47 protein-coding genes and 1 pseudogene (1 of these 48 only partly in view) are annotated in these 57,671 nt (G+C 43.8%); 27 read left to right on the forward strand and 21 right to left on the reverse strand.

Translation table 11 applies throughout. From position 1 onward, the window contains the following. Positions 1–400: 400 nt before the first annotated feature. The 3 genes from AB4589_RS04060 to AB4589_RS04070 form a co-directional block, all read right to left on the reverse strand. Entirely contained in the window at positions 401–1,636 is a 1,236-nt protein-coding gene (locus tag AB4589_RS04060; protein WP_372099531.1) for a tetratricopeptide repeat protein, read from the reverse strand. 318 nt (positions 1,637–1,954) lie between these two features. Further along, complete coding sequence (locus tag AB4589_RS04065) at positions 1,955–2,884, reverse strand: LysR family transcriptional regulator (RefSeq protein WP_017096258.1); 930 nt, start codon at positions 2,882–2,884, stop codon at positions 1,955–1,957. 26 nt (positions 2,885–2,910) lie between these two features. Next, complete coding sequence (locus AB4589_RS04070) at positions 2,911–3,351, reverse strand: Lrp/AsnC family transcriptional regulator (RefSeq protein WP_009845852.1); 441 nt, start codon at positions 3,349–3,351, stop codon at positions 2,911–2,913. A gap of 141 nt (positions 3,352–3,492) precedes the next feature. On the opposite strand from AB4589_RS04070, the gene AB4589_RS04075 reads away from it, so the two are divergent. Continuing rightward, positions 3,493–4,077 carry a LysE family translocator gene (locus AB4589_RS04075; protein WP_372099441.1) on the forward strand — a complete coding sequence of 195 codons (585 nt, stop codon included), beginning with the start codon at positions 3,493–3,495 and terminating at the stop codon, positions 4,075–4,077. A 54-nt stretch (positions 4,078–4,131) separates the two neighbouring features. Here the strand turns inward: AB4589_RS04075 and AB4589_RS04080 are convergent, their stop codons facing one another. After that, positions 4,132–4,521 (reverse strand): DUF1294 domain-containing protein, encoded by a 390-nt coding sequence (locus AB4589_RS04080; RefSeq protein ID WP_372099443.1) that lies wholly within the window; start codon positions 4,519–4,521, stop codon positions 4,132–4,134. 422 nt (positions 4,522–4,943) lie between these two features. On the opposite strand from AB4589_RS04080, the gene pulA reads away from it, so the two are divergent. The 7 genes from pulA to AB4589_RS04115 all read left to right on the forward strand — a co-directional run bounded on the left by pulA (position 4,944) and on the right by AB4589_RS04115 (position 15,277). Further along, positions 4,944–8,612, forward strand: coding sequence for a pullulanase-type alpha-1,6-glucosidase (gene pulA, locus AB4589_RS04085; RefSeq protein ID WP_372099533.1), 3,669 nt, complete (start codon positions 4,944–4,946; stop codon positions 8,610–8,612). A 255-nt stretch (positions 8,613–8,867) separates the two neighbouring features. Beyond that, positions 8,868–10,634: an alpha-amylase family protein gene (locus AB4589_RS04090; protein ID WP_372099445.1), complete on the forward strand. Its 1,767-nt coding sequence runs from the start codon at positions 8,868–8,870 to the stop codon at positions 10,632–10,634. Between the two features lie 373 nt (positions 10,635–11,007). After that, the gene (locus AB4589_RS04095; protein ID WP_371710708.1) at positions 11,008–12,099 is read left to right on the forward strand and encodes a PIN domain-containing protein; all 1,092 of its coding nucleotides are present in this window, start codon (positions 11,008–11,010) and stop codon (positions 12,097–12,099) included. Positions 12,100–12,111: 12 nt separating this feature from the next. Beyond that, positions 12,112–13,071: a hypothetical protein gene (locus AB4589_RS04100; protein ID WP_372099447.1), complete on the forward strand. Its 960-nt coding sequence runs from the start codon at positions 12,112–12,114 to the stop codon at positions 13,069–13,071. Positions 13,072–13,390: 319 nt separating this feature from the next. Beyond that, positions 13,391–14,257, forward strand: coding sequence for a DMT family transporter (locus tag AB4589_RS04105; RefSeq protein WP_372099535.1), 867 nt, complete (start codon positions 13,391–13,393; stop codon positions 14,255–14,257). Then, entirely contained in the window at positions 14,251–14,775 is a 525-nt protein-coding gene (locus AB4589_RS04110) for a MerR family transcriptional regulator (protein ID WP_372099448.1), read from the forward strand. The genes AB4589_RS04105 and AB4589_RS04110 overlap by 7 nt, the downstream gene beginning before the upstream one ends. A gap of 256 nt (positions 14,776–15,031) precedes the next feature. Further along, positions 15,032–15,277: a hypothetical protein gene (locus tag AB4589_RS04115; protein WP_065679239.1), complete on the forward strand. Its 246-nt coding sequence runs from the start codon at positions 15,032–15,034 to the stop codon at positions 15,275–15,277. 127 nt (positions 15,278–15,404) lie between these two features. On the opposite strand, the gene AB4589_RS04120 is transcribed toward AB4589_RS04115, so the two are convergent. Then, positions 15,405–16,322 carry a LysR family transcriptional regulator gene (locus AB4589_RS04120; RefSeq protein WP_372099450.1) on the reverse strand — a complete coding sequence of 306 codons (918 nt, stop codon included), beginning with the start codon at positions 16,320–16,322 and terminating at the stop codon, positions 15,405–15,407. Between the two features lie 194 nt (positions 16,323–16,516). Here AB4589_RS04120 and AB4589_RS04125 point away from each other — a divergent pair, with 194 nt between their 5' ends. From AB4589_RS04125 to AB4589_RS04135, 3 genes are all read left to right on the forward strand, one after another. Beyond that, positions 16,517–18,148 (forward strand): alpha-glucosidase, encoded by a 1,632-nt coding sequence (locus AB4589_RS04125; RefSeq protein ID WP_372099452.1) that lies wholly within the window; start codon positions 16,517–16,519, stop codon positions 18,146–18,148. 367 nt (positions 18,149–18,515) lie between these two features. Next, positions 18,516–19,694 (forward strand): maltose/maltodextrin ABC transporter substrate-binding protein MalE, encoded by a 1,179-nt coding sequence (gene malE, locus AB4589_RS04130; RefSeq protein WP_009845865.1) that lies wholly within the window; start codon positions 18,516–18,518, stop codon positions 19,692–19,694. Between the two features lie 30 nt (positions 19,695–19,724). Then, positions 19,725–22,580 (forward strand): amylo-alpha-1,6-glucosidase, encoded by a 2,856-nt coding sequence (locus AB4589_RS04135; protein ID WP_372099453.1) that lies wholly within the window; start codon positions 19,725–19,727, stop codon positions 22,578–22,580. 116 nt (positions 22,581–22,696) lie between these two features. Here the strand turns inward: AB4589_RS04135 and AB4589_RS04140 are convergent, their stop codons facing one another. The 3 genes from AB4589_RS04140 to AB4589_RS04150 form a co-directional block, all read right to left on the reverse strand. Continuing rightward, on the reverse strand, positions 22,697–23,524 hold the full coding sequence (locus AB4589_RS04140) for an alpha/beta hydrolase (protein ID WP_372099454.1): 828 nt from the start codon (positions 23,522–23,524) through the stop codon (positions 22,697–22,699). Positions 23,525–23,733: 209 nt separating this feature from the next. After that, positions 23,734–24,621 (reverse strand): MalM family protein, encoded by an 888-nt coding sequence (locus tag AB4589_RS04145; RefSeq protein ID WP_372099456.1) that lies wholly within the window; start codon positions 24,619–24,621, stop codon positions 23,734–23,736. Between the two features lie 79 nt (positions 24,622–24,700). Next, positions 24,701–26,104 (reverse strand): carbohydrate porin, encoded by a 1,404-nt coding sequence (locus tag AB4589_RS04150; RefSeq protein WP_012600159.1) that lies wholly within the window; start codon positions 26,102–26,104, stop codon positions 24,701–24,703. 432 nt (positions 26,105–26,536) lie between these two features. Here AB4589_RS04150 and glgX point away from each other — a divergent pair, with 432 nt between their 5' ends. The 3 genes from glgX to AB4589_RS04165 all read left to right on the forward strand — a co-directional run bounded on the left by glgX (position 26,537) and on the right by AB4589_RS04165 (position 31,402). Then, on the forward strand, positions 26,537–28,504 hold the full coding sequence (glgX, locus tag AB4589_RS04155; RefSeq protein WP_372099458.1) for a glycogen debranching protein GlgX: 1,968 nt from the start codon (positions 26,537–26,539) through the stop codon (positions 28,502–28,504). 258 nt (positions 28,505–28,762) lie between these two features. After that, positions 28,763–30,505, forward strand: coding sequence for a diguanylate cyclase domain-containing protein (locus AB4589_RS04160; protein WP_372099460.1), 1,743 nt, complete (start codon positions 28,763–28,765; stop codon positions 30,503–30,505). A gap of 153 nt (positions 30,506–30,658) precedes the next feature. Continuing rightward, positions 30,659–31,402, forward strand: a complete 744-nt coding sequence (locus AB4589_RS04165) for a tRNA (adenine(22)-N(1))-methyltransferase TrmK (protein ID WP_372099462.1) — start codon at positions 30,659–30,661, stop codon at positions 31,400–31,402. A 149-nt stretch (positions 31,403–31,551) separates the two neighbouring features. On the opposite strand, the gene AB4589_RS04170 is transcribed toward AB4589_RS04165, so the two are convergent. Continuing rightward, positions 31,552–32,496, reverse strand: coding sequence for an acyltransferase (locus AB4589_RS04170; protein ID WP_372099464.1), 945 nt, complete (start codon positions 32,494–32,496; stop codon positions 31,552–31,554). Positions 32,497–32,837: 341 nt separating this feature from the next. Between AB4589_RS04170 and AB4589_RS04175 the strand changes: the two genes are divergently transcribed. From AB4589_RS04175 to AB4589_RS04185, 3 genes are all read left to right on the forward strand, one after another. Next, complete coding sequence (locus AB4589_RS04175; protein WP_372099466.1) at positions 32,838–33,641, forward strand: ferredoxin--NADP reductase; 804 nt, start codon at positions 32,838–32,840, stop codon at positions 33,639–33,641. A 62-nt stretch (positions 33,642–33,703) separates the two neighbouring features. Further along, positions 33,704–34,036 (forward strand): DUF1971 domain-containing protein, encoded by a 333-nt coding sequence (locus AB4589_RS04180; protein WP_102258295.1) that lies wholly within the window; start codon positions 33,704–33,706, stop codon positions 34,034–34,036. A 223-nt stretch (positions 34,037–34,259) separates the two neighbouring features. Further along, positions 34,260–35,252 (forward strand): 2-hydroxyacid dehydrogenase, encoded by a 993-nt coding sequence (locus AB4589_RS04185; protein WP_371709883.1) that lies wholly within the window; start codon positions 34,260–34,262, stop codon positions 35,250–35,252. Positions 35,253–35,371: 119 nt separating this feature from the next. Here AB4589_RS04185 and AB4589_RS04190 read toward each other — a convergent pair whose 3' ends face one another. From AB4589_RS04190 to AB4589_RS04205, 4 genes are all read right to left on the reverse strand, one after another. Further along, a complete protein-coding gene (locus AB4589_RS04190) occupies positions 35,372–36,244 on the reverse strand; it encodes a patatin family protein (protein WP_372099468.1) in 873 nt (290 codons plus the stop codon). Between the two features lie 230 nt (positions 36,245–36,474). After that, positions 36,475–37,926 carry a catalase gene (locus AB4589_RS04195; protein ID WP_017100300.1) on the reverse strand — a complete coding sequence of 484 codons (1,452 nt, stop codon included), beginning with the start codon at positions 37,924–37,926 and terminating at the stop codon, positions 36,475–36,477. Between the two features lie 201 nt (positions 37,927–38,127). Then, positions 38,128–39,297 carry a glycerate kinase gene (locus AB4589_RS04200; protein ID WP_372099470.1) on the reverse strand — a complete coding sequence of 390 codons (1,170 nt, stop codon included), beginning with the start codon at positions 39,295–39,297 and terminating at the stop codon, positions 38,128–38,130. Positions 39,298–39,353: 56 nt separating this feature from the next. Beyond that, positions 39,354–41,585, reverse strand: a complete 2,232-nt coding sequence (locus tag AB4589_RS04205) for a hypothetical protein (protein ID WP_372099472.1) — start codon at positions 41,583–41,585, stop codon at positions 39,354–39,356. A gap of 409 nt (positions 41,586–41,994) precedes the next feature. Between AB4589_RS04205 and AB4589_RS04210 the strand changes: the two genes are divergently transcribed. After that, positions 41,995–42,894 (forward strand): GyrI-like domain-containing protein, encoded by a 900-nt coding sequence (locus AB4589_RS04210; RefSeq protein ID WP_372099474.1) that lies wholly within the window; start codon positions 41,995–41,997, stop codon positions 42,892–42,894. Between the two features lie 85 nt (positions 42,895–42,979). Here AB4589_RS04210 and AB4589_RS04215 read toward each other — a convergent pair whose 3' ends face one another. The 3 genes from AB4589_RS04215 to AB4589_RS04225 all read right to left on the reverse strand — a co-directional run bounded on the left by AB4589_RS04215 (position 42,980) and on the right by AB4589_RS04225 (position 44,818). Next, positions 42,980–43,318: a hypothetical protein gene (locus AB4589_RS04215; protein WP_017102298.1), complete on the reverse strand. Its 339-nt coding sequence runs from the start codon at positions 43,316–43,318 to the stop codon at positions 42,980–42,982. Between the two features lie 198 nt (positions 43,319–43,516). Then, entirely contained in the window at positions 43,517–44,491 is a 975-nt protein-coding gene (locus tag AB4589_RS04220) for a Gfo/Idh/MocA family protein (RefSeq protein WP_372099476.1), read from the reverse strand. A gap of 3 nt (positions 44,492–44,494) precedes the next feature. Then, positions 44,495–44,818 (reverse strand): putative quinol monooxygenase, encoded by a 324-nt coding sequence (locus tag AB4589_RS04225; RefSeq protein WP_372099478.1) that lies wholly within the window; start codon positions 44,816–44,818, stop codon positions 44,495–44,497. A 106-nt stretch (positions 44,819–44,924) separates the two neighbouring features. Between AB4589_RS04225 and AB4589_RS04230 the strand changes: the two genes are divergently transcribed. Next, on the forward strand, positions 44,925–45,782 hold the full coding sequence (locus tag AB4589_RS04230) for a LysR substrate-binding domain-containing protein (protein ID WP_372099479.1): 858 nt from the start codon (positions 44,925–44,927) through the stop codon (positions 45,780–45,782). Positions 45,783–45,847: 65 nt separating this feature from the next. Here AB4589_RS04230 and AB4589_RS04235 read toward each other — a convergent pair whose 3' ends face one another. The 3 genes from AB4589_RS04235 to AB4589_RS04245 all read right to left on the reverse strand — a co-directional run bounded on the left by AB4589_RS04235 (position 45,848) and on the right by AB4589_RS04245 (position 48,701). After that, positions 45,848–47,041, reverse strand: a complete 1,194-nt coding sequence (locus tag AB4589_RS04235; protein WP_372048841.1) for a winged helix-turn-helix domain-containing protein — start codon at positions 47,039–47,041, stop codon at positions 45,848–45,850. 34 nt (positions 47,042–47,075) lie between these two features. Further along, the gene (locus tag AB4589_RS04240; protein ID WP_372099482.1) at positions 47,076–47,723 is read right to left on the reverse strand and encodes a DsbA family oxidoreductase; all 648 of its coding nucleotides are present in this window, start codon (positions 47,721–47,723) and stop codon (positions 47,076–47,078) included. A gap of 180 nt (positions 47,724–47,903) precedes the next feature. Further along, positions 47,904–48,701: a Cof-type HAD-IIB family hydrolase gene (locus AB4589_RS04245; RefSeq protein WP_017092739.1), complete on the reverse strand. Its 798-nt coding sequence runs from the start codon at positions 48,699–48,701 to the stop codon at positions 47,904–47,906. A 279-nt stretch (positions 48,702–48,980) separates the two neighbouring features. Here AB4589_RS04245 and AB4589_RS04250 point away from each other — a divergent pair, with 279 nt between their 5' ends. Continuing rightward, the gene (locus tag AB4589_RS04250; RefSeq protein WP_372099483.1) at positions 48,981–50,144 is read left to right on the forward strand and encodes a glycosyltransferase family 2 protein; all 1,164 of its coding nucleotides are present in this window, start codon (positions 48,981–48,983) and stop codon (positions 50,142–50,144) included. After that, the gene (locus AB4589_RS04255) at positions 50,141–50,803 is read left to right on the forward strand and encodes an START domain-containing protein (RefSeq protein ID WP_102487707.1); all 663 of its coding nucleotides are present in this window, start codon (positions 50,141–50,143) and stop codon (positions 50,801–50,803) included. Before AB4589_RS04250 ends, AB4589_RS04255 begins: the two co-directional genes overlap by 4 nt. A gap of 76 nt (positions 50,804–50,879) precedes the next feature. Here AB4589_RS04255 and AB4589_RS04260 read toward each other — a convergent pair whose 3' ends face one another. Next, positions 50,880–51,455, reverse strand: a complete 576-nt coding sequence (locus AB4589_RS04260; RefSeq protein WP_017094826.1) for a TetR/AcrR family transcriptional regulator — start codon at positions 51,453–51,455, stop codon at positions 50,880–50,882. A gap of 139 nt (positions 51,456–51,594) precedes the next feature. Here AB4589_RS04260 and AB4589_RS04265 point away from each other — a divergent pair, with 139 nt between their 5' ends. The 3 genes from AB4589_RS04265 to arsB all read left to right on the forward strand — a co-directional run bounded on the left by AB4589_RS04265 (position 51,595) and on the right by arsB (position 53,754). Further along, positions 51,595–52,119 (forward strand): HPP family protein, encoded by a 525-nt coding sequence (locus AB4589_RS04265; protein ID WP_372099485.1) that lies wholly within the window; start codon positions 51,595–51,597, stop codon positions 52,117–52,119. Between the two features lie 134 nt (positions 52,120–52,253). Next, positions 52,254–52,595: a helix-turn-helix transcriptional regulator gene (locus AB4589_RS04270; RefSeq protein WP_017060936.1), complete on the forward strand. Its 342-nt coding sequence runs from the start codon at positions 52,254–52,256 to the stop codon at positions 52,593–52,595. Between the two features lie 103 nt (positions 52,596–52,698). Continuing rightward, on the forward strand, positions 52,699–53,754 hold the full coding sequence (gene arsB, locus AB4589_RS04275) for an ACR3 family arsenite efflux transporter (protein ID WP_017081764.1): 1,056 nt from the start codon (positions 52,699–52,701) through the stop codon (positions 53,752–53,754). Between the two features lie 89 nt (positions 53,755–53,843). On the opposite strand, the gene AB4589_RS04280 is transcribed toward arsB, so the two are convergent. Further along, positions 53,844–54,734, reverse strand: a complete 891-nt coding sequence (locus tag AB4589_RS04280; protein WP_372099488.1) for a LysR family transcriptional regulator — start codon at positions 54,732–54,734, stop codon at positions 53,844–53,846. 88 nt (positions 54,735–54,822) lie between these two features. On the opposite strand from AB4589_RS04280, the pseudogene AB4589_RS04285 reads away from it, so the two are divergent. From AB4589_RS04285 to glpK, 3 genes and pseudogenes are all read left to right on the forward strand, one after another. Further along, positions 54,823–55,236: pseudogene (locus tag AB4589_RS04285) on the forward strand (PACE efflux transporter); the annotation flags it as partial. A 448-nt stretch (positions 55,237–55,684) separates the two neighbouring features. Continuing rightward, a complete protein-coding gene (locus AB4589_RS04290; RefSeq protein WP_102431546.1) occupies positions 55,685–56,539 on the forward strand; it encodes an MIP/aquaporin family protein in 855 nt (284 codons plus the stop codon). A gap of 59 nt (positions 56,540–56,598) precedes the next feature. Beyond that, positions 56,599–57,671 carry the 5' portion of a glycerol kinase GlpK gene (gene glpK / locus AB4589_RS04295; RefSeq protein WP_371709872.1) on the forward strand. It continues 448 nt past the right edge of the window, so the window shows 1,073 of its 1,521 coding nt (coding positions 1–1,073); the start codon lies at positions 56,599–56,601; its stop codon lies off the right edge, out of view.

Genomic DNA, 57,671 nt, shown 5'->3' on the forward strand with positions numbered 1-57,671 from the left:
TCTAAGCTCTAAGCTCTAAAAAGCAAATCGTACATAAACAAAAAGGGAAGCAGATGCTTCCCTTTTTTTGTTTGAGTGCTTTACCCGCCGCAGTCAATAATACCAATCACAGTAAGTAAGTGATCAAAAATAGCGCAGGGAAAAGGCTTGAGAACAAGGCAGCTCTTTTCGACAAGAAGTTTCGATAAGTAGTTATTCTACAATCAAAAATACTAACGCAGTTATCGAGCGTTTTAGCAAGCTAGGGTGACCAGTGATTTACTACGATTGGTATAACACCTACCGTATGAATAACGGATCACCTTAGCGTCAGTTATAACATCGTTGGATTTTTTAAATTGTAGAACTACTCGTTTCAGTCATGTTCAGAATACAGGTAATAACTCATAAACACGGTTTATTAATTGCTCTTCCAGTTAGACTCGACTACCGGTTGGCTAAAGTCCAAAGAACCGCTATTAGAGTTAGCTTGCTTATCTTGTGATGCTCGATTCGCGCTTGCCTTGGCACCATCATGGTTTTCAGCCGCCTGTTGGTGATTGTTGCCATTTAAACCTTGAGCACTTGAAGCTTCGGTATCCAAATCCGCCTTATCGACACCTAACTCATCACTTTCTTCTTCAGAGGCTTCTTTCACTTTCTTATGTACTGGGATATCGCGTTTGTAGAGCTTGTTGAGCGCTTTAACGATAGAGTGCTTGGTGATTGCTTCTTGCGTCAACTTGGTCATTATTGGCTTAGTCAGGGCCTGTAATCCCACAACGGCGTCAACACCAAGATCCCCACCAACTTTATCTCTCAAATACCTCGCATCCGCATAGCCAAAATGAGCCGATAAGAATAACCAGATATACGCGATAGCATTGCCGTGCTCACCATGGTCAATCCACGCCTCACCGGCTTTAAACATCGCTTCTGCACAGTTTTTTTCAGCTGCCGTTTCAAACCAGTAAACCGCTTCACGATGATTAGCGACAACGCCAACACCGTTCAAATAGCTCATACCCAATTTGATTTTTCCGTCTAGGTTATTCTTTTCAGCCGCTTTTCTGAACCACATGAAAGAGCTTTCTGGAGAATAATCTGGGTTCTCTCTATCTAAACACCAATCCCCCATGAAAAGCATCGCTTCGGTGTTACCACTAACTGCAGACTCTTCAATATAGGCGCTGCCTTTCGGAAGGTTTTTCTCAACTCCGCGACCAAACACGAGTGCTTTACCCACCTCGAATTTTGCAAGCGGATCATTATCCAGTGCTGATATCGCTAACTGCCAAAAATTGGCCTTTTCTCTTAAAATTAGGTCTTCTTTGCACTTCATACTCAGACGCACAATGCCGTACATGCCGTTGACATTGTCTAAATGGGCAGCTTTATCGTACCAATACAGAGCTTCCTTAAGATTGACTCGTTCGGCCTCTTTCGCCAAATATAAAATCGACGGCACATGCCCTGTTTCAGCCTTAAATTGACGATCTTTTTGCTCTTGGATACGTGCTTTTTCAATCGCTTTTCGGTAAGCGACAGCGCGAGCTTTACGTTCTTGTTCCAAGCGCTTTTTTCTTAGCGACAAAGAGACCAACCAAACAGCAATCAGTATTAACGAAAGAGCGGTCGCACCAATTGCGATTCCCATTGTACTCATAAAATATTTTATCCTAACTCGGCTAATAGCACCCTACACAGGAAAGCAATCAACCTATAGCGAGCAGTATGTTTGAATGACAGGGAAAAGCGCAGTTATTAAAACGATCCGCCCTAAAATGAATTTTGTTCAGTATCTCAGGAATACATAATGATAAAAAGCCTACGAGTATCTATCCGTCAGCACTCCATTAATGCTGTGATCCCGCTCGCTTTTTATCTATAAGTCTTGGGGCGTTACTTATTCTATCTTATCTATCTTATCTATCTTATCTATCTTATCTAGCAGCTTATGGCCTAGACTTTCCAACTAACCTTGCTGCATCTTCTCCCAAATGGTCGGAGAGCCAATATAGTCTTGAACCGTAGTAATGAACTCTTTCACCAATTTGGTCTGCTTACGATGCGGATACACAGCATAAATTGCCGTATCAACCGTCGAGATTGCATAATCAGGAAGTAACGTAACCAAGCCCAACTCTTTCATTGAGGCATACAAGTTTGATTGGTCAAGGAAGCCATAACCTAAGCCATCTTTTACGCAAGACACCATGGTGCGAACATCACTCACCTTATAGTTGCCACGAATCGTCAGGCTTTGGAAAGTGTTGCCATGCGGCTCTTCACTGATACGTAGATGATCGACCGTCATATCACCATTGGTATAGATAACTGCAGGTAAGGAGAGCAAATCTTGTGGCGTCTTTGGCTCACCGTGCTCTTTCACAAAGTCGTTCGATGCAACGAGCATGAAGTTACTGTCGGCAATCTTCTTGGCAATCAAATTGGATTCAACAAGCTTACTGAAGCGAAACGCGATATCAAATTGCCCTGCAATAATGTTCGCGATCTTGTCGTCTAGTGACAGCACAATCTGAACATCCGGATACTTTCTCATGAACTGAGTAATAATAGGTTGCAAGTATTGCTGACCAAAATAGATCGGCGACGTAATTCGTAACACACCTTTGGGCTCAGATTGGTACGAGTCGGCAATGCCTTGAATCTGATTAATAGTATCTTTCAGTACATAGGTTTGCGCGAGAATATCTTCCCCTGCCGACGTCAACGAGAACGAACGCGTAGAACGGTTGAGCAACTGAACACCTAAATCTTGTTCAAGCTTTTTTATCTGTTTAGAGAGCGATGAGTTGTCCATATCGTGTAAAGTTGCCGCTTTGGTAAACGACCCTTGTTGAACCACATCTAAGAACAACAACAACTGGTTAGTATTTGGCACTGCGCCTCTCCTGAAATAAAACTCGACTAACGTTCATCTTTGGGGGTGTCCATCACAACCATAGTCGTAATAGATTGCACCTGAGCACATTCCCCAAGCACATCGGCATGAAACTTCTTATAGCCCGGTAGATCTTTTGTTTCTACCCTTAGCAAGTACTCATTGGCACCAGTAATGTTGTGGCACTCCACCACCTCTTTTTCCATACTGACGTGCTGTTCAAACTCTAGCTGAGCCGCTTTGCTATGGCTCGATAAGCCAATCGAAACATAAGCAATAAAGCCAACGCCCATCAGTCCATTATCCAGAACCGCACGGTAACCTTGAATGATCCCTTTACGCTCGAGATCCTGTACTCGCCTTAAGGTCGCTGAAGCCGACAATCCTATACGTTCTGAAAGCTCAATGTTGGAGATTCTGCCGTCCAATTTAAGCTCTTGCAATATCCTTTCGTCAAATCTATCCATAAGTACTTATTATTGTGCATTAAGTGATAATTGAGGAAATAAAAGCACATAATTGCCTCACTTTCCACCTACTATGTTTCTCAACACGTGAAAGTCATGACCGGTCAGTCACTTCGTTCATTTTACTGCTGGAGAATCACAATGCCTTTAGAACAACTTAGCGCACTTGCCTTGTTTGCGTTTGTCTCGACCTTCACACCAGGTCCAAATAACATCATGCTCATGACATCAGGAGCCAATGTTGGCTTTGCTCGTACCATTCCGCACATGCTTGGCATTGCTCTGGGGTTTGCAGCCATGTTGCTATTGGTTGGCTTCGGCTTAATGGGGATTTTTAACGCCTATCCGGTCTCTCACCAAATCTTGAAATACCTGAGTCTTGCTTACCTCGTGTACCTTGCGATTAAGATAGCATTGAGCGGCAAAGCGAAAAGTACTGAGGCTTTTAAACCAATGACCTTCATCGGCGCAGCCAGTTTTCAGTGGGTGAACCCGAAAGGTTGGTCAATGGCGCTGACGGCTATTTCAGTGTATAGCAGTGGCAGTTCATGGTGGGAGCTCGCGATCATCGCCAGTATCTTCACACTAGCCAACTTACCTTCTGTGACATTCTGGACAGCGGCAGGTAAACAGCTCCAGCATTGGCTAACAACACCAATCCGCATCAAAAGCTTCAACTACGCTATGGCGGGCTTGCTGTTAGCATCAACGATTCCGATGCTCTAATCGACTCACTTTACCTATCGATGGTTAGTACTCAGGTGCTAACCATCCGTTTCTTTAAAAGAGCTTAATAATCTCGCTTAGCCATTGACCAAATGTCACCTGCCCGCTCGGCGTTAACGTCCAGACAAAAGCCACAAAATTAAGTGACACCGTCACGAAAAATACAAATATAAATGGTTGCTTCTGCGTTTTATGACGCAGTTTATCTTGAGCAATTAACGCCCCTAACCAACCACCAGCAACAGAAAAAATATGCAGAGTTTTCTCTGGTACACGCCAATTACCATTGATTGCCGCTCTCTTGTCCTTCGCGTACACAAAAAACGTCACTATTCCGATAACTAAATACCACACCAAGAGCGCTTTTGAACTTTCTGAAAACAACGCAGATACCGCTACCAATACCAGATAAGTAATAGCGATTTGAATAGATGAAGACAACATCAACTCCTTTGGATAATGAACAACATAGCGTCACCATTCCACATTAAAGACTCACTAAGGCTATTTGAGGCGAATGAGTACAAACTTTTTTTGATAGAAAAAACAACCTGCGAGTGAAGTGCCACTAAGCTCACATAAATAAGGCGTAGTTATCACCCCTAGCGACTACTCCTATCTTCTACGCCTATGGCTAACCAACTGTATTTTATGAGCTATTGAACCAATAAAAAAGCGCGTTAACCACCACAATCCGTGATATCGACACTAGGTTTCCTATTTTTACGGATTAAAAATAACTTAATACATAAGCGTCACAAATAGTGGAGCATCGTTAAGCCTAGGATATTCATCTTCGTAAAAAATATGGATATCAAAACGTGAACGAAATAAATACCAATAAACACGAGATTCTACAAAGTGCCTTGAAGATTGCAAAAACAAAGAGCTTCAATATTGCGCAAACAAACAACTTCAAACGTTCAGCTTTAGCCAAGGCGATATTGCCTCTCGTCACCGCGACCTTGATAGCAGGCTGTGGAAGCGACACTAGCAAAACAAACTCTGACAGCAATAGTCTATATAAAGCCGCTGAAAACGAAGTTGTTATTTATTACAAACGTGATGTTGCAGCGGCTCGCGCTTCTGGCTCGACCTACGACGGCTGGGGGCTTCACCTTTGGAATGGTGAAGGTTGTACGAGCACTGACTTAGTCGGCATGGGATTAGGTAACAATGGGACTGACTGGGACGTACCTTATGAATTCAAGGGCATCAATGATACCTATGGCGCCTACTACGTGTTGAAAGTCGATCCAGATGCATCCGACCCTCATAAGTGCATCAACTTCATCTTGCATAATGGCGGCGATAAGGCGTTTGGCAGCGCCAACTCGAAAATTGATCTCACCAAACTGAGTCAATCTCAATCTGTATTCGGTTTCCATGGCAGCAGCGCGCTGTACTACGAACCGATTTCAGAACGCCCAGTTAAGATTGATGGCCAGAAGGCACATTGGTTGGACTCAAAGACGATCGCTTGGGAAGCAGCAGACGGTGCCGATTCTCTCAAGTTGTTCTACGCACTCGATAACAGCATCACGATAAACGATGATAAGGCGATCGTCGGTGGGCAGGCCGTTGAACTCAAGAAAGATGGCAAGCTATCCTCTGCATTAAAAGAACGCTTCCGTCATCTAGCAAGCCTACCCGCTTTATCAATTGATGTTGACACCAGCACGCTGCGGACCATCTTGAAATCTCAGATCATTGTTGTTGCGTACAATGCGAGTGGCGACGTTATCTCTTCAACTGAAGTTCAAAAGCCCGGCGTACTTGATGCTGTATTTGCCAACAAAGAGACGGGTAACGCAATGGGAGAAACACTGGGGGCGATTGTGGAAGGCAACACGACGACCTTCAAACTTTGGGCTCCTACTGCGCAAGATGTTGAACTCGTCCTCTACAGCGAAGACCGACAAAGTTCAAAAGTGATCCCAATGACGGAAAGCTTGGAATCAGGAATTTGGGCAACGGATTCAATTTCTAACGCCGTGAATAGTTATTACCGTTACCAAGTGAAGGTCTACCACCCAACCACTGGTAATATCGAAACTCGCCTTGTGACCGACCCATACTCACTCGGCTTGTCGAAGAATTCAGCATACTCACAAGTGATTGACCTTGATGATTCAACACTGATGCCACAAGGTTGGGCTGGGTATAAGCGCCCAACGGTGAAGAAAGACGAAGACCACGTACTGTACGAATCACACCTTCGTGATTTTAGCTTCAGTGATAAGTTAGGTACAGCAAGCTTAAACGGCAAGTACCTAGCGCTAACAGAAGCCGATCGTGAGTCAGTAAAACATTTGAAAGCTCTGAAAGATGCCGGTTTAACTACGCTTCATATCTTACCTGCATTCGATATCGCTACCATCAATGAAGATGATGCGAGCCGCGTGGATATCACCGACACCGTTAGCAAACTCTGTAACGTAAAACCAACAGCGACTTTATGCGGCACCGAAGATGAAAACAAAACCATCGAAGCCGTACTCAACAGCTATAACTCTTCAACAGGCGATGCCCAAGCTCTAATGAACGATCTGCGTATGTTAGATAGTTTCAACTGGGGCTACGACCCATTTCATTACACCGTTCCAGAGGGAAGTTACGCGACAGATCCTAACGGTTCAAAACGTATTCTAGAATTCCGTCAAATGGTTAAAGCTGCGCACGACATGGATCTGAAACTGATCATGGACGTGGTTTATAACCATACCAATGCGTCTGGCGTGAACGATAAGTCCGTACTGGATAAGATCGTCCCTGGGTATTATCACCGCCTGAATGTGAACACTGGTGGCGTGGAAAGCTCAACGTGTTGTGATAACACCGCAACTGAAAACCTAATGATGGGTAAGTTGATGGTCGACTCACTCAAGGTATGGGCTGACGACTATCAGGTTGATGGTTTCCGCTTTGATTTAATGGGCCACCAGCCAAAAAGCGTGATGGTCGAGGCATTGAAAGAAGTGCGCAAGATCGACCCAAATACCCTGTTCTATGGCGAAGGTTGGGACTTTGGCGAAGTAGCAAACAACGCTCGCTTCGAACAAGCCAACCAGATCAATATGGCAGGTACCGAAATTGGCACCTTCTCTGACCGTTTGCGTGATGCAGTGCGAGGCGGTAGCCCATTTGATGGTGGTGTCGATTCTGAAGGTAAGCACCCACTTCGATTTAACCAAGGCTTCGGTAACGCCGCGTTTGCCAACGAAGAAACCAAAGTTGATCAAGATTCAGTCAACGGTCGTTTACACAACCAAGATCTTGTGCGCTTAGGCATGGCGGGTAACTTAGCTGAATACGTATTACTGGATTACAAAGGCGATACCAAACTGGGCAAAAACGTCGACTACAACGGCGCACCCGCGGGTTACACTAAGATGCCGTCAGAGAACATCTCTTACGTTTCCAAGCACGACAACCAAACTCTTTGGGATAACAACGCTTACAAAATCGCCGAAGGCACAAGCTCTGCTGAACGAGCTCGTATGCAGTCGGTATCGCTCTCGACCGTCATGTTGGGCCAAGGCATCCCGTTCATCCACATGGGGTCTGAACTGTTACGTTCTAAATCGATGCAGCGTGATTCTTACGACTCTGGCGATTGGTACAACCGTGTGATGTTTGATGGTACTGGCAATAACTGGAATGTTGGCTTACCTCGTGAAGACAAAGATGGTGCCAACTGGGAACTCATCAAAACCATCATTGCCGACAGCACAGCCAAACCTGCAAAAGAGGATATTGACCTAACCAAGCAGCAATTCCTAGAGTTGTTAAAAATCCGCAGCTCAAGTGAACTGTTCCGCTTAGACACAGCAGAAGAAGTCATGAAGCGTGTCGACTTCCGCAATGTGGGCAAAGATCAAATCGAAGGCCTGATCGTGATGTCTATTGATGACGGAATCTCCACAGGCAAAGACCTAGATACTACCGTTGATGCGATTGTGGTTGTTGTAAACTCAACGAGTAAATCTCAATCATTCAAAATCACGGGAGCGACGGGCTTTACACTCCATACTATTCAGAAGAACTCTGCCGATGACATCGTGAAAGGCGCCACCTTTTCCGCTGAGACTTTCACCGTACCGCCATTAACCACCGCAGTATTTGTGCAAACTCAAGGCGCGTCACAAGGTGCTGGGTTATCGGTTGATAACTCACAAAAGGACGTATCTAAGATTCCGCCATATGGCAAAACGACCGTCTATGTACGTGGTGCAATGAACGGATGGAACCCGACGGACGCTTGGGCGATGAACTTCGTTGGTAACGGCGTTTACTCTGTCACTGACGCTTTGGCTGTGGGTGAATATGGCTTCAAGTTTGGTGGCTCTACTTGGGGTATCTTGGATATTGGCTGTCACTCCGTCGACTTAGCTCAGGGCTCGATCAACATTGGCAGCGAAGGCGACTGTAAGTTGAATATAACCGAAGCGGGCAACTACACATTCACACTGAATGCGATTCATCAACTCAATGACAGCGCAGAAAAAGCCGTGGTATCTGTGACGAAACAATAAGCTTCACATTCACATAATCATCACAGACGAGCCTGTTTTTTTGGGGAAGAGCGAGGGGAGGTATTAACCTCCCCTTTTTTTGAGCAGCCGCTCACATACCACAGCAACTACGCCCCGATTTTCTTACCCAAGGAGGATAAAGCCGCATTCTGATTAAGCTAGCCTCCTAACGATAACTTCTATATCAAATATAACGTCTACCACAGCTTCAACGACAAAGCCCTACAGCTCCACTTCTCGAGATGGAATATAAGTATGTACAACAAGAAACATTCAATCTATCAAGTTTTTACCCGTTTGTTCGGCAATCAGAATACACAGAACACACCTTGGGGAACCATTGAACAAAATGGCGTGGGCAAGTTCAGTGACTTCACCAATAAAGCGCTGACAGAAATTAGAGAACTCGGCATCACTCATATTTGGTACACCGGAGTACCACATCATGCTGTGATCAACGACTACAAGCACATCGGCATCTCAGACGATCATCCAAGCGTTGTAAAAGGACGGGCTGGCTCACCTTATGCCGTCAAAGATTACTACTCCGTAAACCCAGATCTTGCTGACAATCCAGCGCAGCGTTTACAGGAATTCGAAGCCTTGATCAAAAGAAGCCATGACAATGGTTTGAAAGTCATCATTGATATCGTCCCTAACCACATTGCCCGTAATTACCAAGGCTTGAATAATCCAGAAGGCGTACGTGACTTTGCCGATCAAGATGACACGACTGTTGAGTATCATCGCAACAATAACTTCTATTACATTCCTGACAGCACATTTGAACTGCCCGAGATCGACCCTGCGTTCATTCCTCTTGGTGGCGAACAACACCCGAATTTAGCCTCACCATTTGTTGAGTCCCCAGCCAAATGGACAGGAAACGGATCGCGCTTGAGCAAACCCAACTTCGACGATTGGTATGAAACCGTAAAAATTAACTATGGCGTGCGACCAGACGGTTCAAAAGACTTCCCTGAACTACCGGACGATTACGCGATGCGTGATCACCTCGCCCACTACCATTTCTGGCAGCACGTTGATGTGCCGGATTCATGGATTAAGTTTCGAGACATCGCCTTATATTGGTTAGAAAAAGGCGTCGATGGATTTCGCTACGATATGGCAGAAATGGTACCGGTCGAATTCTGGAGCTATCTCAATTCATCAATAAAAGTAAAGAATCAAGACGCCTTTTTGATGGCGGAAGTGTATCAACCGGACCTTTATCGTGATTACATTCGCATGGGTAAAATGGACTATCTGTATGACAAAGTCGATCTTTACGACGGCCTAAAAGCAGTCATGCAAGGTAAGGCTTCAACGGCAGTCATCCCTGAGATCCAGCATCAAATGATGGACATCGAACATCACATGATGCACTTCTTAGACAACCACGATGAGCAGCGTGTCGCGTCTCCTGATTTTGTTGGTAACCCACACATTGCCAAACCAGCCATGTTAGTCAGTGCGCTATTAAGTAGCTCTCCCACCATGATTTACTTCGGGCAAGAAGTCGGCGAACCGGGTGCGGAGAACGCAGGTTTTGGGCAACCTTCTCGCACGTCTATATTTGACTACATCGGTGTTCCTCAACATCAAAAATGGATGAACGGAGGAAAGTTCGATGGTGGGCAGCTCAACGATGACGAAAAGCAACTCAGACTCTTCTATCAACAAGTGATGACCTTTTCATTGAACCATTCATCGATGACCGGAGCGTACCAAGATTTACACCAATCCAATCAGCTAAGTGATTCTGTTTATGCTTTCTTGCGTTTTGATAATCAAGAACTGGTTATCGCCACTGCTAACTTCAGCCAAAGCAAAACAGACCATATTCAGTTGAAGGTAACGGAAGAGGTTATTCAAAAACTAGGCATTGCTGACGGAAGCTATACGCTCAAAGAACATATTGAAGGCGTCCAACAACAGACGCTGTATGTGGAAAATGGTGTCGGTTACTTCAGTGCAGAATTAAACCCCCTAGCCGCTTTCGCTTGGGTGTTACCCCTTTAATCAACCGTACTAAAAGTGACTAGCAATGACGGCGTTAAAATACAAAAAAAGTACTTAACGTCGTCTTCGGATAAGTAAAATTCAGACGGTCGTTGGTTTTCAAAGCACGCTCTAAGCAGGTCTGGCGAGTGGCTATTGCTTGGTTTTGCCCCAAAACTTCTCAGAGCCCCGAACTGCTTTGCTCGAACGCTCTAGAATGGATCAAATTAATCTAATCCATGTGTTTGGGTTGTTATATGGAAAATTGCTGAAGTTTCTCCTAAAAGTCGCTTTCGATTCACACTATAAATGAATACTGGTTGAGTTTCATAATGAATGACCTCAACATTAGCCCTCTCTACTTGACTCGTAGTTTCACTCAAAGAAGATGTTCATGAAAGTTTTTTTAGACACAAATGCATTTTACAATAATTGGTTCGTAGATAATGCAAATTTTAAACTATTGTTTCATTACTTAAATAATGAAGAATTAGGCCTTTTGTTGTCTAACTTAGTCGCTCAGGAAGTTAATAATATTCGTGAGAGAGAGTTGTTGGAAACAACAACAGAGATTGATAGGTTGATCAACAGAGTCAATAAACTTAATAAACAAGATGTTGATTTTTCATTTGAAAAATTGGGGATTACAAAGTATGACGTTCAATCAATATTAAATAGTAAAGTTAATTTCATCGAAAATATCTCATACGATGAAGTTCCGCATGAACAGGTTGTTGATAGAGCATTAAAATTAGTTAAACCATTTACTGGTGAAGAGAAAGGTTACCGTGATACTTTGATCTGGCTTTCATTTTTGAGTTATTTAAAAGCTCAGAATATTGAAGGTGAAATTGCCTTCATTACAAACAACAAGCATGATTTCTTCGAAAAGAAAAATAAGATTTTATCATTTAATGACGATTTGCAAAAAGATATTGATGAAATTGGAGTTACAGCAACTATCAAGCCGTACTTAAATATTTTCGACTTTATCAAAGAGAATGTTGATAAAATTGAGCACGCCTTTAACCGTGAAGAAATACTTGATGACTTAGAAGGCTTTCTGATTGAAGAAACAGAAAGTTACCTTAAGAATATGAAAAACAAAGACATTGGAGATTTATTAGGTGCGCAAGTATTTACTGATAAATTAACCGATGTAATCGAAATTGTTCCTGATATTTTCGAGGGAGTCGAAGACCCAACTGTTCATTACGTTAGTCGCCTTCCAGAAAAAAGTGTCTATATTAGTTGTTTCTACGAGATGCGTAGAGTTGATTTAGTCGTAACAATTGATTTAATAGAATTTAAGCAACATGTAGATGAAATAGAATCTATAAGATCAATATATAATATTGAGATAGATAGCGATGTTGTTAAATTGTCATTTATCTTCCGTTTATATATAGATGCAAGTTTAGAATATGATACAGAATCTGAGCTAGGTTCAAGTTTGACCATTGAACAAGTGTTGGCAAAGAGTTAAAAAGGAGAAGTTTTGAGTATAATCCAAAATGCGATAGATTCAATTCAAATAGGGATTGAAGACTATGAAAGTGCAGATGATAGAAGAAGTGTTTCTGCTGTTCGAAACATTTCAGCAGGAATTTTACTTCTATACAAAGAGAAACTATGCCTGTTATCTCCTGAAGATAATAAAGAACTTTTAATAAAACAAAATATTAGGCCTATCCAAAATGATGATGGAAAAATCGTCTTCGAAGGTAAAGGGCATAAAACAGTTGATGTCTTTTCAATTCAAGAGCGGTTTAAAAGCTTGAAAGTATCAGTAGATTGGAACCGATTTAATGAAATTAATAAACTGAGGAATGCTCTTGAACATTACTATACTTCAGAGTCGCCAGATACCGTTCGTGAAATAGTTGCAAAATCATTTTTACTGATTAGAGATTTCCTAACCGAATACTTAGAAAAAGATCCACAAGAAACATTAGGTGATGAAGCGTGGGCAACTTTACTTGAAGTAAGTGAAGTTTATTCTGCTGAAGAAGCATTATGTACTGCATCAATCGAAAAAATAGATTGGAAGTACGACGCAGTTAAAGAGTCATTAAAATATTTACGTTGTAATTCATGTCACTCGTCATTAATCGAAGCTCCATATCCCGATGATTGTCACCCCTGTGTTAACTTGCATTGTAGGTCATGTAATACTGATTTTTCATTTGATGATGTAATTGAGCAATGTATTGATGACTCATTGTCTGGTGAAGCAATTAGTAATGCTATGGATGGTGGGGATTCTCCTTATGATTCATGCCATGAGTGCGGAAAACACACATATATATATAGTGAAGATAAGTGTGTGGCGTGTGAGTATGAAATGGAATATAAATTTTGTGAAATATGTGACACGTCATTAGGCATAGAAGATCAATACAACGAAGGTAAATGTGGTTCGTGCCAATATAGTTACGATAAGATTATGGCAGAGTAAGCTAACGTTTAAGGTTTCAAGGTATTTTTTCTAATCTAAAAAGAACGGTTTAGTGCGATGCGCTAAATCGTCTTTGTCCAAAACCTTACTAGTCTAAATTTCAATCAGCGTTGCTTTCTAGCTCAAATACCCCTTTCATCTTTCAAAGGGATAACTTTTTGTCGCTGACGACTCCTATCACTTGACCTGTCTACAGGTGACGACTTTAGAATGATTCGCCTTATACTTATCATGACTAAAGAGGCACATTCCGGTGTACCAATTACGAGACTTACAGCAGTCAAAGATATATCAGCTCTTCGACCATCTACCATCGACAATGAAAGGGATCACTCTTGCCCTAATATCTACAGCACTATTTACTATCGTTGGGGTATTTGTTCGACAACTCAGTACAGACTATGACACCTTTCAGATCCTTTTCTTCCGCCAGTTCATCTTTATGTTGTTGCTCATGCCTGCGATTAGCAAAAATATCGATGTGCTATTTAGACCCAACAAAATATCGCTTCACCTACTAAGAATAATGGGCGCATTTACCGCTCTATACTTTGGTTTTATTTCAGTGAGCAATATTCCATTTGCTGATGCAACAGCACTCGGTTTCTTGCAGGTACTGTTTGTGGCTCTAATCGCTCATTTCGTATTGGCAGAGCAGATAACCCGCAGTCGAATTTTCACGATTGTGGTTGGATTTATCGGGGTAATGACGGTTGTTCGACCGACCTTTGCTGCAAGCCATAGCCTTTATGTTTTATCTGGCGTGATTGCCGCACTAGGCGCGTCGGTAGCGGTAGTGTGTGTTAGGAAAGTGGCACAGAGCGAACCAAAGATAACATTGATGGCATACCAAGCTCTGGCAATTGGTTTGATTACATTAATACCAACCCTTTACTTATGGCGCACGCCAACTGTTGAAGACTTTATGTTACTGCTGTTAGTTGGCATCATCTCTTCGTTTGCTCAGTATGTTGGTATCTCTGCATACAAATGGACACAAGCCAACATCATTGCCAATGTTGAGTATGTAAAGATTATCTATTCGCTTATCATTGGCTTAGTTGTCTTTTCTGAAATTCCTGATTTATGGTCAATGATTGGCGCACTGATTATTCTTATTAGTGCATTGATTCCATTGATTTTGTCTCACTATCAAACAACCAAAGAGGGTAGCCCTAAGTGTTGAGCATCAAACAATTTTGTGAGCAACTTGAGGTATCTCGAACAACGGTTCTCTACTACGAGCGAAAGGGGCTAATCACTCCAGCAGTTAGAGCGTCTAACGGTTATCGCCAATATGGAGAGCGAGAACTTGAAAGGTTTAGATCAATACTTGCCTATCGCTCTTATGGTATTCCCGTCAGTGAGATTGGGAGCCTGCTACACCAATCTCAGGATGAAAACAGAGATGTAGTACTAAGACAGCAGTTCGCTGCCCTCGATCAAGAAATTCAACAGTTGCGCCAGCAGCAACAGTCAATTATGGCGTTACTCAAAGAGCCTGAACTTCTTAATCAAGGCCTACTCACCAAAGAGCGTTGGACAGAAATACTTAAGGAGTCAGGAATGGATGAACAGGATATGATCAATTGGCACAAACGCTTTGAGCAGATGGAACCACTAGGACATCTCAAATTCCTCCAGTCTTTAAATATCGATGAAGGTGAAATTGAGCAGATAAGGGCGTGGTCACGAAAGCCATGAGGTATTGATATGAATCGCCACACTTCACTTACTCAATGCGATTAGTAAATACGTTATTGTCCACCTTTGAACTAGTTGTACTGGTTAACTCATTTTCATCCATTTCTGATGCAAACAGCTCCCGATTACATTCCACTGGTTTACTATTTTTCCATTCGCTTTTTATTGTTAAAATACCTTATGGTACAAACAATCGAATTATAGATACTTGCGGGCTTTACCGCAGGTATCCCCCATTTAAACGAAAAGACTGACTATGAATTTTGATATCAATGCACTGAAACACCACCAACTGGTCGAAGATGGTCAACTCGAAGGGTGTTACCTTCATCAGCCAGCACAGGGCAGTCAGCAAGACGATGACGCTGTTTTAGCAGAGCGCCAAGCGCTAGAAAAATTGGGGTATAAGGTAGTACAGGTACAAGCCAAAGGTGGGGCAACAACCTTTGCTGAGGCTATGCAAAAGTTTGCGAAGAAAACAGGTCACCAGACCAAAGGGTAGGCAAATGGCTAGTACGGCTTACAACGTTCAGAATCAATAGATTAGCCGCCCTGAGCACCAGTCGATGATGCTAATCGCCTTAACGCCACAGCGCATCCCTACTTTCTCCGCATTTCTGGCTTCTAGCTTAATCAAAGTTGGCTTTTTGTAAGATCTCAATGAACGCCTTAATCTTGAGGTCTTCCGCTCCCTGTTTCGCGTAGAGGCCAACGTTTCCTAGCTTAGAGTCATCAATCAATAAGGTTTCGAAGCCTTTGTCTTTCATCCAATCGCACATTTTATGACTGTATGGCATGACAGCATCAGACATTCTTAACATATCTAAGCTCGCAAAAAGAGAGTCAACGTCATAGACATCTCGCCCAACCACCTCAGTATCACGCCCGCCAGGCTGTGAATTTACGTGATCAGACAGTACAGAGTTATGTCGAGAATGATCGGGGGTCACTTGGAGTATTGGAAATGCTAATGTCTCACGCCTTAACAAACTCGGATCTAAGTGTTTCTTCGTTAGCAACGGATGGTTGGCTCGAACAAACACCGCTTCTTTGTCTTGAAAGAGTGGGTAAAACGTCACTTTGCATCGCTCATGCAGCCCATAGATTTCATGGCCAACAAACAAGTCGATATCGCCTTGAACCAAGTGGTGCATCAAAGACAAGTTGTTACCGAACTCCAAATGTAGCGAGCCCATTTTTTCTTGTTGCTTGTATTCCTCAACCGCCTTGCAAACAAATTGTTCCCACCAAGCTTCCCCGGTGCCGAGCTTCAATTTACCGGATTGGCGCTGCTGCATGTCGGTAAAGCGGTGCATTAAAGACAGGTGTTTTTCTTGCTGTTCTTGTGCAAACTCCCGAAACAACAACCCGTACTCGGTAAGCTCAACGCCTTTTGACTTACGAGTAAAAATAGCCACACCAACATCACTCTCTAATTTCTTGATCGCAGCGGTCAAGGAGGGCTGGCTAATATTCAGCTTTTCCGCGGCACCTTTAATGCTGCCAGTATGCGCAACCATCAGAAAGTATCGGTATAGCTTGTTCATAGGATTCTCTTAGTTTGCATTCGATCACAAAATGCGAGGTTAGAAATTCAACAAATTAAACCACTGAACACAGCGTACAATGGATAGAACTCATGATATAGGATTTTTCTATAGAGAGCATTAGTAATGCTATTTCCCAGTGTAAGATGAAATCACTATAGTAAGGTCAATTAACTTATTAAGTGGACATTGAGATGGAACAGAAATGGTGGCATGACGCAGTGGTCTACCAAATTTACCCGCGTAGCTTTTTAGACTCGAATAATGACGGTATCGGTGACCTAAATGGAATCATCAGCAAACTCGATTACCTCAAAGAACTAGGCATTAATGTCATTTGGCTCTCTCCTGTTTATCAATCTCCAATGGACGATAACGGCTACGACATCTCCGACTACCAAGCGATAGCTGAAGAGTTTGGCACGATGGAAGAGATGAAACGCCTGATGGATGAAGCGAAAGAACGTGACATTAAGATTGTTATGGATTTAGTGGTCAATCATACGTCAGATGAGCATCGTTGGTTCGAGCAAGCACGCTCTTCAAAAGACAATCCGTATCGAGACTATTACATTTGGCGCGATGCAAAACCAGATGGCAGTGCACCAGATGACCAAGGTTCTATCTTTGGCGGAAGTGCTTGGCAGTGGGATGAACTCACACAACAATATTACTTCCATCTATTCTCGAAACGTCAGCCAGATTTGAACTGGGAAAACCTGAAGGTTCAAGAAGAAGTTCATACTATGATGAACTGGTGGATTGACCTTGGCATCGGCGGCTTCCGCTTAGATGTGATTGATCTTATTGGTAAAGAGATCGATAAAGGAATCACTGGTAACGGACCAAGGCTGCACAAGCTATTACAACAAATGAATCAGGCGACCTTTGGTAACAAGGATTTGTTAACCGTAGGAGAAACTTGGGGCGCGACTCCAGAAATAGCCAAGCTATACAGTGGACAAGATAGAAATGAACTTTCTATGGTATTCCAATTTGAGCACATTACCCTGACATGGGAAAACGGTGACAAATGGAACCCTATTCCGCTTGATCTTCGAGAGTTCAAAAATGTGCTGACCAAGTGGCAGCTAGAGCTGGCCGATGGTGGTTGGAATTCCCTTTTTTGGAACAACCACGATTTGCCACGTTTGGTTTCAAAATACGGTGATGACAAACATTTCCGAGTTGAGTCAGCAAAAATGCTGGCGACGTGTTTGCACTTCTTAAAAGGCACACCTTACATTTATCAAGGTGAAGAGATTGGCATGACCAATGTCGCTTTTGACAATCTAGACCAATATAAAGATATTGAAACGCACAATTTCTATAAAGTAAAAACGGAATCAGGTGTTACTCATGAACACATGATGGACGCCATTCACGAGAACAGCCGTGACAACGCTAGAACACCCATGCATTGGAACAACCAACCAAATGCAGGCTTCTCTGACGGAACACCTTGGATTGAGCTGAATCCAAACTACCCAGAGATCAACGTCGAAAGTGCGTTGGCTGATCCAAGTTCCATATTTTATCACTACAAGACATTGATAGAGTTACGAAAAGCTCACCCAGCGATTGTCTACGGTTCATTCATTCCTGTTTTTGAAGAACACGACAAGGTTTTCGCCTACGTCCGTGAGTTGGATGGTGAAAAGCTGTTTGTAGTTTGTAACTTCTCAAACGACAACCTGACACTGGATATACCTGAACAATACCAAACTCAGACGCTTGATTGTCTGATCAATAACTATCAAACGGTCACTGAGTTGTCGGCCAAGCTTGAACTGGCACCGTATGAATCATTTGCTGTAAAACTGTAATCATACGTTAAATTCAACACACCAAAGGCAAGGTTCTCCTTGCCTTTTTTATTACCCAAAGCCATCGATTCTCTCCAACATTTCACATCTTAACCTAAGCAACCTAACGCTTAGTTTTGGATGGCTTTCATCACCCAAAAATAGTTTGAGCCCGCCTTCACATTTCTCTATACGCGCCACTTCACAAAACTATGGCGATCGCCTGTAAAACAGCACTGTATCGGCATTGCTATAGCTTTTTACTATATCAAAGGTGCGTTTACCTATTTCTCAAAGGCTAAATTAGTCGATATTATTTTCAGCAGATAATAAGAACTGATAGAAGTGATTATCGTTATGGATAACCTTCTTAATATGGAATAAAACTATGAAACCTCTATTGAAAACACTGTCTATTTGTACCCTTGCTGCTCTTTTCAATGCACCGGCTTTTGCTATGGAAGAAGGTGAAATCACAATCTGGATCAATGGCGATAAAAGTTATGCCGGTCTTGCTGAAATTGGTAAACAATTCGAAGAAGATACCGGTGTAAAAATTAACGTTCAGTACCCAGATTCACTGGAAGCCAAATTCCAACAACACGCAGCAACTGGCGGCGGCCCTGACATCATTTTCTGGGCACACGACCGTTTTGGTGGCTACGCAGAATCAGGGCTACTTCACGAACTTAATCCAAGTAAAGAATTCAAAGAAAAGCTTGTCGACTTCAGTTGGGATGCGGTGACAGTCAACGGTAAAGTTGTGGGCTACCCTCTAGCAATCGAAGCACCTTCTCTAATCTACAACAAAGACCTACTTCCAAACCCACCAAAAACATGGGAAGAGCTTGCTGACATTCAGAAAGAGATGGCTAAGCAAAACAAAAAAGCCATCATGTGGGATGTGAAAAATGCGTACTTCACATGGCCGATGATCTCTGCTGGTGGTGCCTTCGCGTTTGAAAAAACAGCAACAGGCTATGACGCTAAAAGCACAGGTGTTAACAATGCAGCGGGTGTTCGCGGCCTTCAATTCTTAGTTGATATGGTAAACCAAGGGGTAGTTAACCCGAATATGGATTACTCAGTCGCAGAAGCAGAGTTCACCAATGGCAATGTGGCGATGACCATTAATGGCCCTTGGTCTTGGGGTAACTTAGACAAGCTTGGTGTTAATTATGGCGTTGCTGAACTGCCGACATTAAATGGCGGTAAAGGTAACCCATTTGTTGGAATCCTAAGTGCGGGTATCAATGCTGCGAGTCCAAATACTGATCTTGCTGTCGAGTTCTTAGAAAACTACCTATTCCAAGACGACGCTCTGAAAACTATGAATGATGACAAGCCTCTTGGCGCGGTGACACTAAAATCATTCCAAAAGATTCTTGAGAGCGATGATCGCATCAAGTCAACCATGACAAATGCTGAAAACGGTGAAATCATGCCAAACATCCCGCAAATGACCGCTTACTGGTTCGCGGAAGGTGCGGCTATCGATAACGCAATGCAGGGTAAGCAAACCGTTAGAGAAGCACTAGACACAGCAGCGAAACAAATTACCAAATAACCGTTCCTAATATTAATATCCTATTGTCCTTTGGCACAGCGCATGCTGTGCCTTTTTTGTTTTGGAAATCAACTCGCTATGCAAATCCCTACTCTTTACCTAAAAGGTACGTTCAATGGTTGGGGGTTAGACACCCCATTGTTCAAAGAGCAAGACGGCTCCTATCGAGCAAACCTATGCTTATCTACCGACCTTTACCGCTTCAAAATTTCGGATTCAGATGGCACCAAGCAATGGACACTTTCAGGGCATGAAAGTGAAGCCACACTCTGCGAATTGGAACAAGCAATGCCGCTTATCAATACACAAGGCATTGGCAATGATCTACTGCTCTCTCCTGCTGTCGCTGGTCAATACTCCTTGAAAGTGCAATTCAGCTCTTCGACGCCAACGGTCACCGTAACCAAAGGGGAATACAATGATCTATCAACACCTAAACGAGAGCCTGTAAACACACATCTGATAGAGGTAGCAGAGTCGCAGCCTCACTGGCAACACCCTGAATTTGCAATGCCACATGACCAACTATTCCAAAAGCTCATCATCTCAGAGACACAGTCATTCCCGTTTGTGTTTGGGGATAATGTCGATGGTTACTATCATGGAGCAACCTATAGCTATGTAAACGGTGGTAAATATCGTCACCACCAAGGTTGGATACTGGGAACCTTCGCCAGCTATATCGACGGCAAGTTCAATAACAAGTTAGAGGCAGAGCGTGCCAGCCTGACGCCTTATGGTATTGAACATCACTATGATCATAGCCGCGAGTCACTGAACCTGATTCAAGGTTCTAGACTGGTATCGCTTACGGTTTCATCAAACAAACCGAGCGCTTTAAGCCTAATTCCAGAACTCAACATACCGACAACGCACTCTAAAGTTCATATTTCAGACTCAAACATCGTCTTAGAACTCAACCCTCAAGTTTGCCCAGATGGCTGCCCAAGGTTTGTCGCCATCGCAAGCAATCATGCAGTACATGCACGAGAGATCTCGCTAGACGCTCACCCTGAACTTCGCGACTTAGTTCAGCTCTCAGAGAGCAATACAAAACTCATGCTCACGACGTCAGATAAACAAACTGAACTCGTCGTCTATCTCGGCTTTGCTGAAACTCTTGAAACCGCTAGCTCATTGGTTAATCAAGCAGTCAAAAATAACGAACACGTTCTTCACCAACAGCGGATTTATGAGTTCTTAACCAATAATTATTTGTGGACCAACGACCTTGAATACAACCAAGCTGTCATGTGGTCACGCCTTGCAAGCAGAACCTTTGTTAGCCATGAATTTGGCACGGGCATTTGGGCTGGCTTACCTTGGTTTAAGGACTGTTGGGGGCGCGACACCTTTATCGCCTTGTCGGGCACAAGCTTGGTCAATGGGCTGTTTAGTGAAGCAAAAGAGATCATTGAAAACTTTGCGTCCATGCAGATGCTCGACGAAAATTCCGCGAATTACGGGCGAATTCCGAATCGAGTGACGAGTAAAACGAACATCATTTATAACACCACCGATGGCACTCCTTGGATGATTCGTGAAGCCCTTGAGTACATCAACTACTCTGGCGATGTGGCGTTCGCTAAGGCCATTTACCCTACTCTCAAGCGTTTCATCACGGGTGTCGAAAAACACTACTTGAATGAAGATAGCTTGAATGAAGATTATTTGAATAAAGATAGTCTGATGGCACATCGCCACCCTGATACGTGGATGGATGCAAAAATTGATGGGATGACACCTTGGTCTCCTCGCGGCCCTAAAGCCAATGACATCCAAGCTTTGTGGTTTGAAAGCTTAAACTGCGCGATTCAACTCGCTATTCTGGTGGGCGACTCTGAATCAGAAAAGAGCTGGACAATCCAAGCCGGAAAAGTGAAAGAGAATTTCGCCACTAAATTTTGGGATGATAAAAACCATCGCCTAGCCGACCATTTATCGCAAGGTGATGTGCCTGATTATAGCGTGCGTCCGAATCAGTTGATGACGATTTCAATTCCTCAGAAAAGTCCGCTGAATCAGAATGAAAGAGAGCAATACATCGTCAAGAACGCGGTCGAAACGCTATTGTTTCCATGGGGGATCTGCTCGTTGCAACAAGAGCATGTCGATTTTCATCCTTATCACGACAATCAAGCCATGTACCACAAAGACGCGGCTTATCACAACGGGACGATCTGGGGGTGGAATGCGGGCTTTACCATTACGGCGCTCAATAAGTTTAAGCAGCAAGATCTCAGTTACCAACTATCCAAAAACTTGGCAAAACAGATCCTTACACAAGGCTGTAGAGGGACAATGAGTGAGAATTTAGACGCTTTCCAAGATAGTGACCGCGACCTTGTAGAATCAGGGACGTTTGCTCAAGCCTGGTCCGTTTCAGAATACGCTCGTAACGCGCAACAGGACTATTTGGGATATTGCCCACGCTTATTGGACAATCAGATACACCTAACACCAAACTTCCCAAGTTGTTGGAGCGAATTAGTGGCTTCGTTGCCTTTTGGTCAAGGAAACCAGCTACGACTGTCATTTGAATCTGAGCGTGGTATTTCTCGCTACAAGATTCAGTCAAATCGAGAAGATACGGTAAGTCCCGAAATCACATTGGTGCTTACGCTAGACATAAACCATGAGTCTGTTGCCGTCATCTCGACACCATTAACACAATCATTGGAGATCATGATCGACAGTCACCAACAACAGGTCACGGTTAACGACAAACAAGCGCAGTTTGAGATTCAGCCAAAGCCAAATAACGCCATCTTACGCGATTTACAGTTTGCCAAGCCCGACTTCGCAAGGCAACACAACAGTTTGATGAGCAAGGACTACTTGTTGAACAAGCGCAATAAGCAAAAATTGTCAGCAGCCAAGGACTAGCTTTGCTGATACTAAGCCTATCGCTTTATAGACGTATAAAGTGATACGGCTATAAAGCGATAAAAAAGCAGGCCTAATACACCGGTTACGAAGACAAAACGGAGTTAGGCCTTCTTTTATTGTCTAAAAATAAAGTCGATAAAATCCGGGAATCGCAACGACCAAGCCAGTTCATTGTGTTGATGACCTTGTCCTTCTTGATAAAACAGCGTCACGTTCGGCTTTTGAGTGAGTAACGTGTTCATTGCCCTTGAACCACTCAGATAAACGTCAGCAAAATCTACGCTTGCCTCTTCACGAGCTTCATTCGTTCCCATATCCATATATATTTTCATTGGAGACAGAAAGTTAAACTCTTTCATATACTCGAAGTATGAGGGTTTATTGAACCAAAACGCCGGAGAGAAACCCCCAAGCACGCCAAAGGTATTCTGGTACAGTGAGCCACCATATAAGCTAATTAGCCCGCCCATTGAACTGCCAGCAAGGTATGTAAACTCTCGGTTCGGCTTTGTTCTGTATGTTTGGTCTATATAAGGCTTCAATGTTTGACAGATAAACGCTATATACTCGTCCCCTTCACCACCAAATTTAAGTAGCTCATCACCAACACCCAACTCTTTTATCTCTTGGTTAGCGCGCCAAGGCGAATACTCATTGTAACGCTCCATGCCATCAAGCTCATGACTGCTGTCGATGGCGACAACAATTAACCCGGATAACTTACCGAGCCTTTGCATCTCATCGAGTGTCGTTTGTGCGTCCCAACACATCCCATACGTCGCTGTAGACTTCTCAAAGACATTCTGTCCATCATGCATGTATAAGACAGGATAAGCGTGCTCTGTTTGGTGATACCCCGCAGGAAGGTAAATGCGGAGCGTTCGAGTTCGATTCAACTGTGGAATAAAGAACTCATCGATAATAATCAATTCAGATTGCATAACGACCTCTAAACTTGAAGTGTCTATAAATTCAGATATAAAAAACGCCCCTTTAAAGGAGCGTTCTATCTTTATTTCTATCTTTATTTCTATCTCTATCTCTATCTCTATCTAAGCGACTAAGATACTGGGCTGCTAAGCCATTAAGCCTACTAATCTATTAAGTTATTAAGCTAACTAATAAGCTAATAAGCTAATAAGCTAATAAGCTATTTTGCGTTGACGGCTCGCACAAAAGCTTCTTGTGCACCTTCAACATTAAGCGCCTTCGCTTCATCTAACAAACCTAAAGCTTTCGGTATATCACCTGACTTCACCGCATTTTGTATAGCAGACAAATAGAAGTCTTTTGTCTCTTGCTGCACACGTATCTGCGTGTCTGCTTTCTTAGGTACAACAGCTGTTGCAGTCGCTGCCAGAGTGGCAGGGGCCGCAACAGCAACGACCGGCGCTACGGCAGGTTTAGCACGGTAAGGGCGAAGTTTTAAAGTTTTAATTTCTAACTCTAAACGACCACCTAATTGATTGGTGTATACCGGATCGGTGACCATAGGCATCACCTCACCAAATTCTTTTGCTCGCACCTTTGCTGGGTGATCAACTTTCACCTTATTGCCAAGCTCATCAGCAGGCGTGTAGATAATAATATAAGGTGTCTTGCTCGCATCAATACGCAAGCGTTCAATGTAACTCGTGCGAGTAAAAGCGTCGGATGCCTGAACCTTAAAGTCTTCAAACTTCAATGTTTGCACTGGCTTAAAGTTTTCATCTAGAAGCATGGCTTCTGGAGCAAAAACTGAATCATCGATCATCAAGCTCGATAGCTTAACGACCATCTCCCCTGAGCGCTCGCTGAACTTGAACGCTGCAAAGTGGCTATTACCTGTTGTAAATGTACCGACAGGTGATCCCAAGTCGATATCAAACTTTAAATCTTCATTATCATTCAATTGTGCGTATGGGTACTGCGAAAAATCGCTGCAGCATACTTCTGCATTAGTGGGTGCATCGAGTTTAGTTTGAACCTGAGCATCGGAAGCACAACCGCTTAGCAAGGCACCTAGTACCACGGCTAACATAGAGCTTTTATTTGTCATTGTAATCTCTCTCACTATTGGTTGTTGTTGGGGGGAAACGGAAAAAGGCAGCCAATGGCTGCCTTATACTTTAAACGGTTTAGAACCAAATTTCAGTGTGTACACCGAATACAAATTCGTCTTTACCGTTATCGATACCAATTTGTTTAGCACTTGCTTCATCATCAGCTTTAATGTAGCTAATGTAAGGCTTAACTTGTGGACGACCGAAGTAGTCAGAGTTCGCTGTAAATGCAGTTGCAATTTCTAGGTTAAGAATATCGCTCTCTACAGCATCACCAGTGCGATTCCAGTAACCTTCATCACCTTCTTCATGTGCATAAGAAGCCGTAGCTTCTAAGCGAATGTTGTCGTTCAGTTTGTAAGAAGGACGAGCAGCAACCATGTAACGAGTCAAACCGTCAGCACCAAACAATTGGTCAAGAGCTGTAAAGTACACTGCTTCCGTACCTAACTGCCATTTTTCAGAGATGTTAAGCACACCGTAAGAAGTCAAGAATAGTGATTCTTCTTTATCACCGCCACCAGACCAACCACCGAAGTTAACACCACGGTTTTTCATTACGCCAGAGCCGTAAGCAATTACGTTTTGAGTCCAACCGTCTAGGCCATAGTAACTTGTATTAAGCGTTACAGCTGCACCGATACCGTCTTCGTTCTCACCGCCATTGATGTTTTGCTGACCATATTTAAAGTCAAAGTCTAGGCTGCCGATACCCGCATCCACGCCGTAGTAGTACAAGTCAATAGAAGAGAGTGTCTGTCTTTCTTTTGCACCATCTTTCTTGACTTTACATTTACTAGGATCTGTCGATGTAGTGCCATCATCTTGTTTACAGTCAATCGCGTAAGAATCTGCAGAACCTGCATCAGGATCAGCCATTACATAAGCGATACCAGCTGTATGTCCTGCAAGCTTAGTTTGAATACCTGCACCAATACCAGATGATTGTTTCCAAAACTCACCAGATAAAAGACCTGCTGCACGGTTTAGGTAACGTTGACCACCCCAAATAGAAGTGTCTTCACCTAAAATGCCACCTAGCTCAACGAAAGCTTCTTTTACTTCGAACTGAGAATCATCATTCTTCTTTTGTCCGCCTTCAGAAGAATAAGCGTATGAGTTACCGTTACCATATTCAGTACGAAGAACGTAGTCGGCCCACACACCATTTTGGTACTCAGAGTGCTTCTTAATTACAAATTCAACTTGGTTAGTACTCTTACCGTGAGTACCCGCTGTTTTGTAATCTGGCTTACCGAATTCAGTGTCTACTGTTTTACCGTCGACAACACGAACGTTAGAAGACATGTAACCGTGAACTTCCCAGCCGTCAGTGATAACGTCAGTAGGGTTTTTCACCTCTACTTCCATTGAAGAGTCACCACTTGTTACATCAAGTGCAACATCATTTTCTGCGAACGCTGAACCAGCGACAAGTGCAGAAGCCACTGCAGCAGCAATCAAACTTACTTTTTTCATTCTTAACTCCATTAAGGACGATTTATTTTAGGTTTTATATTTTTGCTCTCTTGCGACAACCAAAGGCAGTAATGGTGGGCGTAAGATAGAGAGGTTTAGGGTTTCCCCTGATTCGTTTCAACGGAGCCAATATTAAGAGGGGATGACAAGTTTGACTTCCTCCACCCCGAACTAAATTAAGGGGGATGAGAAGGGAGTAGAGTTTATACAGAATGGTATTTTAAAGGGTTGGATCACTTAATCTAGGAGGAGTAGACAGCACACAGATCTAATTATTCAGCATAAGTGAGATCTACTTCAAATATATAATTTGAACTTCATCGATGAATTATTTTTCAACAAAATTTATTCTATGAAGTTGCTTGACCTTAATGGGACAAAGCCTTTTACTAATAGTTCACTGATGTTGATAAACGAACAAGAAATCAAGCAATGACTAGAACGCTCGCTCGCCCTTATCCACTAGGCGCAACGCTAGGTAACACTGGCTGTAACTTCTCAATTTATTCCCCTGACTGTAAATCCCTTTCTCTCGCTCTTTTTGACGAGAACGATGAGTTCACCACTTATAAATTGGAAAATGAATACGCTGATATCAGATATGTATTTGTTGATGGTATTAAAGCGGGACAAAAATACGGTTTCATTGCTGAAACTGATAATGACCCGATCTTACTTTCCGACCCTTACGCTAAAGCAATAAGCGAACCGCTCGATTACGCAACGCCATATACCAATGAAAAAAGCTTTTCGATGGCGAAGTGTCTCGTAGTTGATGATACGTTCGATTGGCAAGATGTCGAAAAGCCGCGTATTAGCCGCGAAGAGACCGTTCTTTTCGAAACCCATGTTAAAGGCCTATCTCAACTTCACCCAGAAGTCGCGACCAATACAAAAGGCCGTTATTTGGGGTTAGTTAGTCCCGAAATGCTTGCATTCTATAAACAGCAAAACATCAATTCTCTACAACTTTTACCCATTGCTGCATGTATGCATGAACCCCACCTATTGGATATGGGGAAAGTGAATTACTGGGGTTACAATCCATATTTGTTTATGGTGCCAGACCCACGCTACGCAGAGAAAGACGCCGTTAGTGAACTCAAAACCGCGATTCGAGAACTGCACCGCAACGGTATCGAAGTCATTCTCGATGTCGTCTACAACCACACTGCAGAAGGCGGTGAAGGTGGTACAACCTTCAACCTAAAAGCACTGGATAGCCGCTACTACATTAAGCATGGCTGTCATTACGCGAACTTCACCGGTTGTGGCAATACGGTCGACCTCACCCACCAACCAGCACTGAACTTAGTCATGGATACACTGCGCTACTGGGTTAGTGAGTTCCAAGTCGACGGCTTCCGTTTTGATTTGGCAGCAACACTGGGGCGGGAAGGTGATAACTACAATCCTGAGGCAGCTTTCTTCAAAGCCGTCGCCCAAGATCCGGTATTGAAAGAAACCAAGTTAATAGCAGAACCATGGGACATCGGGCCAAATGGCTACCAAGTTGGCAATTTTCCGTTGGGGTGGAATGAGTGTAACGATAAGCTGCGAGATATCACTCGTAGCTTCTGGCGTGGCGACCAAGGCTACTTGAAAGAGTTTGCGACTCGCTTAATGGGCTCTCGTGACATCTACAGTGCCGCACACTGGCCGTACAAATTAACCGTCAACTACATCACTTATCATGATGGTTTCACCATGCAAGATCTTGTTTCTTATAAACATAAGCACAATGAAGAAAATGGTGAGAGCAACCGCGATGGACACGGTGATAATCGCTCTGAAAACTATGGTGTTGAAGGCAACACAGAAAACCTTTTGGTTATCGCAACACGCGAAAAGCAAAAGCGTAACTTCATGGCTAGCCTGTTATTTGCATTCGGTATTCCACATATTTTGACGGCCGATGTGTTATCTCATTCTCAAAATGGCAACAACAACGCGTACTGCCAAGACAGCGTCACTAGCTGGCTCAACTGGGAAGATTCCGAGCGTAAGGCTTATTTCAAGACTTGGTTATCTGAGATGATCTCCGCACGTCAGCAATACATGGTGCCGTTTATCAAAGCGTTCAGTGGCGATAAACGTAACTCTAACCGTATATTCTGGAGCCGTGTTGATGGCACAATCATGGAACATGATGATTGGAACCGTTTAAGCTCTGTAGCCTTACATTTAGGCATCGGCAAAGATGGCGACGAGTTGATTTATCTGATCAACCAAACCAACGCTCCTGCTCGATTTTCTTTACCGAGTGACCGTCAACAAGACTGGGGAACCATCTGTGATACCAACTTGAGAAACGTGAAACCGGGTCATGCCGAAGGTGAAATGCTGTTATCTCCCGTTTCAATGGCAATTTTGCACTATTCGCCAAACAAGACTGATTAGGTTTAGGTTAAAAGCCAAATCAGCTTAATAGAACACGCGAAGCCATAGAAGCCAGTTATGTTTATGACTGGCTTTTTTATTAGCTGAACGTCACAAACTCAATTTTTTATATGGAACATTTTGCATTGATGTGATTACGAAAACTGTTTAGTATGGCCGTACTATAAAAATGAATCTATAACGTCTTTGGATATCATGGCTTTACCTAAAACATTAATTCGGCTTTTTAAACCATACATTATTTTATTAACTGGAGGGATGCTCTACCTTGCTGCAGCTCAACTTGAAAAAGTAGAAACGACAGCAAAAGAACAATCACTATCAAATATTCGTATCGCAAGTTCCATCATCAATTCCAACATCGAAGCCACATTCGGCAAACTCTATTTTTTGGAAACCAGTTTAAGCTTATCTACATCAGGCCCCGTCGGTGAACAAAAATTCAGGGACATCAGTGACAATATTCTTAAGAGAACACCTAACTTCTCCGATATTGTTCAATACCAGCCTCAATCCCAACAATATATTTCAACTCGTGGCCTGCCTCTTTCTAATGAGCAGATCAATGCCATCCAGTGGAATCCAATAGATAGTGTTGTAGAAGGTTTTTACATCTCTTCTATCTATCAAAAACCCGATGGTCGTTGGGTTTTCGCGATCAAACACACGACGGAAAAGTTGAACAAAGAAATATGGATTGAGTTTGACCTTTTGCATACCACACAAGGCCTGAGAGACTTAAAGACATTAGACCGTGGCTATGTATTTGTGGTTGATAGAGCAACCGAACGACTGGTTTTCCATCCTGATCCGAAACGCATTGGCTCCAAATCCATCAGCTATCATGCAGGCATCAGCCACCAACTCTCTCAAGGTGAGACCGTCGGCCAACACGAATACTACTATCAAGATAATTTCAAAATAACGGTATTTGATGCTGACAACAGCTTAAACTGGGTATTCGTCTCGGGCACTGATCGTCACGACATACTCACCAGCTCACACCAATTTACGCTAACTGGCGTGGTACTCGGGTCACTGCTTCTATTATGGATTGGCGCACACTACCTAGCTCACCGCTTGAACATGTCGTTATCTCAACTGAATAAAGTTGATAATCTCGCCAGCTTTAAACGAGAGTTAAAAGCCATATTCAATAGCTTTACCTATCAAAAAGGCATTCAATTCTGCCTTTATCAAGCAGAGAGCCACTCATTCAGTACCATCGATTATCATGGAAACAAATCAAGGGTACATTCTGACAAAGCCCTTGCTGAGCGATTTGCTCCCGAGACCATGGCTTATCGAAGCAGCAAATACGCAGATCCATTGGCACGTAAACTCAAAATACTCCAACGCCACTACTGTATCCCTTTGCACTCTCGTAACCAGCTAATCGCGGTGATTTACGTCAATGCGCCCTTGCCGATCAGTCAAAGTATTTTACGTATGATCAAAGATTACACGGAAGTCTCGTTGTCTAACTTACTGCTCCACCATCAATTGAGCAGTAAAGATCTCATGACTCAGTTAGACAACAAAAGTAGTTTTAACATCGCGATCGACAACCACGCATGCGAACCCGATACCTATGTAGCTCTGCTCGATATCGATAACTTTGACCACGTAAATCGAGCTTACGGTGAAGCGATTGGCGACAAGATGATAAAGCTCGCCGCAGAAGCGATGCGTTCTTACTTCCCTAAGCCAAAAGGGCTTTGCCTTGCTCGAGTTGGGGATAAGGAGTTCGCCGTTTTATTCAAAGCGAATGATGCGAAGGATGCCAAGCACCAATTGGAACAATGTCGAGTCAGCATCGCAGAGAAAACCATAGTCACTCCGGATATCACATTGTCACTCAGTATCAGCGTCGGGTTTTCGCAAATAGACGGCGAAACAGACTCTGCTTTAGCCCTTGCGGAACAAGCAAAGCTTATCGCACTACAACTTGGAAAGAATCGAGTAGAAGGTCACATTAGAGGCGTAGCCAAAGCGTCGTAGACATTAGCTAACACGCTCGTATCACACCGATTGGTACGATACCGATAACGAAAAAGCACCTAGGATTAATCCCCTAGGTGCTTTTGTTTTTATGGAAAGTCATTACAATGCGCGTTCGATACAACAATACCCTTTTTTAACGATACGAGCCTTATGAAGCTAAGTAACCGACTGCAAACTCTCCACTCCCTTGTCAGTAATGACTACCAACATATTTGGGACTGTTGTTGTGATCACGGCTTCTTGGGTGTTCAGCTATTATCTGACCACAAAGCACCGCAGATTCATTTTGTCGATATTGTCCCTTCTCTGATGAATGAACTGGAAGGCAAACTAACGCGTTACTTTCCCCAAGGTGAAACCGCAAAGCAAAAGGTTACTAGCCAATGGCAAGTCTACTGCTTGGATGTCGCAGCGATTCCATTGGAAAAGCACACTGGCAGACATCTAGTCATTATTGCGGGTGTGGGAGGCGATCTAACACAAAAGCTCGTCGACGATATTCATTGTAAGCATCCAGACAAAGCGATCGATTTTTTGCTTTGCCCGGTTCATCAGCAGTTCGAGCTAAGAAATCATTTAAAGGCGATCAATTTTGGTCTTATTGATGAAGTGTTAATTGAAGAGAACCGTCGTTACTACGAGATTTTATTGGTCAGCAATAACCAAGGTGAAAGCGACAAAAATCTAGATGAAAATGGCAATAACCGAACGGTAACTGAGATATCAAGCGTCGGCGACAAGATCTGGACTCCGAACTGTGAACAACAGAAGCAAGTATCACTGCAATACAAAGCCAAAACATTGCAGCACTACTTGCGCATCCATCAAGGACAAGAGAAGCAAGGCAAAACCAGTCAGGTTAAGCACATCATTGAGGCTTACCAAGCGATTTAACTTCCTCACTCTTTGACCATCCTTGTTTTAGCGCTTTAGAACATAGTGAGCACTGACTGCACTGTTTGAGTAGACAAAGCCCAATCAATAGAAAAGCCGACAGTTCAATGAACTATCGGCTTTTTTGATGCTATCGATTTGGTATGAGCTTACCGTTCTTGTTTCTTATAAGCCACATCAGGTTCATCAGTCGTTTCAACCTCACAGGGCGTATCAACCCCATAAACCGTATCAAGATAGTCGTCTTTCTCTTTCCACGTACTATTCAACCAACTGTGGAAACGACGTTTAAACGCTTTATCTTCAAAATAATTACCGTTCACGTTCTCATCCATTGGGTGCAGTTTAATACGCACCACCACCTTGGTCATTTTACCCTTCAGCATGTCTTCAAATGGAGAAGTTTGATTTTCTGGATAAGCCAGAGTGACATCCACAATACCATCCAAGATTGGGCCCATAGCAGACAGAGCAAACGCCACACCACCTGTTTTCGGTTTAAGTAGATGTCGATAAGGTGTTTTCGCTGTCGCCAGTTTCTCGTGGTTTGCACGAGTCCCTTCGACAAAGTTGACCAATGTTGTTGGTGCCCATTTGAACTTAGTGCATGCCTTGTTGATTGCGTCGAAGTCATCATTACGACGCTCAGGGTTACGAATCAAAAACTCACGTGAGTGACGTCTCATGAAAGGCATATCCAAGCCCCAACAAGCCAAACCAACAAAAGGAACGTACAGCAATTCATGCTTAAGGAAGAACTTAGTCATTGGCATCTTGTCTTTCAAGATCGAAGACAAGATCACGATATCCGCCCAACTGAGGTGATTCGACATCATCAAGTACCATTGCTTAGTCGAGATGTCTTCCCCGCCCTCAACTTGCCACTCGATATCGTTATTCACATTCAACATCCAAAGATTGAGCGAAGCCCAACACCAAAATGTGAAATTCGCTAAGCGAGTACATGACTTTTGAACAATAGAGATTGGAAGAATCAGTTTGATGAGGCCAAAAAAGCTCACGGTAAACGCAGTCATTGCGGTATTGATGGTCACGAACAACACGTTCAAGGCCATACGAAGATTATCAAGCATAAAACACGGCTCTATTGAGATCGAAAGCCGCCATTATACTCATCTATAAAATATTCTCTTTAGTTATTGGTGAATACATTAAGGGTCAAACCACGGAACTAATTTTGGTCTGTGCCCATAAATCAATCTCTCCCCTTAATCTGAAAGTGCCACATCAAAAAACAATAAAGAGGTCATTTAGACTAACCAAGGCAGAGTCCATTTGACATCATTTAGAATCGCCCTCACCAAAACGATCAGTATTGATAAGCATTCTCATTAATGGCATGGTACATGCAACTCCAAAGTGTAAATAGTTGAGTATCCTTAATGAGATAACTTCTCTAAGTAAAGGTGATGATATGACAGATATTCCTCATGGTTTGGTAACTGGCAAAGTCTTACATAAAACACAATGGACAGATCAACTGTTCTCGCTGCAAGTCAGTGCTCCCGTCTCTCCCTATCAGGCAGGTCAGTTCACGAAACTTGGCTTGCTTAACAACGAAGAGGAGCTTGTCAGACGTGCTTATTCCATGGTGAATGCGCCAGAGCACGAACAAGGTCATCAACATCTGGAATTTTTGATTATTAAGGATCAGAACGGGCAGCTTTCACCTCAACTTCATGAGTTGAAGGTAGGCGATGACATATTTGTCGGCAAAGACCCAAGCGGCTTTATGACGCTAAATGAGATTCCAGAGATCGCCGAGGATCTATGGATGCTTTCAACCGGAACCGCCGTTGGGCCTTTTATCTCAATGCTCGAAAGCATGCAGATACAACAGCAAAACGGCTCTGAATCTGAAAAAATCACCTCGTTCAAAAACCTTGTACTGGTTCATGCCGTAAGAACAGAGCAAGACCTCACGTATCAAGATCGAATCAATCAACTCGTTGAACACTTTCAGGGGAAACTACAATATGTGCCAATTATTTCTAGAGAATCAGTCACCGGAACTTTGCGCGGACGAATCCCAAGCTTGTTACTTGGAGGCGACCTTGAGCAAACCACGTCTGTCACTTTCAATCAAACCCGCAGTTTTTTCTACCTTTGTGGCAATCCGCAAATGGTTCGCGACACAAGTGAAGCACTAACCAACTTAGGTTTCAAGAAGCACTTACGCCGAAAGCCCGGCCAATTCAGCAGTGAAAACTACTGGTAATCACGGTCACCAATTCAATCAAAGCTAAAGCTTGTATTCAAAATACAGACAAGAGGTTTTATATGAGTCATTTACGTATTCCGTCACACTGGAAAATTCAACGTTCAACGCCATTTTTCACCAAAGACAACATACCGGCTGCATTGCTTAATCACCACAACACCGCAGAAGGTGTATTCGGGCAGATCTGCGTAATGGAAGGCACCGTCACCTTCTATGGTTTTGCCGATGCCGACGCGACAGAACCGGAAAGTGTTATTACGATCCTGGCTGGGCAATTTGCCACAAGTCCACCTCAATATTGGCATCGAGTAGAGCTTAGCGACGACGCACAATTCAACATTAACTTCTGGTCTGAGAAAGAGACTAAGAAGATGTTCAACACCCGAAAGTAAGATCCATTCAATATTGATGAACTTATAAGCAAGCTGCCTCGTACTGTGATTTTTAATGTTCAATAAGTGAAGACAACAGACCAAATAACCATAGTAATTACAATGACTAATGGTGATAGACAAGAGAAAAAAACTCTAGCACACTGGACAAAGTTATTAGTTTTAATCCCGTTTCAGATAATGAATAAGTGGATTATTTATATTTTAGGTAAGAGAGGAAGCCATGCTCAACATTGCTTTTTTTAGCTCAAAATCATACGACGAAAAATCATTTGAACTGGCAAAAGGCGAACTCGACGCCGAGTTCCATTTTCACGATTTTCGCCTCACTACAACAACAGCAAAAATGGCGCACGACAACGAAGTCGTTTGTGCGTTTGTAAACGACGACCTATCGCGAGATGTGCTAGAGATTCTAGCGAAAGGCGGCACTAAGCTGATTGCAATGCGCTGTGCCGGTTTTGATAAAGTCGATTTAGATGCAGCCAAAGAGTTTGGTCTGCAAGTGGTTCGCGTTCCGGCTTACTCACCAGAATCGGTAGCAGAACACACGGTTGGCATGATGATGTGTTTGAACCGTAAACTACACAAAGCATACCAACGCACTCGTGATGCGAACTTCTCTCTTGAGGGTTTGGTTGGCTTTAACTTCCACGGTAAAACTGTTGGTGTGATCGGCTCTGGCAAAATTGGGCTAGCAACCATGCGTATTCTGAAAGGTTTAGGCATGAACATCCTATGCTACGACCCATACCCGAACCCATTGGCAAAAGAACTGGGCGCTAAATACGTTGAGCTCGACGAGCTTTACCAAGAATCTGACGTGATTTCTCTGCATTGCCCAATGAGTAAAGAGAACTACCACCTGTTGGATGCAACGGCATTTGAGAAAATGAAAGATGGCGTGATGATCGTCAACACCAGCCGTGGTGAACTACTGGATTCAACCGCAGCAATCGAAGCGTTGAAACAAAGCAAGATTGGCGCGCTTGGCCTTGATGTCTACGACAACGAGAAAGAGTTGTTCTTCCAAGACAAATCTAACGATGTGATTGTGGATGACGTATTCCGTCGCTTATCTGCTTGTCACAACGTATTGTTCACAGGTCACCAAGCCTTCCTGACTAAAGATGCTCTGTTCAACATTGCCAATACAACGCTCACCAGTGTTGATGCCTTTTTTACAGGTAACACCAGCGGCAACGAACTCGTTTAATAACAGATTGAGTTAATAGCTGGCTGAGTTAATAACAGACCAGATCTACAAACACAAAGCCACGCTAGTCCTAAGTGAACAGCGTGGCTTCTCGTTTATCCCGCATTCAAAAACAGTTCCTAGACGCAGAAATGACAATCTTCGGTGTCTAAACCATACACGCCTTTTCGAATAGCAAGGTGCTCTTCCCCTGCTTTCACACCCATCTCATAACCTGCATTCAAGACCGTTTGATCCATTGTCAAACGCTTCACTGCAAACGCTTCTGGTGGCGCAATCACCTTGATGGTCGCATCTTTTGGAGGGTTACGAATGAACTCCAAAGACTGGTTATAGTTTTCGGCACGCACCGCCATCGACTCTGCAATATTCGGGAATTTCTTTAGCAGCTTTTTCAGCATCCACTGATACTTCTGCGGCTTCATTCGGTAGCTTAATGGGTGAGAAAGAATCACCGTAATGTCTCGTGCACCACGACGATAGGCTTCGCGAACCGGAATAGAGTCGGCTACACCACCATCGGTATAGCAACCACCAGAGAAGCACGGTGTTTCACGGTAAGCGATAGGTAGAGCTGTTGTTGCTTCAACCACGTTAGAAAGGTTTTCTGGCTTGATGTGATAGTAGTCTGCACTGCCAGTATCGACGTTAGTTACAGCAGCAATTAAAGGAACACTTGAGAACAGCTCACCACAATCCAGTGGATAACGATGGTTGGATTCATCCCACAACCACTTAACGTCGACCAAATTGCCACCTTTAGCAAAGCGAGCAGGATTGAAGAACGTTTTATCCGTCGCCATGGTAGTAATCACGTTGTAGCTGCGCTTCGGAGCTTGAGATAAGTAACCAACCAAATTCGACACACCCGCAGATACGCCAATAGCAAAATCATAAGGACGGAAATCGTCTTGCATAAAAGCGTCCAATACTCCTGCTGCGAAGATGCCTCTCATTGCTCCACCTTCAACGATTAATGCGCTGTTACTCATCTCAAACTCTTTTACTTTATAAACTGATAGCCTTAGGATAATCCGTTACCCTAACTAAATATAATGGGATGAGTTTATTAATTTGATAGGCAAAAACTATCAATAGAAATGGTGCTAATTTTCAAGTAATTGGTACGACTTACATGACTCACCTAATACACAGCACGATCAAAAAAGGCCGTTGAATGATTCACTCAACGGCCTTTCATTTAACTAATCAAACTTATTGATTACGACTTAAATTCGCTTACATCGATTTCAAGCAGTTTACCAATGCCTTCACCGTAAGCTGGATCGGCTTTGTAACAGTGTCTTAGGTGACGCAGCTGAATCTCTTTAGGCACGCCGCCTAGGTTACGAGCAGTGTTATCAAACAGAATCGCTTGTTTCTCTGGCGTCATCAGGCGGAACAAGTCACCCGGTTGCGAGAAGTAATCTTCATCTTCGCGGTGATCCCAATGCGCTGCAGCACCATCTAGGTTCAATGCTGGCTCTGCAAAGTCTGGCTGCTCTGCCCATTGGCCTTCGTTGTTTGGCTCATAGCCAAGTGTGCTACCAAAGTTACCATCAACACGCATCGCACCATCACGGTGGTAGCTGTGGACAGGGCAACGAGGTGCGTTTACTGGGATATGCTGATGGTTAACACCCAAACGGTAGCGCTGTGCATCACCGTAAGCAAACAGACGGCCTTGTAACATCTTGTCTGGTGAGAAGCTGATACCCGGAACCACGTTTGCCGGGTTGAATGCAGACTGCTCAACTTCAGCGAAGAAGTTTTGTGGGTTACGGTTCAATTCAAACTCACCCACCTCAATTAATGGGTAATCTGCGTGTGGCCAGATCTTAGTCAGATCGAACGGGTTGTATGGCACTTTCGCTGCGTCCGCTTCTGGCATCACTTGAACTTTCAGTGTCCATTTAGGGAAGTCTTGATTATCAATGCTGTCTAGCAGATCACGTTGATGACTTTCGCGGTCATCGCCGATCACTTGTGCCGCTTCTGCATCAGACAAGTTCTTAATACCTTGCTGAGATTTGAAGTGGAACTTAACCCAGAAACGTTCGTTGTCTGCATTAATAAAGCTGAATGTATGGCTACCAAAACCATGCATATGACGGTAAGTCGCAGGAATACCACGGTCACTCATTACGATGGTGATTTGGTGAAGCGCTTCAGGTAGAGAGGTCCAGAAATCCCAGTTGTTTTTCGCACTGCGCATGTTGGTGCGCGGGTCACGCTTAACCGCATGGTTTAGATCTGGGAACTTGAGAGGATCACGAAGGAAGAATACTGGCGTGTTGTTACCCACCATGTCCCAGTTACCTTCTTCAGTATAAAACTTCAATGCAAAGCCACGGATATCACGCTCAGCATCGGCAGCGCCACGCTCACCCGCCACCGTTGTAAAACGTGCAAACAGGTCGGTCTTTTTGCCTATTTCAGAAAACAGTTTTGCCTTGGTGTATTTGGTAATGTCATGCGTAACAGTAAATGTACCGTAAGCGCCTGAACCTTTCGCGTGCATACGACGCTCTGGAATGACTTCGCGGTCAAAATGCGCCATCTTTTCTAAAAACCAAACATCTTGAAGAAGTTGAGGACCGCGCTTACCCGCAGTTTGAACATTCTGGTTATGAGCAACAGGACAACCCGCAGCTGTAGTTAGTTTTTTACTCATGATCTATTCCTTAAGGTCCAAAGGTGCAGCAATAGTGAGTGCACCTTGATATTTATACTGGCTTCCTTTCAAAAGCCCCTAAAATATTATGGATATAGAATAGACCTCTAATGGTATAAAATATAATCGTTTCTATTTATCGTTGCTATCTATAAAACCTATCGAACCATGATGTTAAGTAACCAATTGTCAAACCTCACTTTATTTCAAGATCGCATGGCCTATTTTCAGAGTCGCAGCGATATTTCTCGCCGTTCTGGTAAGGTTTAGTTCGGCTTCTAGCAGAACTTGGTCAAGTGACTGAGGAGAACGAACCGTACCAAACAAGCTGTTCATTTCACCATAAAGTGCTTCTACTTCTGTTCCCAGTGAGCCAGCAATGCCTATGATCGGAATGCCTTGTAAGCTCGCTCGTTTAGCAATGCCATAAGGCGTTTTCCCTTGCAGAGTTTGGTTGTCCATCTGCCCTTCGCCAGTAATCACCAAGTCGGCACCTTTCAATAGATCATCAGCTTGCAAAACATCGAGCACCATCTCAATGCCGGGTTTAATTTGGATATTGAATAACAAACCAAGCCCCATCGGCGTGCCACCAGCTGCGCCATAACCCACGCGCTTGTAAACAGGCTCATCGCCACCGGCATAACCTTGCGTTTCTGCAACTTGAGCAAAATTCTCAAGCGCCTTATCAAGCATTAAGACTTGTTCAGGTGTCGCTCCTTTTTGCGGACCAAATATATAGCTGGCACCGTTATCACCACACAATGGATTATCCACATCGCACGCCACAATCAACTCAATATCGGAGCAACGAGAATCGACGCCTGTAAGATCAATTGAAGCCAAATCCGCTAGCACAGCGCCACCTCGGCTGAGCTCTTGCCCTGCACGATCAAGCAATTTACCACCTAACGCTTGTACAATGCCTGCACCACCATCATTGGTCGCACTGCCACCCAATCCAAGAATGATGGTTTGAGCACCCTGCTCTATCGCTTCTAATATCAGCTGTCCGGTACCAAAAGAAGAAGCAACCAAAGGATCGCGCTGTTCTGGTGTCAGCAAGTCTAAACCAGACGCAGCAGCTATCTCTATCAAAGCCGTTCTCTTGGAGCTCTGAACTGACGGTTCTAACATCGCCCATTCAGCACTAATCAATGTTCCCAATGGCCCTTGAACTTTATTTGTTCGCTTTTGTCCGGCTAAACCTTGTAGCAATACATCTACCGTACCTTCGCCACCATCGGCCAGAGGTAAAGTCACATAGTCAGCGTCAGGAAAGATTTCACGAAAGCCCTTTTCAATACACGCCGCCACCGATACCGCCGATAAAGATTCTTTAAACGAGTCTGGTGCAATAACAATTTTCATAGCGATGAGTTCCAATTGAATATTCGTTTTGACAGCTTATTCTCATTCTATTGACTCTAATAAAGCAAGAACAGCCCTTCATAACCGCCAATATGAATTTCAGTCACATACTCTCCGATGTTGCCGTTTTCATCGACAGGCTTCATCGGCACGTCCAATACAATCATCAGCTTCTCTGCCTCATAAAAGCTCGAATTCTTACCGTGGAAATCCGTGCGGTACAACACTCGACCATTGCTGAACTCTCTCGCTAACACCATATCTTCAGGGCCACCCGCGGCCACCTGATTTTTAGATTGATACATAAAGTACGTGAACGTCGGTAGCACGTGAGTCATGCCATAGGGTAGATCAACATGAACCATTTCTTTCATCGAGGAATCACCAACGATGGTGTAGTCAGCGGGTTGAGGTGTCGTTGTCGATAGCATCAAAGGAATTGGCTCAAATCCCTGTAGGACCTGATGACTCGGCTCTCCCAAATCAACGGCTAATAACGAACTTGGTTGATAAGCGATATTTTTAGGAACACCACTTTGCCAGAAAGTGTCTGCAGTCGTGTTATCACTCCCATAGACGTAACTATTGTTCCACTGATTAAAATAGCTGTGTTGTGCATGTCGATTGAGGTGGTAAATCGCTAGGGTCGAGTATTGGTCTTTCTTCCAATTCTCTTCACTATTTCCAAGATACTGGACTCGCCCGTAACGCGTTGTCGCCTGAAAAATAACTCTTTGTCCATTGTAGGCGAGCGCAGAATTATCCCAGAATTTAGAGATCCCCGAGTAACCACTAAATCCAGTAGACGGAAAAATGTAATGCTCTCTCAGATACAAAGACCCGGCTTCGCTAAGATGAGACTGCCCATTTCGACCCAGCAAGTTCGCCGTACCAATGTTCAACCCAATAGACGCATCACTTTCTAAAGCAGGTAGATTTTTGAGAAACGCTGAAAATTGTTGCTTGTAGAGAGCATACGCTTGATTTGAACCCGCAACAGCTCCTAACTCTTGAACATGTCCGCCAGAATGGACATAGAACTGGTTCGAGCCAATGAGTTTATTTGTGTCGTCGTTGTATGCACCATTCAAACCTTGGCTTGCCCAGCTTTGCTTGTAGTAGCGATGAATGGCTGATAAATAATCCGCGTTTGCGACGTTCGTTAACGACCAAGATGAATTCGTGCTCCACATTCGACCAAATGGCACCACTCTTGATTCCCAACGAAAACGCGCTGTTGCCTTCTTATTGGTTCGATTTCGATACTCGCTTGGCGACAAGTAGTTATCGCCATTCAGGTCTGCAGACACGTCAAAGCCACGAATTTTTCGCCATTGGCTGATAGCATTGCCATCCGGCGTTGTGGTCGGAGCGTCGGTTAACTTAACGGTTGGAAAGCTGTTTTTGAGTTTTACTTCTTTTAAACGCGGCCTGTCGTCAGCGTTCTCACTTTGCCAACGAACTCTCACAACGTATAAACGGCCACCCTCTCTCAAAAAGGTTGAACCAAAATACTGGCCGCCACCATAACTCACCCCACTGCCATCATGAGTTGTGGCTCTTACCCAGTTACCCGGAAGGTTCCAAATCACCGATTGGTTTCTGGTCATATTGAGCGTTTTGTCTTTCTTTACATCGAGCCTTTCCCACTGTGAAACCCTTCCGTGAGAGTCAATAGCTGTTGGGTATTCAATCCAGAATTCGCCGCTGACAGCAAACTGTGAGAACTTAAAGGTCAGACGTTCGAACTGTTCAGCATGATAGACATACAAAGCCCCGCCCAGTTCGAAATTCTCAAACACATCAGCATCCCACGGAGGCTCTTGATACAGCCAAAAGCCAGCATGGTCTTCACTGGCTGTATAGCCCAAGATCATAGGCTTTCCACTTAAGAGAGTATTTTCACCGTGGGTGTTATCGACTTCTGCGAGCACTGTATCTTCAGAAAAATGGAGAAAGAAGTCTTCAAAATTAACGCCATGCAACTCTGCGTTATTACGAAGGTCGTTCTCCAACCAACCAGAATTGAGCTCCAATTTTTGGTTATACATATACCCAATTGTCGTAGCTCGCTTATTGTCGGTTTTATCTGCATAAGAGCCAAATACGAGGTCACTGTTCGCAATTTCCCAATCTATGACGGCATTCGCAGACAATGGGGAGCCCGAAAGATCAACACCAGCTTCATGTTGCCCTGGCAGCACAACCGCTGTACCAACAGCAAAAGAATAGCCGGTAATTAAATATGAAGGAATGAGTGTGAGCAGCCCAGAAATGTAAGTTTTCATGATTCAAATTTCCTAATCGATACTATTGCCAATCAAAATACCTCATTCAAAATCAACATATTACGCGTCAAATTAGGGAGCAATATAAGAAAAAAGTATCGTCTAGAAAAGTTCATAGTTCAAGCGTTAAGCCCCCCGGTTCGACGAGCATTTAAGTGTGCCATCGAATGCCCGAATGAAGACAATCTGAAACTACCGCCAGCTTAAGGGGAAAATGACGGCTTCAATACAAACACGACCTAATTTTGAGGTTAAATAATCGCGTTAGTAGATAGAGAAACATAACGAGATGATTGGATTAACGCATCTAATCTCAGTTTCAAGGCTCCTCTATTGAAACTCAACTTAGATAAGCTAGTCTCGGTGATCTAAACAAGAACGATGACAACAGAGAGTGGTAAATAAAATAATGTACGTTGACTATCATAAGCGGCTGATTCCCGTTGTCCGCTATTTAGAGAAACACTTTAACGAGCCACTCAACCTAATCGAAGTCGCGGCGTTAGCCAACTTTTCACCCTACCATTTTCATCGCACTTTTAAAGCCGTTCAAGGCGAGACGCTTGCTGATTTCATCAGGCGACTGAGGCTTGAATCCGCAGCTGATGATCTTTTCAAATCCAAGCAACCTGTCCTGAATATCGCTCTGGAATATGGTTTCTCGTCCTCGCAAAGCTTGGCCAAAGCATTCAAACAGCACTTTGGAGTAACTCCTACGGCATTTCGTGATTGTGAAGATTACCAAGCGTTTTCTGAGTTGACGCGAAATAGCAAGATTGGACACACGTTGCGCAAGAATGGAAACGCAGCAACCGCAGGCAATTCATATACTGACTCCGAACCAACAACATGGAGTAGGACAATGAAAACGCAACAATTCGAACCGTCAAAACTAGCGTATGTACGAGTGACAGGCCCCTATGGACAGGGTTATGAAGAACCAAGCGGTCGTCTTTATCAGTGGGCTGAAATGAAAGGATTAGCAGGTAACAGCTGCATCTTTATCTATCATGACAATCCAGAAATCACGCCGAACGATAAATGCCGTACCGACATCTGCTTGATGGTTTCAGACGACACTGAAGTGCCAAATGGAATAGAATTAAAAGATTTTCCCGGCGGACAATATGCAGTGATGCGCCAAACCATCACCGAGCTAAGCCAATACGCTAAAGCGTGGGACGACCTGATGAGTAAGGTCATAGAGTCCGGCATAGAAACCGAAGACCGCCCTTGCTTTGAGCTTTACCACAGCTACGATCCACAAACTCAGCATTCAGACGTTAGCTTCTGCACCGCAATTAAATAACAAATAAAATTCAGTAACAAAGCCTACCTCGCGTAGGCTTTCGTTCTTTCGTTAACGAACCAATAAAGACTCTTACGAAAGCTTCTTAAAGTCTATTGAACCACTTCCCTTGATGGTCGCGGTCGCAATTTTCTTGTGTATCGTAGCTAACATGCTTATCGATATTCTTCAGTTGAATCCCAACTTGATTGAACGCTTGTTGGATAGCCCGAGAGGCACTCTGCTGACCTCCCCCCTCTAAAAAGTTCGTTCTATCCTGATTGGTATCGAATACGCAGACGATTTTCAAACTTTGCGGGAATGAAGAGAAATTGACCGTATGAGTCACCCACAGAAAACCATCGAAGCCTTTTAACGTGTCTTCACAAACGTCCGTTAACACGTCTCTGATTTGATTTTCGATCTTCTTATCTGATTTACGCATGAAGTACGCATCCTATTTAACACCTTAAAAAATAAGGTTTTTCGGTCGATGTTGTCTTAACCGACATTGGACACTGTGGCTGTTTCAAATGCAAAGTATTTATTGGGAAGAGTCTACTGGAAGATATAGAGGAAACGCCTCATGCTTGATCACTGACGAGGCAATTAAACATGAGTCGAATACGAATTTACGAAGATCTTAGCTCGCCGCTTGTTCCCAATCAGTCAGTAACTTCATGATCACGCGAGAGTCTTGGTGAGTTGCCATTGGGGCAGCAAGTTGTGTGTCACCTTGCTCAACTGCTTGGCGGATATTACGTACTTGATAATGGAAGCCATCGCCTTGCGCTTCGACTTTCACTTCACGTGTCGACGTCTCATAGATCTCTACCGTAAACGTATTTTCTGCCGTCGGTAACCATGGGTTAGTATCAAGAGTAATACAGCCTTTGCTGCCTAGAATCGTGAAGCCATGCTTTAAGCCGTGATCTTCAGCAGTGTGGATTTGCGCGGTAAAACTGCCGTTGAAGCGCATCATCGCCGATGATTCACAGATGTTGCCATCTTGGCCACGCCGGCCGATTGCTGAGATCTGCAGATCATCAAACACACTTTCACCAAACTGGTGTTGTGCGACAGAGTGAATCAGCGACATTGGGTAGCAACCTAAGTTGTATAGCGCGCCCTTGCTCGCAGGGTTCACGAACTGATCAATCGCAGCAACGTAGGAGCCTTGAATAGAGCGTACTTCACCAATCTCACCAGTTGCCAGTTCTTGATGAAGCTTGGCAATCAATGGATGGTGTAAGTACATCAAACCTTCTGCGAAGAACACGCTAGATGCTTTCACCGCTTGCAGAGCTTGCTCGGTTTTTTCCATATCAACCGATAACGATTTTTCACACACGATCGCTTTTCCTTTTTGAGCCGCTTTAATCACGTATTCGTGGTGAACGTGATTTGGTAGAGCGATGTAGATAATGTCGACTGACTCATCTTCAATCAGGGCTTCATAGCTGTTGAAGGTTAGTGTTGGTTGATATTGGGCTGCAAACTCGTTAAGTGTTTTTTCAGTACGACCAGCGACGGCATACAGCTCGCTTTGAGCATCGCCTTTAATCGCATCCGCCATTACACCTGAGATAAAGCTGGTTCCTAGGATTCCCCATTTCATGGCTTAGATCTCCTGCTCTTGTGTTTTGATAGGTCCACGTTGCGTTTCAAATGCTTGTACTAATTCCGTTATATCACGCTCAATAAACGCTTGCGTATGAGGCATCACAAAGTGCTGATTGATCGCCTCACGGTTAACGTATTGCTCAAGCAAGACAACGCGATCGCTTTGGTTTTGATCATAGCTTGCAATTGCTTGTAGGCAGCCCGGCTCACTTTGCATGTCTCGGCAAAATTGCTCGATAGCTTCAATCGCAGCCTCACGATCAATGTTGGTTTTAATCTTAATTTCTGCAGTAACAAAGATGGTTTCATTCCTCTGAGGCATTTCACGCTCTTATTTTAGTTAATTATCGGTTTGCCATTAATATAATTAACCCCTAATAATTGATAAACTCACGTTTTGTTTATTGTTTATTAACCGAGAGTGTTTAATGGATAAGTTAACTAGCATGAAGGTCTTCGTTTACGTGGTCGAGCAAGGCAGCTTTCGTAGCGCCGCCAACCACTTCAACTTGTCGGCGACCATGATCAGTAAACATGTCCACCACCTTGAATCGAGCCTCAACTCTCAACTGATCCACCGCACCACGCGTAAGCAATCGTTAACCGATTCAGGGCAGCTTTATTATCGAGAATGTAAACGAATTCTCGAAGACATCAGCAATGCAGAGAACCTGATTCAAACCTTGGAAAACCAACCACAAGGCACGGTAAAAATTAACTGCCCAGTTACCTATGGAAACAAGGTGCTCGCCCCTATCGTGGCCAAATTTCTCGCACATCACCCAACCATCAACGTTGAGCTGATGTTGAATAATGACCTTGTTGATCCTTACTCTTCAGATATTGACCTGATTGTGCGAATTGGCGACCTGTCCGATTCAAGCTTGGTCGCAAGGTATTTAGGGGATTATGAGATGTGTTATTGCGCCGCGCCCGCTTACCTAAACCAACATGCTGAAATCAGAGTACTAGAAGACTTGGCACAGCACCCATCGCTTGGATTCAGTTACAGCAGCCAAGCCCCTCACACCACACCGAATAAAGAGCGTGTGCGCTTGATGTCGAATAATGGTGATGTGTTGCGATACGCCGCTCTACAAGGTGTGGGCGTGTTGTTGCAGCCCACTATCTTGGTCGCAGAAGAGATTAAACGTGGAGCGCTGTTGGAAATCCTACCCGGCATGGCGCCGTTACCTAAACCGATCCACTTGTTGTACAAAACTAAGCAACTGTCATTGAAGAACCGAACCTTTGTCGAATTCTTGTTAGCTACTCTTTCTGAGTAACTAAGCGCTGACGAATTAGCAAAGAGGCTTCTAAGTAACGAAGAGTTTTTTTAACAACAAAACCGCTAGACTGTTTGCCAATGGCTCATTAAGCGCTTGCCAAGATCAGAGGGCGTGGTGTTATGGACGATCATCTCATCACATTGGTTAAACACCATGAAGTGCTTTAGTTCTTCGCATAAAGCGTAAATCAATGACTCATGAGTTTTAACTCTGTCTTCAACAACCAAGTTACGAATATTGAGTAAACGGGTCTTCCTATCGACCTTACAATCCATTCGTGCCACCAGCCCACCTTGCCAGAGAATCGGTAAGCTAAAATAACCAAACTGACGCTTGGCTTCTGGAACATAGCACTCAAGAAGATAATCAAAGTTAAACAGTGATTGCATTCGCTTTCGTTGAATCAACAGGTTATCAAACGGAGACAGTATCTTAAGCTTGGTTCTGGAAAGCGGCAGATTCAGCAGATCAAAAGCACCTGGTAGGACATAGTAACCAGAGCCTTGAATATCTACTTTCAGGACCTGCTTATCTTCAAGCATCTGTTGGAGTGTTTTCTGAATCAGAGGCTTTGTGTTCTTGAGTAGATAACTCATTTCCGACGCTATTCCAACTCCGTTAGCCTCTAAATAACGTGTTATCAGATGCTCGATGTACTCTTGTTCAGTCGGCTCAGAGGTATCAATTCCGCTCGGTAAAACTCGCTCGGTTAGGTCATACACCTTATGGAAGTTCACTCGGCTCGGCACCATTAAGTCACCTTGCATAAACAAAATCTCTAGCGCCTGCTTGGCAGGTTTGCCACCCCATCCGCCAGGGTTTGGTCTATCCCCTTCAAAGTCTTTCGCCATTAATGGCCCTTCGCTCTCAATGCGTTTGAGAACATGCGCCATCAGTGCATCATCCTTTTTATACCAATGCTTAAGCTTACCGCTCGCAAACCCGTTCTTTCGATGCAAGCTGAAACGGTAGTCACGCATGGGTAAATACGCGGCGGCGTGCGACCAATACTCAAACACTTCTCGACGCTCTAACAGCTTATCCAGATGATCAAGCTGGTAGTCTTGATTTCGATTCCACAACGTATGATGGTGGGCTCGCTGAATCACAGAGATGGTATCAATTTGCACATATCCAAGGTTTTCAATCGCAGACAGCGTGTTCGCTAAAGCGCCCCCATTGCGTTGCTTTTTTGGCGGCAATTTTTGCGAAAGCAGTACAATCTTTTGCGCTTGAGCGAGTGACAGTGATTCCATGTAATTCAGACTCTAATTGATACCAATAATCGGCTTATGATTCAGCAATAAGTTCTTGAAGGATTTGCTTGTACGTTTCGACCGTCTGCGCACCAGTGACTGCACTCTTTCGGTTGAACACCACAGTAGGAACAGCTGAGATCCCCATGCGTTGCCATTCAAACTCTTGCGCTTCAATTTGCTTCAAGTTGTCGGTGTTCTTTAGGCGCTTCAGTGCCTTCGTTGAGTTTAGCCCAACCGCTTCAAGTTCTTGCGCGATGACCTCAAGATCAGACAGATCTTTTTGCTCTTTGAAGTGAGCCGTAAAGAAGCGTAGCTTTAACTCAGTCTGTTTGCCGTGCGCTAGTGCAAAATCGAGAAGTACATGTAGATGACGCGAATTGACCATTCTCATGCTGTCATAGAAATTGAAATCGAAACCAACCGCTTGGCCACGAGCAGCCAGTTGCTCACGCGAGCTTTGGCTCTCTTCCGCACTAGAGCCGTATTTTCTCATGATGTGATCGCGCAGGTTTTCACCCTCTTTCGGCATATCAGGGTTAAGCTCAAACGGCTGCCATTCAAGTTCAATCTGTTGTTCTAAGCCAAGCTCTGAAACGGCTTGCTCTAGATTTTTGTAGCCGACCACGCACCAAGGGCACATCACGTCAGAAATAATATCAAGTTGAAGTTTCTTGCTCATCGTCATTCCAAATATCGTTACTAAGGCGTATTCAATTCAAACTGAATACCCATCTTTCTGATTAGACTACAACATGCTGAACACTCGTTCAAATTTAACTCGATGAACCAGTAGCCAACAAAAAAGCCAACTCCTATTACCGAGTTGGCTTTGATAAAAATCGGATTGAGCTTAACCGCGTTACGCTAGCAGCTTCTCAAGCACTTGGAACACGCCCGCATCAACGTTACTTGGCGCGCCAAAACGAGCGATCTCTTTCAGCTTTGGATGTGCATTTTCCATCGCGTATGAGTGGTAGCTCTCTTTAAGCATTTCCAAGTCATTGAGGTAGTCACCAAAACTCATGGTCTGTTCGTAAGTGAAGCCAAGTGTATTTTGTAGGTGTTTAATCGCCGCGCCTTTTGACGCTTCAGCGTTCATCACATCCAACCAAATTTTCGCACTGACAACCACTTGGTAGTTCTCACCAAACTTGGCATCAATAGTTGGGTTCACTTTCTCTTGTGAACCGTCGAAGTGACAGATAGCCACCTTGATGAAATCGTCTTCTACCGCCAGTAAATCTTCTACTTTCTCACGGCGATGGTAGTACTTAGAGATCTCCGCTAGAGCACGCTCATCTTTGGTTTCGATGTATGCAGACTTCTTACCACATAGCACCACATGAGCACCTTCAATCGCGCGAGCTTCTTTAATGATCTCTTTGATGGCATCAGTATCAAGTAAGCAGCTGTAAAGCTCTTGGCCTTTATGCATCACCAATGTGCCGTTTTCAGCAACGAACATCATGCGATCTTTTAGCGGGGCAAAGGTTTCCATCAAGCTGTAATACTGACGACCCGATGCCGCAGCAAAAATAATGTCTTGAGCTTCTAAGCGCTCGTAAAGGTTGAAAAATTCTGGGTCTAACTTTCCGTGTTCATTAAGCAGAGTGCCGTCCATATCAGCAGCGATAAATTTGATGTTCTGTTGTGGCATTTCAGGGCTTACCTATTAGTAAAAATTAAAGTGCAAATTATGATTTTTCGTTATCTTGTGTAACGGTTCTGCGTTCGATTATATCGCTAGAGTAGCCAGTGAATGCAATGCTTATTTCTGAGCTCTAATAAATCGCTTCAAATGTGATTCAAACGCAAAACTGAGCTAACCGACATGTCACTTTGAATGATTGAGTCCTACATACCAGAGGTGAACGAAACCCCTCCAGGCTATACGCTCCTTAGATCTCTATCACTTTATTTGTTGACCACTGTAATCATGATTCTAGCTATCACTTCGACTTTGTTTTGCATCGTTACCATCAAGTTTTTAATCACACTTGCCAATTTAGCGCGCCATCGCGTTCACATTACGCCTAAAATTTCGTTGAACCGAACCAAGTGGCCAACCGTGTCCATTATTATCCCTGCGAGAAATGAAGAAGATAATATTGAGACCAGCCTCAGTTCGCTAATGAAGCAAAACTACCCAAAAGACAGGTTTGAAATCATCGTGGTTGATGATTTTTCTACTGATTCGACAAGGGCCATTGTTGATACGCTAATCGACGCATCGAGTGTTAACGTTCGCTGCATATCGGGAAGGAAGTTACCACCCAATTGGCTAGGGAAAAGCAACGCTTGCATGGTGGGCTCACAGCAGGCAACGGGTGAGTATTTGTATTTTATCGATGCTGATACAAAGTCTGAACCCTTGATGCTACAGAGCGTTATCAATTTCGCCTCAAGACACAAAACGGATTTGCTGTCGTTCAACCCTAGGCAAGCATTCACATCAACCGTTGAGAAAATCACCTTACCCGGCATATTTCTTTCAATCGCGTCTTACATGAACTTCAAGAACGCAAACGACAAGTCAAAAGCAGACGCCATTGCTAACGGCCAAGCCATGCTTTTTACACGAAAGTCATACGATGCGGTAGGTGGACATATTGCGGTAGCCAACGAGATATCCGAAGACATCGCTTTTGCAAAGCTCATGAAGATATGCGGTTTAAAAGCATTTTGGGCTTTTGCGGACGAACTCATGAGTACTCATATGTATTCCGACTTTGGTTCGATTTGGGCGGGTTTCTCCAAAAACATGAATCTTATTGTAAATTGCCAATCAAGATTCCAAGTACTCGGTGCATTCATCAAAACGAATATCATTGCATGGGCTGCCCCGGTGATGCTGCTTGTATCAACTCACTATTTCATCGGCGACCCTTCATCATTCAACGCCTATTCCTTAGCGATCAATGCTCTGATGTTGTTCGCTTCCATTGTCACTTATCTTATTTTGGTCAAAGAGCTCTTTATACCAGCTCGTTATGCGCTAACCGTGCCTTTGGGGATTTCGTTGCAAAGCTTGTTGATTCTCAACAGTTATCGCTTATCAAAGAACAATAAAATCTCTTGGAAAGGACGAGCACTGTCGTGATCAGTAAGATTCTAACTTTCATTATGGTTACGACGTCTTTTTCAGTGTTAGCGTTGGATGGCAATGAGTGGAAGCTCGTACGTAATAAGCAAGGCATCGAAGTCTACAATCGAAAAATTGAAGGTAACGACTTTAAGGAGTTTCGTGCAGAAGCTGATATCAAAGCCAATCTTACTTCAATCATCGCTTTGTTTACTGATACTTCAGTAGGCACTCAATGGGTAGAGAACATTGATGAAATGGAAGAGATAGACCACTTTAGTGAAGTACACACTGTCACTAAAACTTATACAAAAGCGCCTTGGCCCGTCTCGGATCGCGAAGCCATTGTCGAGAACTTTATCGAGCAAGATCCCGACACATTAATCGTCATAATTAACCAAAACGGTAGGCCTAATTACCTTCCAAATGAAGATAAAAGTGTGGTCAGAGTGGCTCATTTAGAATCACGATGGGTTCTCACACCCCTGAACAACAATACAACTCATATTTCTTATCAAGTATTGAGTGACCCAGGAGGGTCTATTCCATCTTGGTTAATTAATATGGTTGCGGTATCTCAACCTTACAAGACACTTCGTGGTTTGTCTGAGATGTTGGGTTCACATGCATACGCTGATCGTACACTTGATTACATCAGGAACTATCAGTCACTTTAATGAAGTTGATTACCCAACACGACGCTGCTGAAACGGTGCAGCGAGGGTAGGCACAACCTACCCTCATCAGTTAATTCTAAGTTAAGTCTAAAGCTGCCAATGCATACAGTGTTTTTCGACAAGCTTCTTTATTTGAATGCACACTCGCGTCTAACTCACCAAACTCACTTCTCACGATAAGTCCTTCAATGAAGGTCATGACTGATTCACTGCGTAATTCTAATGTTGCAACGTCTACCTCTTCGCCACCACTGACTACTTTGTAAATAGTACTCTTGAGCCAAGCCTTGTGCTGTCGCGAGAGCATCGCAATGTCATCTTCTGACTCTTTAAATTCGGCTAGTGCGTGCATGAACATACAACCTTTGAAATCAGGTTGTTCAAACCACGCAAGATGCCAATCTAACAGCGCATCGAGTTGATTTTGTATCCCAGAAGTTGATGATAGCGCCGCTTCTAAACTCGACTCGAAACGCTGATGACGCCTTTCTAACACGGCTTCAATCAGCTTGGTTTTCGATCCAAAGTGACGATACATGGATGTCTTAGAAACCGCCGCCTCGTCTCGGATCATATCCACCCCAACAGCGGTATAGCCATACTGATTAAATAGCGACTCCGCTACATCCAAAATCAGATCTTTTTTACTCATCGTTAATCAACCTTAAAATCGCTCTGAAATAGCTGAGCTCAGTTTCTCGTTGCAAGAAGTGTACAGATCTGTATCATTCAAATCAAACAGTACAGATCTGTACACTTGCAATAAAAAGAGATGACAAGAGGAAATGATTATGATCGGTAAACTATCTGGTGGTGGAGCTCTTCCTCCGAAAGCAAGCATAAGCCAACTAATTAAAGGTTTTATTGGCGGTACGCTGGGTATCTTAATCTTGTGCTTATTAGCAGAAAGTTCTGGGGTTGCGTGGCTAATGGCTCCATTTGGCGCCACTTGTGTGCTTCTATTTGCTGTGCCTACATCGCCGTTAGCTCAACCTAGAAACGTCATTGCGGGCCACTTTATTTCGGCTGCTGTTGGTCTAATCGCGCTATATGGCTTTGGGGATGACTACTTGACCATGGCAATCGCTGTCGGCTCATCCATCATGCTAATGCAATACTTTCAAGCGGTTCACCCACCTGCTGGCGCTAATCCTATTGTGATAGCTTTAGCAGGTACTGCGCATGTGGATTGGACGTTCTTATTTACTCCCGTATTAGTAGGCAGCATCGCTTTGGTTGGTATCAGTACGCTATTGAATAACAGCTATTCACAACAAAAGTGGCCGTTATACTGGTTTGGTTCATCCAAGTCTTAGTCTATTGAATTTCAATGATAAATATGGATTTTGACATCCAATTTAGAAGCAAATTGAAAGATCACATTGACCCTTATATAAAATGGGCTTACTATTAATCGTCATTTAACGATTGTGGAAAGCGAAACATCAATATGAACGAAACTTGCTCTACAACTGGTGGCTGTGCTCTGCCAATCGGACATGGTGATGCCGAAGCTGAAAAGCAAATGGCAACTCTAGCGAAAGCGCTCGCTCACCCGGCAAGAGTTCGTATATTGAGTATCCTTTCAACGTTAGAAAAATCGGGCGGCTGTTTGAACAGTGACTTGGTGAGTGAATTAGGTTTGGCTCAATCAACAGTATCAGAGCACCTAAGAATCTTGAAAACCTCAGGCTTCATCACTGCTGAATCGATACCACCGAAGATGTGCTATCGCATTAACCGAGATAATATTCAGCAATTTGAATCGCTTATCGACACCATTTTAAAATAGATTAACCACGCTTAGTTTGTCGAACACAATAAACTAAGCGTATTTTTTTGCCTTTAAATATCGCCTTTCGACGATTAACGATAACAACCAAAGAGACAATATAATGAAACCAAAATTAGGTTTTCTCGATCGCTACTTAACGCTGTGGATCTTCATCGCCATGGGCATTGGTGTACTGCTTGGCACCTTGTTCCCACAAATCGAACAGTGGAACGAATCAATGTCTGTTGGCACAACCAACATTCCACTGGCAATTGGCCTTATCTTAATGATGTACCCACCTCTGGCTAAGGTTAACTACAACCTGCTAGGCACCGTGGTAAAAGATAAGAAAGCGATAAAACTATCTTTGATCATGAACTGGTTTGTCGGCCCAATTCTGATGTTTGTGTTGGCGCTAACATTCTTAGGCGACCACCCAGGTTACATGGTCGGCGTCATTCTGATTGGTCTTGCTCGCTGTGTGGCGATGGTTCTGGTTTGGAACGACATCGGCGGCGGTAACAAAGAATACGGTGCGGCATTAGTTGCTCTAAACAGTGCGTTCCAAGTGGTGAGCTACAGCTTTATGGCGTGGTTGTTCATCAGCGTTCTTCCGCCAGTATTTGGTTACGAAGGCATGTTGGTTGATATCTCGATGATCGACATTGCACACAGTGTACTTATTTACCTAGGTATCCCATTCTTAGCGGGCTTCCTAAGCCGTAAGATCCTTGTGTCGATGAAAGGCGAGCAGTGGTACAACGATGTGTTTATTCCACGTATCTCTCCAATCACACTGATTGCACTACTGGCAACTATCGTTCTAATGTTCAGCCTAAAAGGCGAGATGATTGTTGAACTGCCAATGGACGTATTGTTGATTGCTGTTCCACTGACTATCTACTTCACAGCAATGTTCTTCATCAGCTTCTTCATTGGTAAGAAGATGGGTATTGAATACGACAAGAACGCATCAATTGCATTCACAGCGACAGGTAACAACTTCGAGCTAGCGATTGCTGTTGCTATCTCAGTATTCGGTATCAACTCAGACCAAGCGTTTGCCGGTGTTATCGGTCCACTGATTGAAGTACCTGTGTTGATTTATCTAGTGAACGTGGCGCTTAAGATGAAAGACAAGTACTACAACGGTCAGACGGTTAAACCTAGCGTATAGCATCTACGTCTACACCTAGAACTAGAACTAACAAAAAGCAGTATCACTTTGAACAGAAAGGCTCACACGTTAAACGGTGAGCCTTTTCTTTATTCAGTTTCGTCTAATAAGCCTTTCAATGCTTGTTCAAGCCAAAGTAACGCAGGGCCTTTAGAGCGTGTTTTAGACAGAACAAGATCAACGGGCGGCGACCATGTTTTGTGATCGAATGAGACACTAATCTCCACTAAACGCTGCTTATTCAGCTCCTCTTCGACAAGGTGCTTGGGTAAGTATGCCCAGCCAATATCGCTGCCAAGTACCATCTCTTTGATCACAATAAAGCTGTTTGACCACCATACCTTTCCGGCAATCAGCGGAAACTGATCCATCACCTTGCCTTTGTCTCCCCTCAACATTAACTGACGATGCGGGAGTAAGTCAGTGAGTTTCGCCACACCTGTTTTTGCGAGCGCATGACTTGGATGACACACAGCAATAAACGGTAAGTGACCGATAAAGCATGGCTCAGAGCCGACATCAAAAGCCAAGTTGGTAAACATCAATCCAATGTCGGCTCTCTCTTCGATAATTAACGGATTGACCTCTGTTGTGGTACACGCAACCAGTTCAACTTCAGTCGCCGGGAATTGATAACTGAACTGACTAAGGATCTTAGATAGATTCGGAACCAGTAATGAATCATCTAATGCAATTTTGATGAGCCCCTCTTCACCGCTGCCCATCGCGTTAACCGTCACATTCAGATCTTCAACCTGAAGCACGATTGCTTTGACCTGTTTAAACAGCTGCTCGCCCGCTTTGGTCAGTGAAGGCTTTCGAGTCGAACGATCAAAAAGCTCAACATTAAAATCTATTTCAAGATTACTGATGCCTTGGCTCACCGCCGACTGCACCTTACCCAAATGACGAGCACTGGCAGAAAATGACCCTAATTCAACGGCATACACAAACATTTTCAGTTGTTCAATGTTGTACATTTGGTTTCTCCCAAAAACTTATTATCACTATATGTGATACTAACTATCTTTATATTATCACTTAAGTAGATATTATCTAGCCAAGTCACTAGCCCATCGGCGGCTATTTGAATTGGTTGCTTTGGTTTTGATGGCAGGGCTTGCAACCTATGTTACAGGAAATGGCGCAGGTGAAATGGCAGGCTTAGCGCTCGCAATATCATTGATAGCGATGGCGTGGAACTACGTTTACAACTATGGATACGACAAAGTTTACGGAACAGACCGAAGCAAAAGAACCACGAAAACACGTGTCCTGCACGGATTAGGTTTTGAGCTTGGCTTAATGACAGTGACTCTACCTGTCTTGATATGGGTTCTACAACTCGACTTCCTAACCGTACTGATCATGGACATCGGCCTAGTTATTTTCTTTGTACTTTACGCGATAGCGTTCAACTGGGCGTATGACTCAATCCGAGCTCAATTGGTTTCGAAAGGAAAAGTTGCAGCTCTGGTTTAGAGCGGTAAGTTCGTCTCGTATAACAAGAACATACACCCAAATGAAAACTGCCAAACTACAACATAGTTGGCAGTTTATTCATTTATGCATATAAGCTCATTTGTTAACTCCCTTGTTACATAGCAAAAACATCACACAGCCCTCCCTAATTAAGTCTAATAATCCGCCACTCACGAAGTAGCATCACAAATCCAAACATAAACTCCTCGTACCAGTTGCGCATTCATTTACATATAGGTAGTTTGAGCGGCTTCGCAACCTATCAATTCGAGCAATGACGTTCATGCGAGCATCTTTTTCGAACAAAAGTGTTCGGATTAACATTTCAAGTGACTTTAATTAACAATTTTATGCTCAAACGCTCACTTTTGATGTTCGTTTATTTTCGAGTTCGCAAATATATGCACAATACACGTGCTAGATAAGCAAAACTAAAAAGGACTCGAACATGACAACAAACAAACACCCTTCTTTATTTGGGCAATGCTTGGCTGAATTTATCGGTACAGGATTACTCATATTCTTTGGCGTTGGCTGTGTGGCCGCTCTGGTATTAACTGGTGCGACATTCGGACAATGGGAAATCAGCATCATCTGGGGCTTCGGTGTTGCGATTGCAATTTACTGTACTGCCGGCGTTTCAGGCGCACACATCAACCCAGCCGTAACGATTGCACTGGCCATGTTCCATGGCTTTGATAAAGCGAAAGTGGTGCCTTACATCATTTCGCAACTGCTTGGTGCTTTCTGCTCTGCAGCATTGGTTTACAGCCTGTACAGCAACCTATTTACTGACTACGAAATCGCACATAACTTTGTTCGTAGCAGCCAAGACGCACTATCAACTGCTGGTATCTTCTCGACTTACCCACATGCTTCACTCTCTTTCTTCGGCGCTTTTGCTGTGGAATTCGTGATTACTGCAGTGTTGATGTTTGCCATTTTAGCGTTAGGTGATGAGAACAATGGCGCATCTCGCGGTGCAATGAACCCTCTACTGATCGGTATTCTTATCGCAGTAATTGGTGGTTCTTTAGGTCCACTGACTGGCTTTGCAATGAACCCTGCTCGTGACTTCGGGCCAAAACTTTTTGCTTACTTTGCAGGTTGGGATTTCGCACTAAGCGGTGCTCGTGATATTCCTTACTTCATCGTGCCAATTCTTGCTCCAATTGCGGGTGCGTGTTTTGGTGGTTGGTTGTACCCACGCGTTATCGGTGCTTACCTACCAATAGAAGGCCAAGGCTGCACAATTCCAAACCAATGTGAAACAGAAGAAGAAGCTGAACAAGCTCAAGCTTAATCACTAAGCGCCCCTACATTTACTAAAATATAAATAACAAAAGAAAAAGGATTCTTACCATGACCGAGCAAAAATACATTGTTGCCCTAGACCAAGGCACCACAAGCTCTCGCGCTGTAATCCTCGACCACGATGCAAACATCGTAAGCTCTTCTCAACGCGAATTTACTCAGATTTATCCTAAAGCCGGTTGGGTTGAGCATGACCCAATGGAAATCTGGGCAACTCAAAGCTCTACATTGGTTGAAGCACTTGCTAAAGCAGGCATTCGCAGCGACGAGCTAGCGGGCATTGGTATCACGAACCAACGTGAAACCACCATTGTTTGGAACAAAGAAACGGGTAAGCCGGTTTATAACGCCATCGTATGGCAGTGTCGCCGTACAGCAGACATCTGTGAAGACCTTAAAGCACGTGGCCTAGAAGACTACGTACGTGACAATACAGGCTTAGTCCTTGACCCGTATTTCTCAGGTACCAAAGTAAAATGGATTCTAGACAACGTTGAAGGCGCTCGCGAAGACGCAGAAGCTGGCAAACTACTGTTCGGTACAGTTGATACGTGGTTAGTTTGGAAGATGACTCAAGGACGTGTTCACGTTACGGATTATACCAACGCGTCACGTACTATGTTGTTCAACATCAATGACCTATGCTGGGATCAGAAGCTACTTAATGAAATGGGCATTCCAGCAGTCATGATGCCAGAAGTAAAACGCTCTTCAGAGGTATACGGTCAAACGAACCTTGGTGGTAAAGGCGGTACGCGTATCCCAATCGCGGGTATTGCGGGTGACCAACAAGCTGCACTTTACGGTCAAATGTGTGTAGAAGCAGGCCAAGCTAAGAATACTTACGGCACGGGTTGTTTCCTTCTAATGAACACAGGCCAAGAGAAAGTAACATCGAAGAATGGTCTACTCACAACGCTAGCATGTGGCCCTAAAGGTGAGCCTGCGTACGCACTTGAAGGTGCAGTATTCATGGGTGGCGCATCAATCCAATGGCTACGTGATGAAATGAAGCTACTGGCTGGCGCAGAAGACTCTGAGTACTTCGCAACCAAAGTAGATTCTTCAAACGGCGTTTACGTAGTCCCTGCGTTTACTGGTTTAGGCGCACCATACTGGGA

Origin of the sequence: Vibrio sp. 10N.222.49.A3 (assembly GCF_041475145.1) — a bacterium.
Taxonomy (GTDB): domain Bacteria; phylum Pseudomonadota; class Gammaproteobacteria; order Enterobacterales; family Vibrionaceae; genus Vibrio; species Vibrio tasmaniensis_A.

Bases quoted from the DNA above. Each gene is read 5' to 3' on its own strand.
- AB4589_RS04125 (WP_372099452.1), top strand. From the start codon at position 16,517: ATGGAACAGAAATGGTGGCATGACGCAGTGGTCTACCAAATTTACCCG.
- AB4589_RS04115 (WP_065679239.1), top strand. From the start codon at position 15,032: ATGAATTTTGATATCAATGCACTGAAACACCACCAACTGGTCGAAGAT.
- AB4589_RS04210 (WP_372099474.1), top strand. From the start codon at position 41,995: ATGTACGTTGACTATCATAAGCGGCTGATTCCCGTTGTCCGCTATTTA.
- glgX (WP_372099458.1), top strand. From the start codon at position 26,537: ATGACTAGAACGCTCGCTCGCCCTTATCCACTAGGCGCAACGCTAGGT.
- AB4589_RS04250 (WP_372099483.1), top strand. From the start codon at position 48,981: ATGATTCTAGCTATCACTTCGACTTTGTTTTGCATCGTTACCATCAAG.
- AB4589_RS04095 (WP_371710708.1), top strand. From the start codon at position 11,008: ATGAAAGTTTTTTTAGACACAAATGCATTTTACAATAATTGGTTCGTA.
- AB4589_RS04225 (WP_372099478.1), bottom strand. From the start codon at position 44,818: ATGCCTCAGAGGAATGAAACCATCTTTGTTACTGCAGAAATTAAGATT.
- AB4589_RS04175 (WP_372099466.1), top strand. From the start codon at position 32,838: ATGACAGATATTCCTCATGGTTTGGTAACTGGCAAAGTCTTACATAAA.
- AB4589_RS04140 (WP_372099454.1), bottom strand. From the start codon at position 23,524: ATGCAATCTGAATTGATTATTATCGATGAGTTCTTTATTCCACAGTTG.
- AB4589_RS04185 (WP_371709883.1), top strand. From the start codon at position 34,260: ATGCTCAACATTGCTTTTTTTAGCTCAAAATCATACGACGAAAAATCA.
- AB4589_RS04230 (WP_372099479.1), top strand. From the start codon at position 44,925: ATGGATAAGTTAACTAGCATGAAGGTCTTCGTTTACGTGGTCGAGCAA.
- AB4589_RS04240 (WP_372099482.1), bottom strand. From the start codon at position 47,723: ATGAGCAAGAAACTTCAACTTGATATTATTTCTGACGTGATGTGCCCT.
- AB4589_RS04215 (WP_017102298.1), bottom strand. From the start codon at position 43,318: ATGCGTAAATCAGATAAGAAGATCGAAAATCAAATCAGAGACGTGTTA.
- AB4589_RS04265 (WP_372099485.1), top strand. From the start codon at position 51,595: ATGATCGGTAAACTATCTGGTGGTGGAGCTCTTCCTCCGAAAGCAAGC.
- AB4589_RS04165 (WP_372099462.1), top strand. From the start codon at position 30,659: ATGAAGCTAAGTAACCGACTGCAAACTCTCCACTCCCTTGTCAGTAAT.
- arsB (WP_017081764.1), top strand. From the start codon at position 52,699: ATGAAACCAAAATTAGGTTTTCTCGATCGCTACTTAACGCTGTGGATC.
- AB4589_RS04205 (WP_372099472.1), bottom strand. From the start codon at position 41,585: ATGAAAACTTACATTTCTGGGCTGCTCACACTCATTCCTTCATATTTA.
- AB4589_RS04080 (WP_372099443.1), bottom strand. From the start codon at position 4,521: ATGTTGTCTTCATCTATTCAAATCGCTATTACTTATCTGGTATTGGTA.
- AB4589_RS04060 (WP_372099531.1), bottom strand. From the start codon at position 1,636: ATGGGAATCGCAATTGGTGCGACCGCTCTTTCGTTAATACTGATTGCT.
- AB4589_RS04145 (WP_372099456.1), bottom strand. From the start codon at position 24,621: ATGACAAATAAAAGCTCTATGTTAGCCGTGGTACTAGGTGCCTTGCTA.
- AB4589_RS04260 (WP_017094826.1), bottom strand. From the start codon at position 51,455: ATGAGTAAAAAAGATCTGATTTTGGATGTAGCGGAGTCGCTATTTAAT.
- AB4589_RS04160 (WP_372099460.1), top strand. From the start codon at position 28,763: ATGCTCTACCTTGCTGCAGCTCAACTTGAAAAAGTAGAAACGACAGCA.
- AB4589_RS04245 (WP_017092739.1), bottom strand. From the start codon at position 48,701: ATGCCACAACAGAACATCAAATTTATCGCTGCTGATATGGACGGCACT.
- AB4589_RS04195 (WP_017100300.1), bottom strand. From the start codon at position 37,926: ATGAGTAAAAAACTAACTACAGCTGCGGGTTGTCCTGTTGCTCATAAC.
- AB4589_RS04200 (WP_372099470.1), bottom strand. From the start codon at position 39,297: ATGAAAATTGTTATTGCACCAGACTCGTTTAAAGAATCTTTATCGGCG.
- AB4589_RS04105 (WP_372099535.1), top strand. From the start codon at position 13,391: ATGAAAGGGATCACTCTTGCCCTAATATCTACAGCACTATTTACTATC.
- AB4589_RS04190 (WP_372099468.1), bottom strand. From the start codon at position 36,244: ATGAGTAACAGCGCATTAATCGTTGAAGGTGGAGCAATGAGAGGCATC.
- AB4589_RS04235 (WP_372048841.1), bottom strand. From the start codon at position 47,041: ATGGAATCACTGTCACTCGCTCAAGCGCAAAAGATTGTACTGCTTTCG.
- malE (WP_009845865.1), top strand. From the start codon at position 18,516: ATGAAACCTCTATTGAAAACACTGTCTATTTGTACCCTTGCTGCTCTT.
- AB4589_RS04170 (WP_372099464.1), bottom strand. From the start codon at position 32,496: ATGCTTGATAATCTTCGTATGGCCTTGAACGTGTTGTTCGTGACCATC.
- AB4589_RS04150 (WP_012600159.1), bottom strand. From the start codon at position 26,104: ATGAAAAAAGTAAGTTTGATTGCTGCTGCAGTGGCTTCTGCACTTGTC.
- AB4589_RS04180 (WP_102258295.1), top strand. From the start codon at position 33,704: ATGAGTCATTTACGTATTCCGTCACACTGGAAAATTCAACGTTCAACG.
- AB4589_RS04120 (WP_372099450.1), bottom strand. From the start codon at position 16,322: ATGAACAAGCTATACCGATACTTTCTGATGGTTGCGCATACTGGCAGC.
- AB4589_RS04220 (WP_372099476.1), bottom strand. From the start codon at position 44,491: ATGAAATGGGGAATCCTAGGAACCAGCTTTATCTCAGGTGTAATGGCG.
- AB4589_RS04075 (WP_372099441.1), top strand. From the start codon at position 3,493: ATGCCTTTAGAACAACTTAGCGCACTTGCCTTGTTTGCGTTTGTCTCG.
- AB4589_RS04290 (WP_102431546.1), top strand. From the start codon at position 55,685: ATGACAACAAACAAACACCCTTCTTTATTTGGGCAATGCTTGGCTGAA.
- AB4589_RS04070 (WP_009845852.1), bottom strand. From the start codon at position 3,351: ATGGATAGATTTGACGAAAGGATATTGCAAGAGCTTAAATTGGACGGC.
- AB4589_RS04280 (WP_372099488.1), bottom strand. From the start codon at position 54,734: ATGTACAACATTGAACAACTGAAAATGTTTGTGTATGCCGTTGAATTA.
- AB4589_RS04090 (WP_372099445.1), top strand. From the start codon at position 8,868: ATGTACAACAAGAAACATTCAATCTATCAAGTTTTTACCCGTTTGTTC.
- AB4589_RS04270 (WP_017060936.1), top strand. From the start codon at position 52,254: ATGAACGAAACTTGCTCTACAACTGGTGGCTGTGCTCTGCCAATCGGA.